We start from the raw sequence: 54699 nt of genomic DNA on the forward strand, positions 1-54699 counted from the left end.
AGGACAAGCAACGACAGCAAAGCTAGAGGCTGTCAGAGCTGAAATGGAACATGCCGCAGATGAAGAAATCGATCACCTAGTCTGGTGTGAAGAACGACTATACGAGTTAAACAGTCGTCCGAGTATTTTAAACCCGTTTTTCTATAGCGCATCTTATTGTATCGGCGCCGGAGCTGGGTTGATAAGTGACCGTTTAAGCTTAGGTTTCGTTGCAGCGACAGAAGATCAGGTTTGCCTTCATCTAGATAAACATATGGCAGCGCTCCCTCAAGAAGACCTGCGCTCTCGCTCAGTGTTAGAGCAAATGCACATAGATGAAGCTCGCCACCGCCAAATGGCATTAGACTCAGGTGGCTATCAATTTCCAAAACCCATTATGAGCATCATGACGCAGATTTCAAAAGTCATGACTTTTTCAACTTACCGGATTTAGACTATGAATCGTGACCTACAATCTATACGTCGTGATTATCAATTTGACGACCTGACAGAAGTGGCGGCGGGTGAAGATCCACTGGCCTTGTTTGACACGTGGCTCGATAAAGCCATTGAAGCTTGTCCTGATGATCCAACTGCTATGATGCTCAGCACGGTTGATGCACAGCGCAGACCACACAGCCGCATTGTATTACTTAAGCAGCGCGTAGAAGACTACTTTAGTTTTTTTACTAACTACGACAGTGATAAAGGCAGGGATATTGAGCAAAATCCCCACGTATCATTAACTTTTTTTTGGCCTGCCTTGTCTCGCCAAATTCGAATTGAAGGCACCGCGACAAAAGTTGATCGTTCGGTATCAGAAGCCTACTTTTCAACCAGACCCAAAGCCAGTCAACTGGCAGCCAGTGTCTCACACCAAAGTCAAATGATTGCATCACGAGATGTTCTTACTAACGAATTCGCTGCGTTAGAAAAACAATTCTCAGAGAAAGATGTTCCATGCCCTGACAATTGGGGAGGCTACTCCGTGAAAGCGGACTATATCGAATTCTGGCAAGGTCGTCCCAGTCGTCTCCATGACCGCATTGTTTTTGAACGTCTAAATGGACATACATGGAACATAAAGCGTAAAGCCCCCTAATCTGCTCATATAACAGAAAGGTAGAGCTCTCTTCGCTTCAACCTTTCTGTAACGAATGGCTGCTACGCTAAACCCTCAGCCTGTTAATTAAACTCAAGGACTATATGTGAACTCCGAAAAGCCTGCCCGAGCACGATCAACGCTTTTAGACACCTATCGTGGGTTGGCTGTATTTCTAATGATTCTATTCCACTTTTGCTGGGATCTGAAAACCTTTGGTTTTATGGAGTACTCTCTCAAAGACCCATTTTGGGTGAGCTTTCGCTATATCATTTTGACGCTTTTTTTAAGCGCTGTTGGCTGGTCCAGCTATATCGCCACTGCATCAAAGCAACCCTTCAATCGTTTTATATTTAACCAAAGCAAAATTGGACTAGCCGCACTCCTGATTTCAATGGGCAGTTATCTCGCGATGCCAAACCAATGGATTTTCTTCGGCATCCTTCACTTTATCTTCCTAAGTTCACTGATTACGAAACCTTTGTCTGCATATCCGATTGTATCTTGCTCAATCGGTACATTTATCGTATTCGCTACATACGCTCTACCAATTGAGACCGATGCTTTTAGACACTGGCTTAGCGCCGAGCTTGGTGCGCCAAAACACACCCTAGACTATATCAGTCCCTTACCTTGGATAGGCGTAGTGCTAATCGGGCCAATACTCGGCTACTTAAAATTAGAGCAAAAAGAGCTACCAATGTGGATGAGCGTTAAACCTATCACCTTTATTGGTCGCTATGCGCTTCCTGTCTACCTTATTCATCAATTAGTGCTTTATCCACTGGTTGCTAGCATTGATTATCTCGTTCATTGATCAATCTTCCATCAGTCGGATTCACCTTAAAAAAATCGAAAAAAAAGATGAATAAGGGTTGCTTTTGCTTACTTCACGGCCTCGGCGGAGGCTCATGTAAGTAATCACTTCACGCATCGTCTATGAAAGAATCTTTGCATTTTTCAAGCCTTGATTTTCATCGAAATGCGCTCTATTGTTCGTGACAACAAAAGCAATTTACACTACATCTAGTATCAAGCATCGACCTCTAATACTATATACAGTATATCCACAGGTTTTTTGCAGAAATGGGAATCTAAGGCATGAGCACTCTTATAGTTACCAAGCGTAACGGAAAAACTGAGACGATTAATCTAGACAAAATTCATAAGGTAATCACTTGGGCAGCGGAAGGACTTGAAAATGTTTCTGTCTCGCAAGTCGAGTTAAAAGCCCAAATCCAGTTTTTCGAGGGGATTCGCACAACCGATATCCACGAGACGCTCATTAAATCTGCAGCCGATCTTATCTCTGAAGATGCTCCAGATTACCAATACCTTGCAGCGCGCTTAGCGATTTTCCATTTGCGCAAGAAAGCGTTTGGTGAGTTTGAACCACCACACCTATACGACCACGTTCGCAACTTAGTCGAGCAGGGCCGCTACGATAGCCAAATACTAGAATGCTATACCGCTGAAGAGCTCGATACTATTAATGGCTATATCGACCACTCACGAGATATGAATTTTTCTTACGCTGCGGTGAAACAGCTTGAAGGCAAGTATCTTGTCCAAAACCGTGTCACAGGGCAGATATACGAAAGCCCGCAATTCATTTACATCTTAGTTGCCGCTTGTCTCTTTGCAGAATATGAGCCCTCCCAGCGCCTTGATTTAATCAAACGCTTTTACGACGCAGTATCGCAATTCAAGTTATCTCTTCCCACGCCAATCATGTCGGGAATTCGTACTCCAACACGCCAGTTTAGTAGCTGTGTATTGATCGAATGTGGTGACTCACTGGATTCTATTAATGCGACATCTGGAGCCGTAGTTAAATACGTAAGCCAACGAGCAGGTATCGGCATCAATGCTGGTGCCATACGAGCACTCGGCAGTCCAATTCGCGGCGGTGAAGCCTTCCACACAGGCTGTATTCCATTCTATAAGCATTTCCAGACAGCGGTAAAAAGCTGCTCTCAAGGTGGCGTACGCGGTGGGGCAGCCACCGTCTTCTACCCTATCTGGCACTTAGAAGTTGAAAGCTTACTGGTTCTAAAAAACAACCGCGGTGTGGAAGAAAACCGCGTCCGTCATTTAGATTACGGTGTGCAGTTTAATCGCTTGATGTATCAACGTCTTATCAAAGGCGGAGATATCACTCTGTTCAGCCCATCCGACGTGCCTGGCCTGTATGATGCATTCTTCGCCAACCAAGAAGAATTTGACCGTTTGTATGTACAGTACGAAGCGGATACAAGCATTCGCAAGCGAACAATTAAAGCTTCTGAGTTATTCACCTTATTTGCTTCTGAGCGCGCCAGCACTGGCCGTATTTATCTGCAAAACGTTGATCACTGTAATACGCATAGCCCATTCGACCCAAAAGTCGCCCCTGTTAAGCAAAGTAATCTTTGTCTTGAAATTGCGCTACCAACAAAGCCGCTAAATCGTATTGATGATCCTGAAGGCGAGATTGCACTGTGTACTTTGTCAGCATTTAACTTAGGTGCACTGAATAACTTGGATGAGCTAGAAGAGCTTTCAGAATTAATTGTACGCGCTTTAGACAGCCTATTAGATTACCAAAACTACCCGATTCCAGCGGCTCAACGAGCGACAGAACAACGCCGTACTCTAGGTGTAGGCGTGATCAACTACGCCTACTACCTTGCTAAAAATGGCGTACGTTACTCGGATGGCAGTGCAAACGAGCTGACCCACAAAACATTCGAAGCGATTCAATACTACTTGTTAAAAGCCTCCAATAAACTTTCAAAAGAGTTTGGCCCTTGCTTAGGCTTTAATGAAACGACGTACTCTAAGGGTATTTTGCCAATCGATACCTACAAAAAGGATTTGGACGCGGTAGTATCTCCTGAGCTTTTCTATGATTGGGAATCCTTGCGCGCAGATATCAAAGAGCATGGTTTAAGAAACTCCACATTAACCGCTCTCATGCCATCTGAAACGTCATCCCAGATCAGTAACGCGACCAACGGTATTGAACCACCAAGAGGTTTTGTCTCGATTAAAGCCAGTAAAGACGGAATCCTGAAACAAGTGGTTCCTGAATTTGATCGACTCAAAAATGACTATGAGCTGTTATGGACTATTCCTAATAACGACGGGTACTTACAATTAGTGGGAATCATGCAGAAGTTTGTTGACCAAGCGATATCAGCTAACACAAACTACGACCCGCAAAAATTCGAGTCCACTAAAGTTCCAATGAAAGTTATTTTGAAAGACTTGTTAACCGCTTATAAGCTCGGCGTGAAAACACTTTACTACCATAACACTCGAGATGGTGCCGACGATCAGCAAGACGACATCGCTGACGATTGTGCTGGCGGCGCGTGTAAGATCTAAATAGCCACGCCCTGCGTAGTTATTACGCAGGGCTATTTAATTTCTTTATTTTTAATTGTTTGACGATCGTCTTTTAAGGACCTCTTTCATCAATGAGTTACTCTACTTTTAACCGCAAAAAATTTAATAGCTTACAAGAACCTATGTTTTTCGGGGAGAACGTTAACGTCGCACGTTACGACCAACAGAAGCACCCTATTTTCGAAAAGCTGATCGAGAAACAGCTATCGTTTTTTTGGCGTCCGGAAGAAGTAGATTTATCCAATGACAGAAAAGATTTCTTAAAGCTTGAGGAACACGAGCAACATATTTTTCTAAGTAACCTCAAATATCAAACACTACTTGATAGTGTTCAAGGCCGCTCACCCAATGTCGCACTGCTACCGATTGTATCGTTACCAGAACTGGAGACATGGATCGAAACTTGGTCGTTTTCCGAAACGATTCACAGCCGCTCATATACGCATATCATTCGAAACATCGTTAATGATCCAACGAAGGTGTTTGACGACATCATCGTCAACGAGGAAATTGCCAAGCGTGCCGTTAGCGTGTCTAAGTTTTACGACACTTTGATTGAAATGGTCAGCCTTTACAACACGCTTGGAGAAGGCACTCACCACGTCCCTGGGAAAGGGACAGTTGAGGTCACCATGTACACGCTCAAAAAAGCACTTTATCTGACTATTGCATCGGTCAACGTTCTTGAAGCGATCCGCTTCTACGTCAGCTTTGCTTGTAGTTTTGCATTTGCTGAGCGGACATTAATGGAAGGCAATGCCAAAATCATTAAGTTGATTGCACGCGATGAAGCACTGCATTTAAACGGCACTCAACACATGCTTAATTTAATGGCGACAGGTCGCGACGACCCTGAAATGGCTAAAATTGCCGCAGAATGTAAGCAAGAAATCAGTGATATCTTTATCGAAGCCGCGCAACAAGAAAAAGATTGGGCCACCTATCTATTTAAAAATGGTTCAATGATTGGCCTGAATGCCCAAATTCTAGGCCAATATGTGGAATATATTACCAATGTTCGTATGCAGGCCGTGGGCCTTGAACCCCACTTTGCCACCAAGAACAATCCAATTCCTTGGATTAATGCTTGGTTGGTCAGTGACAACGTTCAAGTCGCACCACAGGAAGCTGAAATCAGCTCCTACCTTGTTGGTCAGATCGATAACGACCTAGACGGAACAGATTTTGACGACTTCGACCTCTAATCAAGATAGAAAAGACGGTTTAGTTCATCGTGTGTTACTCGGAAAAAGGCAAGTATTGGTTACTGAAGAAGAGCCTTTGCTTCCGCAACTTGAACGTGCAGGCGTGCTGGTAGAATACCAGTGTAGAGAGGGCTACTGCTCCTCCTGCTCCATCAAATTGCTATGGGGTAAAGTTCATTACCCCATTGAGCCTTTGGCTTGGGTACACAGTGGCAGCATGCTCGCGTGCTGTGCCATAGTAAAAAGTGATATTGAGATCGCATTTTTCTAGTGTGATCTCATACCTGTCGCAGCATATGATAAGCCGCTACAATTCGCGTAACGGTTGTAATAGCGCATAATCCCGCAAACAAACATGCCAGATACACAAAATAATGTGGCATCAGACACATCAAGACAAAAAATACAATGGTCTCAAAGCCTTCAGTGATCCCTCCCAAGAAATACAATGACTTTTTCCCGTAGTCTAAGGTCTTAATGGCATGCTTCTCTGCCATAATAGCAAACGCTAGAAAACTACTGCCCGTCCCCATAAATGAAAAAATGAGCAACGCCGCTGCAAGTGCGTTTGTGCTTGGATCAGCAACACCAAAACTTAGCGCAATGGCAGAATAAAAAATAAAATCCAATACAATATCGAGATAGCCTCCCGCATCACTGACGCCAGAAAGACGTGCAACAGCACCATCTAACCCATCACAAAGACGATTTACCAAAATCCCTATAAGCCCCAACCAGAAAAGCTGAAAAGCAATACAAACTGCCCCAAAGATACCGATAGCAAACCCTAGTATTGTGATATGGTCCGCCTTGATGCCCCTCTTCACTAAAATCTCAGCGACACTATGTAATGGTTTTTGGCTTATCGGCATTAAATATTTATCGAACACGATCTCTATCCTTAATCTGTCTGTACGAACCATTAGACGAGTTTGATACCATACTGTCACAACACGGCTTAAGTAAGTAAAGGAAATCTCAATGATTCATGCAAAACAGTATGGTAACTCGAAACCAGCATTAGTGGTCTTACACGGCCTATTTGGCAACGCCGACAACTGGCACTCGATTGCAAAGAAATGGCAAGAGGATTTCACTGTTTACTGTTTAGACTTACCTAATCACGGCAAATCTTCACGCCTTACACCTGTTACCTATGAAAATATGTCCAACGAGATAAAGCACTTCCTCGATCAAGAAGGTTTACAGGAAGTGTATTTACTTGGCCATTCGATGGGCGGTAAAGTGGCTATGCAACTTGCCAGTGACTTTCCCGAAAAGATCAAAAAACTGGTTGTCGCAGACATTGCCCCCGTAGATTATCAGCCAAGCCATACAGAGATATTCAAAGGCTTGCTAGCAATCAATTCCCAACAACCTAGCAGCCGAAAGGAAGCAGATTCCATTCTATCGGAGTATGAGTCTGAAGCGGGGGTCAGACAGTTTCTGTTGAAAAACCTTAGCCAAACTTCATCGGGGTACACCATTGACCTTGGACTAGAAGAACTTCACGAAAGCTACGAAACGATTTTACAAAGCCCCTCCTTAAAGGAAGGTTTAGAAACAGATATTTTATTTATTAAAGGAGAAAACTCACCCTATATCCAAGCTAAATATCAAAACCAAACTGCTCGCTATTTCCCGAATGCGCAGGTCAAAATTATCCCAGGCACTGGTCATTGGCTACACGCCGAAAAACCCATTCCTTTTACAAGTTTAGTCAAACGCTTCTTCACAGCCTAGTTCAGGGCAAACGCCAAATGTCGTGTAGAGATAGATGTCTGTAGGCAAAACAAGCCCATACATTCGCACTAAGTATGGGTTAAAAACCACTCTAAGCGAATCTGGATAGCTTGAAGGCTTAAACGCTTGAGCACTTTGAAAGTATTTAATATGTTGGGTCGCCATCGCTATCTTCGCTGCCGTTGTACTGTATACAGCAAAGATAGCTCCCGCTTTGACTAGCTGCAACGAATGCGCAGCCAAGGCTTTTTTCTTATGAAACATAAGTCGTATCGCATCTTTCGAAAATTGCCCGTCAAACAATTCAGAGTCATAGATAGACATCACAAGATTCGAGTTTAGTGTCACTTGAGTTAAAGTACGCAAAGCTGCTTCACGTTGAGCCGCCACTGCGACGGTTTTAACATCCATATTATGTCTCTTTGCAGCGACAATAAGTTCTTCCGTATCAATTGTTATGCTTCGACTGTGAATAAGAGTGATGGGGGCGCGGTCTTCCCAAAAAGTATCTAAAATACCAATCCTCAACGCTAAAGGCGCACCAGAAAATACCGCTACAGAGCGCTCTCGGCAGCTTTCAGATGATGAGTTATACTCCTGCTCACCAATAAATAGCGCAGCGATATGAGCTGAAGATGGGGTATTACAAGCATTTTTAAAGCTGTCTAGGCCCGCAGTAATGATTAAGTCTTGCGGCTCAACTTGGTCAAGCTGTTGCCGCCTTAAAACACTGACATCCGATCCCAAGCTGGATTCAAAATTTAGCGCAAGCACACGTGAAACGGCTTCACGACCTTCATGATAGACATACGTAGTTGCATGAGACGCTCCCACGTATAAATATCCTAAAAGTACGATAAAGATCCATTTCATGTCTTAATCACTTGTGGTTAAAAACTCACATTGGCGAATAGGTAATACTCAGATTTATCGGAGGAAATATTATCCTTACGTATATAGGAGTCATCATCCAGCCTATGACTCCCCCCTAGACCAACATTCAAAGCAAAATCATCCGCGTTAAGCTGATAAGTTAGCCATATATCCAATAGTTTAAAATCGTATTCCGCCATATCATACCCATAAATATAGCTACTATTAAACCAAACGCTGTCAAGAATCGGCACACTTGCAAATAACGTCGACATAAGAGGAGCGACGGTATTCAAGACATCTTGTTCATCAGAATGCGTCTCCTGAAATGCAGCGGTTCCTCTTACAAGAACACCATTTGACGCACGCCAGTCGACTTCTAATTCAAGGCCATCAATGGTCACATCATAAGTATACCCTTCACTCAAACCTCCTGATGTAACACCGTCGATATACCCTTTGCTAGATGGTACGAGGTCTTCTAAAACTTCTCTATAGACCGATACATCATATGACATGCCGAATTTAGGGTAATTGTGAAAATATCCTAACTCATAGGATGTTATTTTCTCTGCCGCCTCACCAGTCGCGTTTGCAGGTATTGAACGAACTCCATTAAACACATAAGACCATTGGGCTTGCTGATCATAAAGATCAGGTGGACGATAAGCCTGTGAGACATTCGCTCGTAATGATGCTTGTTCGCTAAGCTTCAACGTAGCCCCTAATTGGGGCGAGAAATATTCTCCGGTCAATTTGCTGTGCTCCCACATCACGCCACCATTGATAATCACCGGATCTAACACTTGATAACTTAAATTGGTCGAAGCACGCAATAACTCTTCTTGGTAACCTCCGTCAAAATAGGTCTTCGAATAGACCTCATCTTGACGATAAGACACAGTATTAACGAGCCGATAACTCTTACTCGGAGTCCAAATGCTCTGCAGCTCTATATCGTGACGAGTTTCATCTAAGTCTTCCACTAATTGACCATAATATGTCTCGCCAGACACTAATTGCCCATTGAATAACGCGGATATCGTGTCATTGGTGTTGATTTCGACGTGGTGTGTGTCGTCTTGCTCAGAGTGCTCGTAATAGTATTGAGCTTTAACGGTGTGATTAGGAGACAACAGTCGCTCCCAACCTACCTTTATGTGTTCTCGATCGTAGCTAAGCTTAGGGTGAGGGTCAGTGTATTCAACTCCAGATACTTCAATCTGCTCAATATTAGCGTCCAATATAGCACCGCCGAAATCGAGATCTAACTTTTGCTGGGCCCCTTCGTAAACAATGTATGCGTTACCTACTGTACGAACATGTCCATCATTCCGCTTTTGCCCATCATAGTCGGTCTCGTAGCCAGACACTTTACCTCTAGATGCAGAAGCTCTGTAACTCCACGCACCTGACAACCCACTATGCTGCCCATACAATCTCGAATCTCCATTATTGCTAGTATATGCATGGAGACTAGTGCCCAATGTATCCAATGGACTTCGTGTAATGATATTAATTACAGCCAGAAAAGAGTTTGCGCCATAACTGGAGGCATTAGGACCTCGATTAACCTCAATACGCTCAACATCTTCAACATTTACAGCCAACGCAGACCAATCAACGCGGGCATAGGAAGAGCTATAAACTGAGCGACCGTTCACAAGCACCTGAATACGTCGATAACGGTCTAGTTCTGTGCCATGAAAGGATGCAATTTTGTCGTAGGAGTTGAGATAGGGGCCAACAAAAAAACCGGGCACAAAGAATAAAAGATCTTCTACATACTGAATATTTGAACGCCGAATAAAATCACCATCGAGCACCGAAATAGTCGATGAGACCTCGACTCGTGGTTGCTCTACTTTAGCTGGCGTGACCACTGTTGGAAGCGGCTCATAAAGCAAATCATCTAAACTATTAAGTGATTGGCTAGATTCTTGGGCGCTGACTGAACACGCAATCAGTATTGTAACTACGCCTAAAGCATCACGGATCATATTTCCTCACTTACGATAAGCGTCTGCGTAATAGGTACCTAAAATCCGCAAATCTATTGAGAAGAACCGTAGCTCTTCTAAGGCAGCTTGCATCTCAGGCGATTGAAAATGCGCTTCAACGTCGACATAAAATTGTGTTGCGGTAAATTGCCCGTCAACCATATAGCTCTCCAGCTTGAGCATATTAATCCCGTAGGTAGCAAACCCTCCCATAGCTTTATACAATGCAGCGGGAATGTTACGCACCTTAAACATAAAGGAAGTAATGTAACGGCCATCAGCTTCATAAGTAGGCATTTTCTGTTGCTTTGAAAACACCAAAAAACGAGTCGTATTGCCTGACACGTCATTAAAATGCTCTTGCAAAATATTCAATCCATATAGTTCTGCTGCCAGTTTCGATGAAATCACTGCAAGGTCAGGCTCATTGTATTCGGACAAATGCTTTGCAGCCCCAGCCGTGTCGTACATAGCAACAGGCTCAGCATCCATAGCCTGAATATTGGCTGCGCATTGCGCGAGTGCTTGTGGGTGACTCCCAACGCGACGAATCTGGCTAAACTCTAGAGAAGCGCTGGCAATCAAACAATGATTTACTGGTTCGAAATGCTCTCTTACAACATATAGCTCGGTGCCTTTTAATTCGCGATAAATCTCCTCCACACGGCCAGCTGTCGAGTTTTCAACCGGAATCATGGCATAATGCGCTTGACCAAACTCAACCATCTTTAGTGCTTGAGTAAAACTAGAACAGTGCACCATTTGCCAATCAGGAAAACAATGTTGGCAAACTAGATGAGAATAGGCACCTGGCTCACCTTGATAGGCTACAATCTGATCTGCATTCAGAACTATATCGGAGGTAACACTCATATCTTTGCCACTTGAATTGCTTATTAGTAAGAACAGTACCAAATTTATGCACTTTCCAACATAAAACTGACGTTCAAATATGACACTTTTTGTAACCACATGAAGAAGATAAGCAAACAAATATTTATAAAGATAGTGATCGGTTATCAATATCTAATCAGCCCATTGTTGGGTAATAACTGTCGCTACTACCCAACATGCTCGGCCTATATGATCGAAGCAATAGAGCGATTTGGTGTTATGAAGGGCACTTGGTTGGGGATAAAACGGTTAAGCCGATGTCATCCTTTTCACAGTGGAGGAGTTGATTTAGTCCCAGAAAAACGACAATGTAAACATAACAGTCGACCACAAGAATCTAATTCAACTGAAGATTAAGATCACTTACGATTAGTACGGCTTGAGTACGATTGTTAATGTGGAGCTTTCTGAAAATTGCAGTGATATGAGCTTTTACTGTCGCTTCGGAAATATTCAACTCAAAGGCAATCTGCTTATTCAGCAAGCCTTCATGCAAATAACAAAGCACTTTATACTGCTGTGGCGTTAACTCAGCGACACGCCGAGGCATGTCGAGGTTAGGTGCCGGAATAGACTCAAGCAGCTCAAGCATTCCATCAGGTAACCAAACATCACCTTCCAGGATCACCGATATAGCTTGAGCGTACACAGATGGCTCACATGTTTTGGGAATAAACCCTAAAGCACCCGCTTCGATAACGTTGGCCACCACCTTCGCCTCGCTATTTCCAGAGATAACGGCAATGGGAACATCCGGGAAGTCTGACCGAATTCGAATAAGACCGTAGAGATCTCCTGCTCCAGGCATGTTCAAGTCCAACAGCAACAAATCCACGTCGGGGTTACTTTTAAGCTTCCCCAATGTGGACTCAAGATCATGCGACTCTTGTATCTCTACTTCACCAATTTGGTCTCGAAGCGCCCCAGTCAGGGCACTTCGAAATAAAGGATGGTCATCAGCGATAAGAAGTGAAATCACTATGTTTCCTTAACAATAGGAGATGGTTTAGCTATTTAACCTATTATCGATTAAATCATCAACCACACCTGGATCAGCCAGTGTACTTGTGTCCCCTAATTGGTCATGCTCGTTGGCCGCAATCTTACGTAAGATGCGACGCATGATCTTACCTGAGCGCGTTTTGGGTAAACCTGTCATCGCCCAGTGAACAAGGTCTGGTGTGGCGATTGGACCAACTTCTTGACGAACCATCATTTTTACAGACTTGGTAAGCTCATCATCAGGCTCGACACCCGAATTAGGAATGATATATACGTAGATACCTTGCCCTTTTAAGTCGTGTGGGTAACCGACAACCGCCGCCTCAGCCACTGCAGGATGCGCAACCAGAGCACTTTCGATTTCCGCAGTCCCTAAACGGTGGCCAGAAACATTTAACACATCATCCATCCGACCCGTAATCCAATAGGCTCCTTCTGCATCACGACGAGCGCCATCTCCCGTGAAATACTTCCCTTCAAAGGTACTGAAGTACGTTTGCTCGAACCGTTCATGGTCGCCATACACGGTTCGTGATTGGCCAGGCCAAGAGTCCAAGATAACCAAACCACCTTCGACTTCCGTCTCAGTATCCGTGACAAGATTACCGTCTGCATCAACTAAAGCCGGCTGCACACCAAAGAGCGGACCTGTGCAAGAACCGGGTTTAGGATTTGTTTCCGTCACACGAGGACTCATCATTAGACCGCCCGTTTCGGTCTGCCACCACGTATCAACAATCGGGCACTTTCCATTACCAATGTTCTTGTGGTACCACACCCAAGCTTCTGGGTTAATTGGCTCACCGACACTTCCTAATACGCGCAATGAATCTCGCTTACTGGTCGCAATGGGTTCTTCGCCTTTCGCCATAAGGGCGCGAATGGCCGTTGGAGCGGTATAGAGTTGCGTCACACTAAACTTGTCAACAACACGACCGATACGGCCTGAATCTGGGTAAGTGGGCACCCCTTCAAATAAAACGCTTGTTACACCATTAGCTAACGGTCCGTAAACCATATAGCTGTGGCCCGTAATCCACCCTACATCTGCCGCACACCAATAAATATCATTCGGTTTAATGTCGAACACCAGTTCATGAGTCAACGATGCGTAGACTAAGTAACCGCCGGTGGTATGTACAACCCCCTTTGGTTTACCCGTCGAGCCAGACGTGTAAAGTATAAAAAGAGGGTCTTCGGCGTTCATTGGTTCTGGCGTTGATTCAGTACTCTCTTTCGCAGTTAACTCCGCCCAATCAAGATCTCTGCTATCAACCCAGTTTATCTCTGCATTGGTATAACGATAAACAATGACCTTTTCCACCGATGGGCATGTATTATTATCCAACGCTTTATCAACGTTATTTTTCAACGGAACGGTGTTACCAGCACGTTTGCCTTGATCTGCTGTCAAGACAACTTTCACATTACAGTCATTCAGTCTGTCTGCGATGGCCGACGCAGAAAACCCACCAAAAATCACACTGTGGATAGCACCAATCCGAGCACATGCCAACATGGCATATACTGCTTGCGGGATCATCGGCATATATATCGCGACGCGGTCGCCTTTTTTTACACCCTGATTACGTAATACATTGGCTAGACGCCCAACTTCGTTGTAAAGCTCTTGATACGTAACAACGCTATCAATGCCCTCTTCATCGCCTTCCACATAAAAAGCAACTTTGTCTGAACTATTGGCTAAGTGTCGATCAATACAATTGTATGCGACATTAAGTTCACCATCTTCAAACCACTTAATGCTGACATTACCTTTTTCAAAACTGGTATTTTTAACTTTTGTATAAGGCTTCGACCAGTCAACACGCAGCCCCTCTTTGCGCCAAAATTCTTCTGGATTAGAAATGGACTCTTGGTAGCGCTGATCAAATTCAGCTTGACTAACATTGGCATCGGAAAAGGAGTAATCCATTTGCTCTGTGTAAGAAGATTGTGACATAACATGCTCCGTTCTTATTTTTAATTGGACGCTAAACGCTACTATAAGGTTAGATTGACTTCACGGTATCCCACTTTAGTCTAACAAGGTAGGTGACATGGCTTCATTGTCAAAGCGCAATGAAGAATCATTAAGACTTAAACTGACCTGCATAACAAAAAAACGGTAACGTCACATCCAGCTTGCGTTGTGGGTCCTGCCACAACTGCTCGACTTCAAACTCTGCTTGCCGTAAGCGTTCGTCTCCATGTTGTTCAACCATTATTTGAGCCGCTGACCAAGACCTCATGAACGCAAATGCTTGCGACATCGTCCAGCGGCATTTCAACTCAAACTCAGGCACATCCACATCATCAAATGGAAAATCAACGCTTCGATATTGATTTCTAAGTAGAACCGTTTTCTCAGGCCAATACGGTTGTAATATCGGTAAAATATGCTCTTTAACCGCGAGATCTAAGACGCTTTCAAATCGCGCCCAATTGTATCCCCAGATGAACACTTTCCCTCCTGGTTTAAGCACTCGACGCACTTCTCGCCAAAAAGCATCAAGCTCAAACCAGTGAAGTGCATGAGCCACGCAGACCGCATCAAAATAATCATCAGGGAAGTGAGTATACTCAGCGGGCTGTACCGAATAATTAACATTGCGATGGGGCGTCGCTTTCGCTATCTGCGCCTCAGAGATGTCAGATGCTTCAACGTGAGAAAAATAAACCGCTAGATCTATCGAGGCCTGACCCGTTCCACAGGCACAATCCCATACTCTATGAGTATCTTCTACCTGACGACTCAGCCAAAAATAAAGTTCCGCTGGATACGTCGGGCGAACTCGAGAATAAAACGCTGCGGAGGACGTATCGAAGGTGCGCATAGACTACTCAACTGTCAGTGAATGAAAATTACTTATGATATGACCTTATATTTATAAAGGATTTTTTCTGCGCATTCGACCCCTTTGACATGTTCCGATTGCATACCTAGCTTCCTAGCAGCCTGCACATTGATCAAATTATCATCTAAAAAAAGTATAGAGTCTGCTGCCACGCCAAGCTCTCTAATAACGTACTCATAGACAGCTAAGTCAGGTTTTGCGATGCCAATTTGATGGGAAGCAAAATAACTATGAAAACAACCAGATAAGCCCATTTCATCCATGATGCGCCCCCAATGCGCATCATTTGTATTCGACAAAATAGCGCGGTGATAATTAGGTGGAATCCGTTCTATGAGTTGGCTTACGCCGCTGAACAAGCCTTTCGGCCATTTGACAAAAGCTTGCTTCAAGCCCTCTAACTCATCGGTGGCCCCCATCTCTAACCGCAGAGATTGAATGAAATCAGACAAGTTTATTTGACCAGTATCAAATGCCTTAACCGCAGAAGACTTAAGCCAGCGTTCCCACATAACGGCTTCATCTTGTGTATCAACCTGAAAGATCGCAGCAAAATCACTGATATCTCCGAGATCGACTAGTACATTCCCTAAATCAAATAGAACAACTTTGATTGCTTTCATTGGATAGGATCTCCTATCGTCCTCAAAACGATGCATTATAGGCTTAAAAATGGGTCACCTTTGTAGCGTGTCACCAAGCAATCTTGTTGCATCTGTTTGAGCATATTACAAAAGTCATCGCCATATGGTTTTGTTAGAAAAGGTCCCACAATCAGCTGATAATAGGTGTTCCCTTTAATCTCGGAGCGATTGATCAATGGCGCCGTATCGACAAACTCTTCTGGATACGCTCTACTAACTTTGCGCCATCCTTCACGCGCTAATTGTTTTGACGCGTAGGCGGCGATCTGGACGCCAAAATAGGGATAATCGAGATTTTTGCCTTCTTGTCCATAAAAGTCTGCCGTAACGGCTCCTTTTGGTGGAGCCTGATCAAACGGATCGATTTTGCCTCGATCTTTTTCACTTTCAACATTGCCGTCAGTTTCCTTGAGCATTGTTGACGCAGACTCTTCTTCACCCATTTGTGTCTGTTCGGATGTAGAATCGATCGAAGCAGGAGCATCATCAGCTTGCTCTGTTGTCGGCATATTGTCCGCTTGCATCATATTGTCTGTGGATCCAGACGCAGCATTTTGCTTTTCAACCAGTAATTTTATATCTGATTCTAATGCGAGGACTCGCTCTAACTGCGGTTTGATATTTTCCCATTCTTGTTGCTGTGCCTGCAGTGCGGACTGCAGTTGGGCATTTGTCATTGAAGTAGAATCGTCCTTTTTAGTGGCGCAACCAGCTAACAAAACACTGCCCACAATGGCGAAAAAAAACATATGTCTCATACAAGGACTCCCTATTTGAACCTTTAATACTACGACAGAATAAAGGTATTTGTCCCATAAACTAATGCGGCATACCGAGCCGCTTTACCTACAACAACCCACAAAAAAGCGCGTACCAAGCTCAACTTGGCGACACCTGCCACCAAACAAAGTGCGTCTCCAATCAGCGGCAACCAGCTAAACAACAAACTCCATTGCCCATACCGCACAAAACGTTGATGAACATATTGCAATCGAGTGGGCGAAACAGGAAACCAGCGACGGTCTTGAAAATGTAAGCAATAGCGCCCCAACCACCAGTTCGTCAAACCGCCAAGCGTGTTACCCATCGTGGCGAACACACAAGCCAAAAAGCTAGCGTCTGGATAAGTCAAAATAAATGCGATGACAGCCGCTTCTGAGCCACCGGGTAAAAGTGTAGCGGCAAAAAAAGCGGATAAAAACAGAGCCCCTAACTGCGGTAGAAGATCCAGCAATGGCTCGATCAATCGCTTGTCGTGGGTTTAGATGATATTTCAGACGTGCCGAGAATGAGTTTAGCCATTACCCAAGCAGAGGCGTAACAAATATACCCTGAGAACACAATATCACTCAGAAAGTGCCCTCCTTGTAACACACGAACACCGCCCACAAATAATCCCAAGAAAATGCCAAATGTTAACCACAAACGGCTTTTAAGCACCCACCCAAGCGCAATAAAAGCGAAGCCCATCGCCGCATGCCCACTTACAAAAGAACAGTTCCGATCACACTGATCTGAGATGACCCAAGCTGGCGAGAAGCTCTGCTCTCCACCCAACTGCACTACATCACGAGGCCGCGCTCGATCCCAGTTGTCTTTAAAACCTGTATGAACAATCAACCCTGGGCCAATCAATAGAAATGCCAACATAAAATACCATTTACGTCGGTTACGCTTGTTCCAGTCTGGTGCGGCTTTAAATAACGTCATAACACTCAACCACATCAGCACAGGCAAGATCACGATGGGCATTTCCTTAAATAGCCAATAAACGAATTTAATAAAAGGCATATCATTGGCAGGAAAGCGCTCAGTGACAGGGTCATAAAACCAAGAGGAGACAGTTATATCAATGTTTGGCCAACCTAAGAAAACGATTAAACACACAACAAAACTTAAGGCCCCATAGCCAAACGGGAAAGGTCTTTTCATAGCAAATCATCTGATAGTTTTTGTAATAAAGAGGTATTCTTACACAGCCTAATGCACTGGTCATCCCCTAACTATATAGTGCAAACATTAACATAGTATGAATTTCATGCACGTCAATTTAGTCTTCGTGAAATGTTAACATTCTCCAGCTAGAGTGTAGCCACATCATGATGCCATCTCGGCACTAAACAAATACAATACAGCCTAACATCGAGAATATTCAGGCCTCAAATTTGCATGGCTGTTTTATTACTTAATCATTAAGGGATCCTTTTATGCCGTTTGATGTTCCAACTGAACTAGACTCCCTATATCAGCACATAGAAAAAGTCATCCTTTCACGGCAGCACCCTGTAACAGGACTATTTCCGGCCAGCACTAGCATTAATACTCACGGTGATTATACCGATGCCTGGGTCAGAGATAATGTGTACTCAATACAGGCAGTTTGGGCACTGTCATTGGCCTATAAACGCGCTTCAAACCCTCACAAGCGGGCCCACGAATTGGAATACGCCTGCATTAAAATGATGCGCGGCCTGCTGTTTGCCATGATGCGTCAATCCCATAAAGTTGAACGCTTCAAAATGACCCTCGCCCCAGGGGACTCTCTTCACGCCAAATACGATACTAAAACAGGACTTGAAGTTGTTGCCGACGATGCCTGGGGACACTTGCAAATTGACGCGACCAGCCTCTACTTGTTAATGCTTGCACAAATGACCAAGTCTGGCAGCAAGCTCATTTACTCCGAAGATGAACTGAACTTCATACAAAACCTGATTTACTACATTTCCAGAACATACCGTACCCCTGACTTTGGAATATGGGAGCGAGGCAACAAAGTTAATAACGGTAAAGCTGAAATTAATGCCAGCTCTGTTGGCATGGCCAAAGCAGCATTAGAAGCACTAGACGGGCTAAACCTATTTGGTGTTGATGGTCCAGAATGGGCGGTGGTGCACTCTTTTGCAGATGCCGTCACTCGAGCTGGTTCGGCCTTGGAATCACTACTCCCTAAAGAGTCTCGTTCAAAAGAAGTCGATGCAGCGCTTCTAAGTATTATTAGCTTCCCTGCGTTTGCCATTAACGACGAGCAGCTCAAGCGTCGTACTCGCCAAGAAGTCATAGATAAGCTCGGCGGGAGCTACGGCTGCAAACGCTTCCTGCTTGATGGTCACCAAACGGAACTCGAAGACCATAGCCGCATTTACTACGAATACAATGAACTGATTAACTTTGAACACATCGAATCCGAATGGCCGTTGTTTTTTACCTATCTTTATATTGATCGGCTATTTGCAAGAGATTGGGAAGGTGCAAATTATTACCGCTATAAACTAGAGTCTCTGATGGTAGAGCATGATGGAGAACAGCTACTGCCAGAACTTTATTATGTCGAGAAAGAGAATATCCTCGCTGAGAAAGCAAACCCCGGATCCCAACCTCGCGTGCCAAATGACAACGTGCCGCTAGTTTGGGCTCAAAGCCTCTATCTTGTTGGCCGAATGCTTGATGATGAGTTAATCACTACCGATGACTTAGATCCACTGGGTTTACATCGCAAGCAACATAACCGAAAAAGCGTCAATATCTCGATGGTTGTATTGGCAAAAAACAGTAAGATTAAGCAACAGCTACTTGACGCAGGGTGCTTATGCCAAACCGTCGATGAGATCGCACCAATACAAGCAATCAGTTCAGAACAATTGATTTCTCTATATGGTAACGTCGGGGTGTCAAAATCGCTTGGCCTAAGTGGACGCCCAAGTCGTGCATTACATAGCCTTGCGATTGCTCAACCCTACGTAGTCAATGATCAACGCTGCTTGTGTTTAGCATGGTTTCAAAATGAAGACCGAGATTATCGTAAAACAGATCCAGCTTTGTTTGAGCAACATATTCGCAATGAGCTGTCGATCATTTCTCAGTACTGGTATTACCCAGCGAATGCTGTTTTTTCAATTCTGATTGATGAAGCACTGGCAGAAATGAGCGGTGCTAACGAGCTTTTTGACTTCATTCGTCGTTTACAAAATCGCGAATTTAATGAATATCGAGTTGTCCCACAATCCGCTAAAAATGCATTTAAGTCCGGAAGTCGACGCCAAATAAATTTCGATATGCCCGACGGTAACGAATTAGGAGCTCGCTTACCTGTCTATGAAGCCGCATGGCCACTTTCAACAAGCACCGAAGCATCGTTAAGCGCCATCAATGAACTATCAACAGACGCTTTGGTCGAGGCCCTGTCACAACAACCTTCATTGCCAGATGCAACCAAAATATTACTGGAGCTAGGCCAGCGAGGGGAACTCGATCGTGACATTCAGCAAGAGGACTCTTCGGTCAGCGTTAAACATATCCTATATTCTGTCTATACCAACGCGCTTATTCATCGCAATTGGTTAAGTGCAAGGTCTTTGTTTTCTCTAATGATCCACCCGACCACAGATATGGCAACGCACGTCGCTGAAATTACCGTTCGCCAACGTGTTCTTGTAATTGGCGACCATCCTAAAAATCAAACCAGCATTTCCACCCCGCTAACTGGTGAAGAAGTCTTTGCAGTATTTAAAAGCCATTCCACAACAGGTTTAGCACAAGTTATCTACCAAGAGCTGCTGGCGATCACTGGTACGCTGCTAAAAATTCACCCTGAGTATTTCAGCAGCGTTCGTACCATACGCCTGCACAATCTCGCTTTTCTGTGCGCCTATGAAATGAATGAAGCGAGTGATGGTTCTCCAAAATCGATTGTGGACGTTTTGGCGACAGCGTCCCCTATCGAACTTTATGAGACCCTAAAAGAAGTGCTAGTGGAAAAACATAAAGAATTCACACATGTAGTATCGAGTGTGAAATATCACCAACGTGTCGACAGTGCCGAGGGGAAAGCGAGCGATATAGACTGGCTTGAATGGCGAACAGGGCAAGGCCTCATTACTAAAATGCCAGAAGAAATGCTCTTAAAGCTTTGGGAAAGTCTTAATCAAACTGACCGCATTGTATTCGGTGATCTACAAAGTAACACCGTCCTTGAAAGTAAAAGCACCCTCAGTTCTATGACACCTGGCGAAGATACCTTTGCATTACTGATCGAATCTTTAACATCGGATATAACCCCTAGCTGGTACAAATGCCTTATTTTTGAAGGTCTTTATGCTTTTATTCAATTCTGTGAGCAACATCCCAAAGGAAACTTTATCGATGAGGTTAATTTACCGCTTTTAGTTTCCAAAGCGGCGATGGATCATGTAAAACAGTATAAGAATGCTCATCCCGAGATGAGTAGCTACGATATGGCGCTGGACGAATTTGCACAGTTAACACCCAATAAGGTCAATTACTATTTAAGCTGGGCCGTTACAAAATTACATAGCCAGCAGCGCATAAAACCTAATGATTAGAACATGGTTGGAGAAGTAAATGGATCTTCTGAACGACGTCATCAACGCACGCTGTTCCGACCCTTTTAAATGTCTAGGGCTTAAGCCAAATGCTCAAGGTAAAGGACGAACACTCACTGTTTGGCGCCCTAACGCGACCGCCATTGATGTTTTAAAAATTGACGCAGAAGACGTCATTGGCGCCATGGTCGCTACAGGGCCTCAAGGCTTATATCAATTAGCTTGGCCAAGCAATCTTCAAACAGACCACTATCGACTGCGTATTAGTTATGGTCAAGACACTTTCACGATCGTCGATCCATATCAATTTCCTGAAACAACCTTTCATGACCCAGAACATCACAGCGCCACACTTTACAAAAAAGAAGGCGCGATTCACGCATCTGCCAAGGTATCAGATTCATTGACGATCGACGGTACTCGTTTTGGTGTGTATGCACCAGCGGCTCGATCTGTCGCGGTCATTGGTGATTTTAATGGTTGGGATGGTCGTATTCACCCCATGTCCAGTAATGGTGATGGGGTTTGGCGTCTGTTTATACCAGACGTCAAACCAGGTGCTTGTTACAAATTCGAAATTAGGGCGGCTAACGGCGATTTACTTCCCCATAGAACAGACCCATTCGCAACAGCAATTCAACAATACCCCTCCTTCGCAAGTGTTGTTTGTGCACCGGACACATATGAGTGGCAAGACACTGCTTGGACAAGTCGCCCCGTTGAAGACATCTATGAACAGCCGATGAGCATCTATGAAGTGCATCTAGGGTCGTGGCGCAAACACATGGATGGCTCGTCACTTAGCTATAGCGAACATAAAGAACAACTGGTGCAGTATCTCATTGACATGAAATACACCCATGTAGAATTAATGCCAGTCATGGAGCATCCCTTTGATGGCTCTTGGGGATACCAGCCTATCGGATTGTTTGCCCCAACCTCGCGCTACGGCACGATGGATGAGTTTAAAGCACTTGTAGATGCGTTACACCAAGCTAATATTGGTGTCATCATGGATTGGGTACCAGCCCACTTCCCGACTGACAGTCACGGATTAGGCAATTTTGACGGATCAAAACAGTATGAATACCCTGATCCGAAAAAAGGCTGGCACACAGAATGGAACTCTTTGATTTATGATTTCGGCAAAGACCATGTCATCGATTATTTGATTAGTAATGCTAACTATTGGCTGGAAGAGTTCCATATCGATGGTTTACGTGTTGACGCTGTAGCCTCTATGCTCTACTTGGACTACTCGCGCAAAGATGGTGAATGGGTACCCAATGTTGATGGTGGCAATCAAAACTATGAGGCCATTACCTTCATTCGTCGACTAAATGAGACGGTGTATCTCAATCACCCTAGGTGCTTCACGATTGCTGAGGAATCAACAGCTTTTCCAGGTGTATCGAAACCCACGTACATGAACGGTCTAGGTTTTGGTTTCAAATGGAACATGGGGTGGATGAATGATTCACTGGAGTACATTAGCAAAGACCCCATCTATCGCCAACACCATCAAGGTGACCTGACATTTTCCATGGTATACGCCTTTGACGAGCAATTCATTCTACCCATTTCACATGATGAGGTTGTGCACGGGAAAGGCTCAATGATTACCAAAATGCCGGGAGATGCTTGGCAAAAATTTGCGAACCTACGAGCCTTTACCAGTTATATGTACTTTCATCCTGGCAAAAAACTCAATTTCATGGGTAACGAATTAGCGCAGGGGTTAGAGTGGAGTCATGAACGCTCGCTGGACTGGCACTTACTGGATATCGAGTTTCACCAAGCACAACAAAACGTGACTCGGACGCTAAACGGTTTGTATAGAAGCGAGCCCGCTCTGCAACTGGATCACTCTCCGAGTGGATTTGAGTGGATCAGCTACGACGATAATCAGAACTCGATTATCGCGTTTGCCCGAAAAGCCAAAGGCTCTGCCGAGCATATTATCGTCATCGTAAATTTCACGCCTACACCTCACAATAATTACCGTCTCGGTACCCCCGTGTCAGGTTCTTATAAATTGGTTTTCAATTCCGATGATAAAGACTTTGCAGGCAGCGGTTACGAGGTTAGCAAACAATACGAAACGACCCCAAAAGAGAGCCATGGTCGCCCACAATGTATTGACCTTCAAATTCCGCCAATGGCCGCAATAGCACTGAAGTGGACCCCGAGTAAATGATCGACAAGGAGCACTCAATGACTCAATGTAAGCAAACCTCAGTTGGCTTTCCTTTGCCATTGGGTGCTTCGGTCACCTCTCAAGGTGTCAACTTTGCGGTATTTTCTAAGAATGCTCAGCAACTTTACTTATGTCTTTTTAACGCTGAACACGAAGAAGTAGACCGCCTCCCTTTTACTGAGCGCACCGATAATATTTGGCACATAGAAGTCATGGGGTTAAAGGAAGGACAACTATATGGACTGCGAGCAGACGGTTTGTTTGAGCCGCAAAGCATGCATTTTTTCAACATCAACAAGCTTCTTATTGATCCTTACACAAAATCCCTTAGCTCTGGATTAACCTTTCATTCTGATCAAATTTCTCTGACCAATGCTGGCACTCCAGACACACAAGACTCAGCGCACTGTGTACCGAAATCTATTGTTCGAACCGTTGAGCCCAAACCGCATAAACGACCAACCGCCCTATCTGGAAACCATCGCTGCGTGTATGAGATGCACATTAAGGGGTTTAGCCAACAGCTTGATATTGAACCACGGCTTCAAGGAACTTACCTTGGAGCGTGCAGCGAACCAGCTATCCGACATCTAAAGCAACTAGGAATTACTACGATTCAGCTGCTCCCGTGTTTCGCCTTTGCTGACGAAATACACTTAATGGAAAAAGAGCTCACTAACTATTGGGGCTATAATCCAATTAACTTCTTCACGCCTGATAGTCGCTACGCAGTTAACGATGCTGTCGATGAATTTCAAACAATGATTGCGAACTTTCATGAGGCTGGCTTCGAAGTCATTATTGACGTGGTATACAACCATACCGCCGAAAGTGAATTAAACCACGGCACTACCTGTTATCGGGGGTTAGACAATGCCGTTTACTATCGTCACAACCAAAAGCAATACTTAAACTATACTGGCTGCGGAAACTGTGTCGACACCTATCATCCTGCCAGTATACGCTTGATCTGTGACAGTATGCGCTACTGGGTCGATATCATGGGGGTAGATGGCTTTCGATTTGACTTAGGTGTTGATTTGGGGCGCGAAGCCCATGACTTTTCTCCAAACGCGCCTTTGCTTCACGCCATACTGCAAGACCCGATACTGAGCAAAACCACACTTATTATGGAACCTTGGGATATCGGGCCAAATGGATACCAAGTCGGTCAATTTCCAAATGGTTTTATGGAGTGTAATGATAAATACCGAGACACCGTAAGACGATTTTGGCGGGGTGATAGCGATGTAGTGCCGGAATTTGCCACGCGAATTATGGGCTCGCGCGATGTGTTTCATAAAGGTCACAAAAGCGCGCTCCACTCAGTGAATTACATTACTTATCACGATGGTTACACGTTGCGTGATCTCGTCTCTTACCATGACCGTCATAACCTTGCTAATCGGGAAAACAACCGTGATGGACATGGCGATAACATCAGTCAAAACTTCGGTGTTGAAGGCGAAACAGAAAACACTGACATTTTAGAAAAAAGACTAGTGCAGCAGCGATGCTTTATTGCAACACTGCTACTCAGTCAGGGAACGCCTCACTTCCTCGGGGGAGACGAGCTCTCTAACAGTCAACAAGGTAATAACAATGCGTATTGCCAAGACAACTCTATTACTTGGCTCGACTGGCGGGTCTCAAAAGAGCAACAAACTTTAACTCAAGATATCAGTACTTTGCTTGCTTTGCGTAAACAGTATCCGATTCTCGCTGAGGCTTTTCTACCTGATGATCCACTTTATCATCACAAGACATCAGATCATATCGAATGGTTTAACGCATCGGGACAACCTATGTCCGCAGAAGACTGGAGCACATCAGATCAAACATACCTATCCTTGACGTTAACAGACGGCAAAACAAACACTAAATTGTGGCTTATTTTTTATCGTGCAGATAAACAACAATTCGTAACACCTCCATCTGAGAGCCGCATCGATACATTGCTATATTCTACAGGTGGGTATAACTTATCTGATCAAAAGTTAACATTAGAGACTCGCTCAGTGTCGCTAATTGCGCTAAAGTGACAAGAGTATTATAAAAAATGGGCTCAAATTTAGAAGTATTGAGCTGCAATAACTAGTGAATGATAGGAACAATTTTGTGGCCGAAGTTACTGTCCCCGATTTTAAGAATCTGAACCAATCAGATGAAAAAAAGTCTGACTCAAATTCAAACAAGCGCGTATTAATCATCGAAGATATCGGTGAAATGCGCTTAATGCTTAAGTCTCTAATGACTTCATTAGGGTATAGCAAAATCGATATAGAGCCTTCGGGTCAAGCTGGTCTGAAGCGAATCATGGATGGACGCTATGACATTGTGTTATCTGATTTCAATTTAGGTGGCAGTGTTGACGGCCAACAGATCCTAGAAACCACTCGCAAAACCTACTCGCTCGATCATTCCACCATATTTATGATGATCACAGCCGACACAGCCTATGAAGCCGTCGTCAGCGTGCTCGAATACCAACCAGACAGTTATCTGGTTAAACCTTTTCCTCCTGAAGCGTTTATTCGTCGACTTGGTCGAGTGATAAAACAGAAAAAATCCTTCGAAAAACTCAATCAAGCACGTAAAGTCCAGCAGTGGGATGAGGTGATCAGTGAAGCAAAAGCCATCATGGCACACCATAAGCCATACGAGAACTTATGCCTAAAATCGATTGGTGAAGCGCTCTACGCTAAAGGTGAATACAAAGCGGCTAAAACGCATTACATGCTTATTACGCAGAAGCACAAAAATTTAGCGTGGGCCTATTATGGCATTGCCCAATGCGAAATGGCGTTGGAGTCCTATGCAGGCGCAGCAAAAAATTTAGAAACCACCATAAACCTAAGCCGACACTTTCTTTCGGCTTACGATTTGCTCGCCGATGCACACGAAAAGCTTGGTAACTTAGAAGCAGCGCAACAAGCTTTGCGTACCGTACTCGAAGTCTCCCCACGCTCTGCCGAGCGTAGTAAAAGGCTAGGAGATATTAGCTCTGAGCTCAATGACTGGAGCTCAGCTGAACAAGCCTATTCTAGGGTCATTCGATTATCTCGTGACACAGCGGACGAGAATGTCGAGATGTATTACGACCATTTGCAATCCATCACTAAGCTGATCGCCAGTGGCGCGGAGAGTAAATCCTTAAACGAGAAATTTAAACGAGCTTTAATACGCCTGCGAATCATCGGTAAAGCAAGCCCAGTCGCCGTAACCAATTCATTTCGTATTGAAGTGCAGCAGTACGTTACGCGTAACCACTTAGGAGAAGCGGTGAAAACGTGGCAGACATGGCACCGGCTCATAAAAGAAGGTAAAGCATCGCCCCTCACCCAAGCTCAAGAATTAACGCTTAAAAAGCGCCTTAAGCTGCTATAAAAGACCATTATATGACCCAGCAACACCCCTATGGAGCCTTGACACCAGATACCGTAATTAATGCTGTCGAGTCTCTAGGCCTTTACTCTGATTTCCGTCAGTATCCATTGAATAGCTATGAAAATCGAGTTTACCAAGTCGGTATAGAAGACAGTACACCTCTTATTGTGAAATTTTACCGTCCGGGACGATGGACGCCAGCCCAGATACAAGAAGAACACGATGTCCTTGCCATGCTTGACCAACAAGGGATAGCCGTTGCAGCACCAATGACCTTTGATGGCAAGACTTTATTCGAGTACAACAACTTTCACTTCAGTGTGACCCAAAAGCTAACGGGGATGCCACTCGAAGCAGGCGATCTTGATCAGCTCTACGCAATCGGCGAGCTTGTGGGTCATTTGCACCATCAGACACAAACATGGACCACCCCAAAACGCCCTCTTATTGAGCCAAAGGTACGTACTCTCACCGCAAGCAAATTGGTTGAAAACTGTCCCTTTTTACCGAAAACATTAGTCGCACGCTATCGTCAACTGGCTCAACAGCTCATTGAGAAAATGACTATCACTGAGCAACGCTGCCCAACGAATAGACCGCGATTTATCCATGGCGATTGCCACCGTAGCAATCTACTTAATTGTGAAGGCACTCTGACTCTATTAGATTTTGACGATTGTAGAATGGGACTTGCGATACAGGATCTATGGCTACATGTGTCGGAGGCTGATACCAAACAACAGCAGTTAAGTGAACTTATTGAAGGCTATGAAAACTATCACCCATTTGACACTCGTGAACTCGATTTAATTGATGTATTCATGGCAGAACGGCACATCGCCTATACTGCTTGGATTGCGGAGCGTTGGCAAGACCCCGCTTTCCCTGCAATCTTCCCGCACTTCAAAGGTGAGGACTTTTGGTTGCAACACCTCAATGATCTCGACGACATCTTAAAACAGTGGGGACAATGGCGATAGTTACCTCATTACGATATACATCATCACTGATGATAGACGGCGACTTCGACTAGGTTATTGTCTAAGTCGTTAAAATACACAGATTGCATAACACCTTGGGGCGTTGTTTTGGTCGTCGGTTCGGCTAGCAACTTAATATTCTCTGAGGTTAAATGCTCAACCACTTCTTCCAGTGCCCAGTCACTCACCAAACAAATATTTCCTGCCCCTTCAAGTGGATGATGACGCATTTCCTGACCTAAGGTTTGCAAGTAAATAGACTGAGTCCCAAAACTGATGAAACGTTGACCGTCCTCCAATACCCCAGGCACCATATGCAATGCACGCTGGTAAAAAGCCACGGACTGTTCGACATCTGATACCGTCAACACAATATGATTAAAGCGACTTATCACACCCTACACCCCACCATAACATTATGTTTAAACCGACGAACTGCTTGTCTCAAAGACATCAACAAACAAGCTCTCCAAAGTATGCTCATTCGCTACGAGCTTGTCTTTTGTCTTCCTAGGTAGCTGCTTAATGCGATATTCAAGACGCATAGCCATTTGCTTATCATCAACCGATGCAACCCATACAAGCTCCAATGGTGCTTTGCCCCTTAGATATCGGGCGCTTTTTACACCTTGGCTTGCATGCTCCCGAAAACGCCGCTCTACGTCTGTTGTCACACCAGTGTAGAGCGTATTTTTATGCGTTTTAATCATATACACAAACCAGCATTTTGCCATATACCGATACGACTCTTAAAGCGTTTCAATCGCGTAAGTTTCGCATCTCGTGCATAATTTTTCTATGCATCTCGACCAGCAGAGTTAAGGTGTTTGCTTTGTTTTGCTCAACATAGCGCTCGTGTGAAGAGATCCCTAAATCTTTTAATACAGACTCATCACACTTCGCTAACTGTTTCCTTGTTTGATAATTCAATACACTTCCTCTTACTGCTTCAACCAATGCTATGAATATCATCTTTGCTCTCCTTACGTTCGTTAACGACTTTAGTAGAGATACGATAAAGCGTTTACTAAGGAGATTGCAGAGGCAGACTACAACAAAAGTTACCATACAGATTGCAAATAGATCACCTGTATGGCGCACAAACTCGCAATCTGTATGGTCAAATCTAATAACAGACTCTCTATAATCGTAACTGTATCAATTCAAAGGATTCATATTATGAGTTTGTATGCTGAGCTGGCGGACCGCCTAAGGGAGCACATAGAACATGGTTTCTATAAGCCTGGTGACAAATTACCGTCTGTACGTCAACTAGCGACGGAACACGGGGTCAGCATATCAACGGTCCAAGAGGCTTACCGTACACTGGAAACCGAGCGTCTAGTTGAAGCCAAGCCAAAGTCTGGATACTTTGTGCCAAGCCAACCTCATAATGATAATTTGCCGCATACTTCACGCCCTCCACAGCGACCATTGGACGTCTCCCAATGGGAGCAAGTCCTTAACTTACTCTCCAATCGTCCTGCTAACACACGCATTCAATTGCAGCACGCAGCCCCCGACATGACGGTAAGCACATTGACACCTCTCCTAAAGTCCCTGTCAGACTTGCATCGCCAACATCCAGATTGGGGCTTAGGGTATGGAGACATTCGCGGGCATATTGAGTTGCGTGAACAATTATCACGACTAGCCGTCGCGTCAGGCTGCCAATTACATCATGATGACGTGGTGGTCACATCCGGATGCCAAGAAGCGCTTTCTGTCTGCTTAAGAGCGGTCAGTGCGCCGGGCGATATTATTGCCATTGAATCACCATGCTTTTATGGCGCAATGCAAGCGATCAAAGCTGCAAATCTCAAAGCGCTTGAGATTCCAACTCACCCTGAGCACGGCATCAGCTTAGAAGCTCTACAGTTGGCCCTCGACCAATGGCCAATCAAAGCGATACTAGTCACTCCAACGGCAAATAACCCGTTAGGCTACGTTATGCCCGAAGATAAAAAGCAAGCGCTGTATAAGTTAGCCCAAGAGTACGATATTGCTATTATCGAAGATGACATCTATGGTGATTTAACATACGAATTTCCACGTCCAAGAGCCATTAAAGCCTTTGATGAAGATGGCCGAGTACTATTATGTTCTTCATTTTCCAAAACCGTAGCACCGGGAATGAGAGTTGGCTGGATCGCGGCTGGTCGATACCGAGATCAAGTGACTCACATAAAATACGTCAGCAGCTCAATGTGTCCAACGCTATCCCAAATTGCCTTGGCGAAATTTTTACGATTAGGAGGGTATGATCGCCATATCCGCAAGATTCGCAATACCTATGCCACCAGCCGAGATCAGCTCCTGCAAGCGATAAAGATACACCTACCCAACGCTACTCGAGTGACGTGTCCAGCCGGAGGCTTTGTTCTTTGGGTAGAGTTCCCCCCCGAAGTCGATACAACGAAATTAACGGAGCAAGCTCAAGAGCACGGTGTCGCCATTGCGTCAGGATCTTTGTTCTCAGCGACTGGAAAATATCGTAGCTGCTGCCGTTTAAACTATTCGGACCAAACAGCCGAATTACGTACCGAAGGGATAAAAATTATTGCGCAACTTATTAAGGCAGAACACCCTAACCTCTTTTAGCACATCATATGATGCACGGAGACTGTCTGCTGTGGGGTTAGTGTAGAGGTTTTACAAGGTAGGATAATTTCAGGTTGTCTGACTTTGGAATTCCCATTTTCATATGTTTAGGAAATGCCTCTTGATAATCAATCAGTTCAAAGCCACGTTTCGTCAAATACGCTAATGCCTCTTCTCTTGGGGATAACACAGAGGTAGACATAAACGTTACGCCCAGCTTATTGCGGCAGGAGCTTTCTATTACATCCAATGCCGCACTCCCGATGCCTCTTTTTTGAAAGTTAGGGTGAACAGCCAATGATGTGATATTTGCTTCATTCGCAACGACGCTTGCATGGATTACAGCAATGATTACACCGTTTCGTTGATGTACGTACATCACACTTCCAGTATCTCGTATGAAGTTTCGAACGACACCAATACTTAAACGATTACCGTCAACCCAAGCGGCTTCATCTGTCCAGCTTTGGTTAGCCCGATACGCTGTATTTATAAGCTCCAAGACATCATTAGCATCCGCTAATTTCGCTGTTCTAAACACTAATTGCTTGGAACGCATCTCCTCTCCTTACTGAATGTCATAACAACCCAACATTAAAGGTAGAAAGAAAAATACAAAAGTCACCGTATAGATAACCCCCTCTCAAATTATCCTCATTACCTACTCATTTAAGCAATATTTCACCTACTTCGACTAAAGTCTCAATTCTTCTTTACAAACACGCTGCTACATTGACCATGCAAATAAAAATAACAAAGGAGATCTATCGTGTCAGATCATACTCAAAATCAAGAGAATTATTGGAAGGCGAATGTCAGATTAATCTTTGGCTGCTTAATTGTATGGGCGTTGGTTTCATATGGATTTGGCATATTGCTACGGCCATTACTGGCAAACATAGAGATTGGCGGAACAGATTTAGGATTCTGGTTTGCGCAGCAAGGTTCGATCATTAGTTTCATTATCTTAGTGTTTTTCTACGCTTGGCGCATGAATTCACTCGATAAAGAATTCGGGCTGGAGGAGTAATCAGGATGAGTCAATTTACCATTAACTTATTGTTTGTCGGTGCGTCATTTGCTCTGTATTTTGGTATTGCAATCTGGGCACGAGCCGGCTCTACCAAAGAGTTCTATGTGGCTGGAGGCGGTGTTCACCCAGTCATGAACGGTATGGCGACAGCAGCAGACTGGATGTCTGCGGCATCTTTTATCTCCATGGCGGGCCTGATTGCCGCAGGTGGGTATGCGAACTCTACATTCTTAATGGGTTGGACTGGAGGTTATGTATTGCTCGCTATGCTACTCGCTCCGTACCTACGTAAATTTGGCAAATTTACGGTACCCGACTTTATAGGAGACCGATTCTACAGCCGCACCGCACGCCTCGTGGCAGTTGCCTGTTTGATCATTGCATCAGTAACGTACGTCATTGGCCAAATGACAGGCGCTGGGGTTGCTTTCTCTCGCTTTTTAGAAGTTGAGAACAATACTGGATTGATGATTGCAGCGGTCGTTGTCTTCTTCTACGCCGTACTTGGCGGTATGAAAGGGATTACATACACACAAGTTGCGCAATATTGTGTACTTATTGTTGCTTATACCATTCCTGCGGTTTTCATCTCATTGCAGCTAACTGACACCTTTATCCCAGCAATTGGTTTATTCTCTGAGCATACACAATCAGGTATGCCGCTGCTTGCGAAGCTCGATGAAGTTGTACGTGAGCTTGGCTTTAGAGATTACACCGCTGACGTCGACAACAAACTTAATATGGTACTGTTTACCCTATCTCTGATGATCGGTACTGCGGGTTTACCACACGTTATCATTCGCTTCTTTACCGTGCCCAAAGTAGCCGATGCTCGTTGGTCAGCTGGATGGGCGCTTGTGTTTATTGCATTACTTTATCTTACAGCGCCTGCGGTTGCATCGATGGCTCGCCTCAACCTCATGACAACCATTTACCCTGAAGGTCCAACGTCGGAATCCATCGAATACGCCGAACGTCCTGACTGGATCAAAACATGGGAACAAACAGGTCTCATTAAGTACGAAGATAAAAACAATGATGGTCGTGTTCAATTTTACAATGATACGCCTTCATTTAACGATGAAGCCACTGCTCGCGGCTGGGCAGGTAATGAACTTACGGTAAACCGAGACATCTTGGTCTTAGCAAACCCAGAGATAGCCAACTTGCCGAGCTGGGTAATTGGATTGATTGCTGCGGGCGGTTTAGCGGCTGCGTTATCCACCGCAGCAGGTCTTCTCCTCGCCATCTCTTCTGCGGTCAGCCATGATTTGATTAAAGGATCTATTAACCCAGACATCACAGAAAAAGGAGAATTGCTGGCCGCTCGAATATCAATGTTTGTCGCGATTATTGTCGCGACCTACTTAGGTATGAATCCACCCGGTTTTGCCGCGCAAGTCGTCGCGCTTGCTTTCGGTATCGCTGCTGCATCAATCTTCCCTGCGCTCATGATGGGTATTTTCTCAAAACGAGTAAACAGTAAAGGAGCCGTCGCCGGCATGCTGGCTGGCTTAATATCCACGCTGGTTTACATCTTTACTTACTTGGGTTGGTTCTTTATCCCTGAGACAAATATGCTAGCCAATACACCTGATAATTGGTTATTCGGCGTATCTCCACTTTCATTTGGTGCCTTGGGTGCTGTAATTAACTTTACGGTTGCTTTCACTGTGTCCAACATGACTGAAGATGTACCCGAAGAAATCCAAGAATTGGTTGAAAGCGTTCGTTACCCAAAAGGGGCCGGTGGCGCTGTTGATCATTAAGCAATATAAGAAAGCTAGCCCGTACGGGCTAGCTTCACTCTCTTACAACAATAATAAGGTGACTCTATGCTTTGGGAACTGATTGCAACAGTATGTGCTGGTTTAGCGGGAGCTGGCATCGCATTGTTTATTCGCAAGCTTACGCTAAAAAAAGTACCCAAATGGTTTGTTCCGACCCTAGCGGGACTCGGCATGATCGGCTTTCAAATTCAAAGTGAATATTCTTGGTACTCACATCAAGCCAGTTTGCTGCCAAGCGGTGTTGTCGTTGTCAAAACCGTTGAAGAAACAGCACCATGGCGCCCCTGGAGCTTTTTTTACCCACAAACCACGCGCTTTATCGCAGCGGACATCAGTAATGCCGCTCAGAACAAAGTCAACCAAGACGTATATCTAGTGGATTTATACTTCTTTGAACGCCGCTTAACGGCTAAGCGCGTCACCCAAGTGATACATTGTAGCGCGAACGCTCGGGCGAATTTTACTAGCCACCTCAATATTCCACCCGGCAACACCACATCATCTAAAGAGTGGCATCCACTTCCCTCAAATGACCCATTGCTAACGGCTATCTGTGCGCAGAAGACCTAGAAAATCGAATGTCTCATACGACATAAAAATATAGGCGCATGAGGCTTTTTCTTAATCAAGGCTTTAAAATTAAAGATTAGTTTTTCTCAACTATATGGAGATTTTATATCGTTTGTGCAATATAAAGCCCAGATATAAAATTAACTTACAAAATCATTCATATGAGAGGAAAACATTATGCGTAACCCATCTATTAAAGAACTGTTAGACAACGTTGACACTACTTACTTAACTGAACAAGATAAAGCAATTATGCTTGCTCAAGCAGAAGCTTCTCAATACGCACTTAGCGTCGTTAAATCTGCTACAGCATGGGCTAAGAATGTTGTGGTATCTCTTGCATCTGTACTAAAACCTGTTAATACCGCTCACTCGTAATAACTCAGTCTCCTTCTTAAGGTTGCGCGCGCGAAAATAACACAACAATGCGCCGTCCTTGAGACTCATCCATCCCCCCCCTATTTCAACGTTCGTACACTACAGATATAAAAAAGAGCCACTTGCAGATATAAAAAAGAGCCACTTGGTTACCCAAGCAGCCCTCTTTAAACAAACCCTAAGGTATGTATTTTAGTGTTGGTGACCACCTTCACCGTGTACATGTCCATGCTCTAGCTCTTCAGCACTCGCTTCGCGAACATCAACCACTTCCACTTCAAAGCTCAAAGACTTGCCCGCTAACGGATGATTACCATCCAGCATTACACCATCGTCTTCAACACCAATGACTGTCACGGGTTGTTGACCGTTTGGCGTTTGCGCCATGAACTGCATGCCCACTTCGATTGAATCAACACCTTGAAAATTCTCATGCGGTACTTTTTGAATCAGCTCTTCATGAACTGGACCGTAGCCTTCTTCAGCAGACACTTCTACTTGCATCGCATCACCCGCTGCTTTGCCTTGAAGCGCATTGTCTAGGCCTTCAATAATGTTCTGTGCACCACTTAGAAATACTAATGGTTCTTGACCAGCAGATGAATCTAACACTTCACCGTTTTCATCTTTAAGGGTGTAGTGCATGCTGACTACTGTGTTTTCCGCAATTTGCATTCTCTTCTCCTAACGTTGTCTCGGGAACGAGTGCTTGATAAAAGCAAAATCGTGTTTGCGTAACACCGCCACATCACGAACCCTTTATGTAAGTGGCATAATGGTAACGAAGCCATAAACGGATGACTACCGTGAAGAGCATTTTTCCGGAAATTAGTAGGCTATTGGTCGTTATTAAGGCAATTCTCTTAATATATGACGTATTTTGACCATTTATCTCCATTACGACATAAAATCCCCTGTTTACTGGCTGAACAATTTCGTCGATAAGTTGTATTCTGAAGATCAAAAAGTCATGTTGCACACGACTAACGTCTAAGAGATCTAGGACTCCGCTGTGTTAAATTAAAGAAACTTCACTATCCCTAGCTAATGGACCTGACCCCTGAATGACAGCCTTTTGGATACTTCTTGCAATACTTTATATTTTAGTACTGTTTTGGATCGCAAAATGGGGGGATAAAGACAGCCCTAACGCAAGACGCCTAACACGTCACCCTCTCGTATACAGCCTTTCACTTGCAATCTACTGTACCGCATGGACATTTTATGGGGCCATCGGCGAAGCTGCTCGCTCTGGATGGAGTTATCTGCCGATACTACTGGGCCCTGTTTTGTTATATACCTTTGGCTTTCGTATTCTTAAGAAAATGATTTTTGTTAGCCACCGTCAAAACATCACGTCCGTGGCAGACTTCATCTCCTCAAGATATGGCAAGCGACCACTCACAGCGCCGTTGGTCATTCTTATTTGCATGCTCGCGGTTATCCCCTATATCGCGCTTCAACTAAAAGCCATCGGCTCAAATTTGGCACTTTTCGTCAACCAAGATGAATCCTCAACCAGTCTTGTCGTACTTGCCTCAACCATACTGATTGGTGTGTTTGCGATGTTATTTGGTACTCGAAAAGTCGAAGTAACTGAGTACCGATCAGGTATGATGCTTGCCATTGGTAGTGAGTCCTTATTTAAACTCGCCGCTGTGATTGCTGTAGGCCTTGTTGCTATATTCGCGGCACGAGCTAGCTCACTCGCTGACTTTATCGATGTAACAGACCTCAGCGCATGGAGCACGGATACGATAGTTTCATTCCCATTTATCATGCAAACCGTTATGGCTGCTGCTGCCGTAATCTGCTTACCTCGTCAGTTTCATGTCACTATTGTTGATCATCAAAATAGTCGACAATCTAATACCGCACGCTGGGTGTTTCCGCTCTACTTAGCGATTTTTGCCGCTTTAATCCCTCCCATCGCCCTCGTTGGCCAAAGCCTATTCGACAGTACGATCAATGGTGACACCTACGTTATTCAATTTGCGTTAGAGTCTAATAATCTGCCATTACAGATTTTAATTTTCTTAGGCGGGATGTCGGCAACAACAGCGATGGTGATTATCGCTACTTTTGCTCTGAGCATCATGATAAGTAACGATGTCATATTGCCTCTGATGATTGCTCGTAATTCCTCACAAAAGCAGGGGTTACCAACATACCAGAGACGGATTCTCTGGATTCGCCGAATCGCCATGGTCGGCATTTTGGCATTGGCATTTATTTACTATCAGGAAATGGCTAACAGCGAGTCACTGTCCAGCACTGGTCTGATCGCTTTTTCTCTTGTTTTTCAGCTCGTGCCAGCTGTCATCGGTGGGTTATATTGGAAACGGGGGCATGCCTACGGCGTCTATACCGGTCTCACATTAGGCTTTTTGTGCTGGTTTCTTTGGATGATGCTTCCGATTACAGGTAGCGTAAACTCGACCTCATTTGGCAATTACAGCTCTCGAACCGAACTCATCAGCTACGGCGCACTCATTAGCTTAATCGCCAATGTCATTGGCTATGTATTGGGATCGCTTCTAGCGTCAGAACGCTTGGTTGATCGAATCCAAGCCACCGCATTTGTAACACCAACATCAGAAATCGAGACGGGCTTTTTCAAACCCAAGAGCAAAGCGCTTAATAGCGATCTGTTTGTTTTGCTAGAGACCTTTTTGGGTGAACAGAAGTGTGCCGAAGTCATTCGCTCATTCGAGCAAACTTATCACGAAAAAGTATCCAGCAATCGAGGTCCATCAAAACACTTCGTAGGGTATTGTGAACGTGTGCTAGGTGGGGTACTTGGTGGCTCATCCGCTCGGACCATAGTCAACTCCTTGCTGGTAGACAAGCAGATCAAAATTGAAGAAATGGTGACCTATCTTGATGAGGCAACACAAGCCATTCAATTCAATCAAAGCCTCTTATTCGTATCATTGGATAACCTTGATCACGGCATTAGTGTGGTCGACAAGGACTTACGAATGGTTGCGTGGAACAAGACCTACGCAGCACTGTACCCATATCCAGAAGGTATGCTGAAAATTGGACTACCTGTAGAGGAGTTGATTCGTTTCAACGCCGCCAATGGAGAATGCGGAGTGGGTGATGTCGAAGAGCTTGTAAGTAAACGCTTGGAGCACCTTCGTAAAGCCACAGGGCATCGATTCTTACGCCGACGAGCCAATGGTCGAGTCATCGAAATGGTAGGCAACCCCTTACCTAATGGCGGTTTCGTAACCTCCTTCACAGATGTCACTGAACATATAGAAAGTCAGCGAGCGCTGAAAGATGCCAATATAGATTTAGAAAAACGGGTGGTTGCTCGAACCCAAGAAGTTCAAGGCATTAACCAAGAGCTAATGCAAGAGATAGAACGACGCGCCCAAGCAGAACAAGAGCTGTTGTCTGCAAAGGCAGAAGCAGAGAGAGCCAACGCCTCAAAAACGGAGTTTCTAGCGTTAGCAAGTCATGACATTCTACAACCCTTGAACGCTGCTAAGCTATATTTGGGTGCGCTCCAAGACAGCAATGTCGGTGGGGAAGCAAAAACAACATTGGACAAATTAGGCGACTCGCTGGAGTCTACCGAAACACTCATTGCTACATTACTTGAGATCGCTAGACTCGATCAGGGGGCCATTCGTCCCACACTCACTGATGTTGATATAGCGGCTATTCTTGATCCGATCGTCGCCGAATTCGGGGTAATCGCCCAAAGCAAACATCTATCTCTTACGACTCACATTCGGCCTTGTCGTGTACATACCGACCCGGTATACCTTCGCCGTATTATTCAGAACTTTGTGTCCAATGCGGTCAAATACACGAGTCACGGCCGCGTGTTGATTTCTGTACGCCCGATAAAGGATCAGGTCAATATTCAAGTATGGGATACAGGGGTAGGCATTCCAGCACCTGAGCAGGCAAAAGTTTTTGAAGATTTTTACCGCTGGGAAAACAATAACGAACCAGGTATGGGCTTAGGGCTTGGGCTTGTTCGACGCATGCAAAGATTGTTAGGTGTTACAACTCGCGTCAAATCAACACCTAATAAAGGCAGCTGCTTTACCATTCTCGTTCCAAAGGCGCACAACCAACTCAGTAATGCCAAGGCAATCCCAAAAGAAACCGTGAGTAGGATTAATAAAGAACTAGAAATGTGCCATGTATGGTGCATAGACGATGATTCAAATAATTTAGAAGCGATGGCAACGTTATTGAGCAAATGGCACTGTACATATCGAACATTCTCTCGTTATGAAGACGCCCTAACGGCACAGAGCAAAGATATTCCAGAATTATTATTGATGGACTACCAACTTAATGCCCAATATAACGGCCTTGAGTTGATTAAACGGTTACGAGAACGATTTGAGACGCCAATTCCCGCTGTTCTAATCACTGCAGTACGCTCTAACGAGCTGAGCGATCTTTGCCAAGCAGAAGATATTTCATATATGCCAAAACCAGCAAAGCCCGCAAAATTACGGGCTTTGGTACAACATATCGTGGGGCAGCGCCAGTCAGACTGACTAGGCGCTAGGTTCCGGTACTTGCAACCCACAGCCGCGCAAAATTATGTCACTCAGAGTATCTCCAATACGGATCAAATCTTGCTCGTCGTATTGATCTTTACCGGTCAACGCAAAGATTTGTGATTCAAAGTCCGCGTAGTGCTGTGTCGTCGACCAAATCATAAAGATCAACGCAGCAGGATCAACACGGCGCATTTTACCCGCTGCGATCCACCCTTCGATAACACCCAGGCGCGACTCAAACCATGGCCTCAGATCCTCTTTGAGATAATCTCCAATATGGTTTGCACCTTGGATGACTTCTTGCGCAAAAATGCGTGACGAACGCCCGCACTCAAAGCTTTGACGTAGTTTGGTACGAATTAAACTATCCAATACAACTGCGGGGTCATCTTCGATACTCGCTTTATCAAACAAGTCATTCCAACTGTCCGCTATATTATTGAGAACCTGTTTGTATAAATTTGCCTTAGATTGAAAGTAATACACAATGTTTGGCTTCGGTAATCCAGCACGCTCTGCAATATGCTGCAGGCTGGCACCGCCAAAGCCTTTCAACCCAAATTCAATTTCAGCCGCTTCTAAAATACGCGAAAAAATTTCTTCACGATTGGCCTGACGCTTACTCATGATATAAAAGATTCCTTACCTTTATCGACGTATGTGATCAATTTGATCATTCACTAAGGTTCCGGGCGCAAGCTCAAATGCTTGTCCAAAACCTTTTACATATCGCCCAGTTACAGGACGCAATTCAAACATATAGAAATCGTTAAGTTGTAATAACTGATCAACAATCTCGCCGTGACGATTTTGCAACGCACGAGTAGCTAACTCCCAAACGCAATCCTGTCTCGAAATGGGTAAGACGGATACTTCATATTGAAGACGTCGGCGAGCGTAGATATTACCACTAAGTGATTCATCTTCGATGATCAACACCGACGCATTATGCACTGCCCGCAGCGCATGAGTATGTTCTGCTAACTCACTAACCAATATATAGAAAGCACCGTCTACCAAAGCAAAGGGCGAATAAGAAGCAATAGGAGCGTTTAAGCTTGAAACAGACAACATCAAGCTTTTAGTAGCGCTCAAAAATAGCTTTATTTCTTCGACCAACTCACGGGCCAATCGTTGATTCTTCAATGCTCACTTCGCCACTAAATTAAATGCCTAACAGTTCTTTCATTTCCGCTGCGGTTGTCAGCTTTCCTTCATCTTCAATATTTGGGAATACTGCTAAGGTAATATTGTCTTTCTCTAAGCTTGGCAGCCACAATGTGGTAAATGTCTCAAATGAAATTTCAACTGGCTCACAGTCGTCCCATTCTTCTACTGCCCATTGCGCAGCGAAATCAGCGTCAGGCCACACCATGACGCAATCACCGTCATCAGTCTCTACCATCACGAAGCCTTCTTCATTACTTAGGCTCCAAACCGATTGATGCTCCTTCACACTCTTAACAAAAAACTCTAGGCGCACGTCATCGGTTGCGGCTAACAATTGAATTCGCTGGTCTAACGATAACTCTTCACTCATAAAAAATACTCTTAATCAGCTTAAAACAACGCAACTTCGGCGTCTGTAAGTGGTCGATAGGCGCCTTCTTCAAGTCCAGCTAAACTCAGGCTAGCGATTTTTTCTCGATGAAGTTGGACAACTCGATTTCCTGTGGCGGCAAGCATACGTTTGACTTGATGATATTTTCCTTCGCTAATCGTCAGAAGAATTTGATTTTCATCAACTCGCTCAACCTCTGCGGGTGCTGTCAGCCCCTCTTCATTGTTCAACTGCACGCCCTGACACAAGTTTTCGATTGCCTCATCCGTCACAGGATCTGACGTCCATACACGATATTGTTTCGGGCATTGGCTTTTGGGGGAAGTTATGCGGTGCAACCATTGACCATCCGTTGTAAGCAATAAAAGCCCCGTTGTATCGATATCAAGTCGCCCCACTACACGGAGATCTTTTAGATCAGGTTGAGCAATAAGATCTAGCACAACAGCATGCTCACTATCTTCCGTAGCACAAACAAAACCCACGGGTTTATTCATGACAAAATACTTTTCGCGTGGCCAGCTCAGTTGTTCATCAAGAAAAAACACATCATCATCTGCCGTAACTATGCGATTAGCTTTTTTGACTTCTTCTCCATTAACCTTAATAAGACCACGGCCAATGCGAACTTTTGCTTCTTTGCGGGAAAGGCCCAACGTATGGGACACATAAAAATCTAGACGAACAGATGGATCAGTAAACGGTTTAGACATAGAGATCTTGGGTAGGCTCGATAGGTTTGTAGTAAATCGCACAATCATAGAATGTCCCCATGACAGTACGAGAATATTTAGGGACTTCGCCAACTTGATGCCAGCCTTGCTGCGTGAGTATCGTTTCAGCTAAATCACCAACACGCGTATCACACGTTAAAAGCTGCCGATTAAGCGATGCTGCCACTTTTTCCACGCCTTGTAGAAGCGACCTACCTAAGCCTTGGCCTTGATAAGAAGATAGCACCATCCATTTTTCAATGCCGGCGCGGTGCAGCGCATTTGCTTTGGCGTATAGCTCTAGCTGTATTGCTCCCACCACTTTTTCGTCTACTCGCACTAACACAATTTGGCGCGAGTTATGTTGTATTTCATCGTTAATACAATGCCAGTAATCAATCGCTTCCTGCTCGCTTAAAGGCGGCAAAAAGCCAATGGCAGCACCATTGTCAACTGCGTCGATGAGCAATTCAACAAGGTCATGAAGGTATGGAGTGAGGGTATCAACCTTGAATAGATCCAACGGTGAAGGTCCTTTCATTAACACATTTCGGTTAATGATACCTGACCCACACCGTTTAAGGAACGAAGATTGGTCAGACTAAAGTGAAACGGCGTAACGACCAGGCTTGTGGTTCATGACGAGAATGAAGTTCAGTATAACTGCGCCAAAAATAGACATCGCAATTAATTGAAGGTCGACGATAAAGATCGATAAAAATACCACAATACAATCCACAGTCATCATGAATTTACCAACGGGTATGCCACGAGTCTGAAATAAGTAACGCGCCATAATATTCAAACCACCTAGACTTGCGTTGTGGCGGAACAGCATCAGAAAACCAATCCCCACCAAGAAGCTACCAACAATAGTCGCATAGAAGGGATGAATGTTCTCAAGTTGTAAAAACATAGGAGTGATATCAGAAAACGCAGAGACTAGGAATACGGCTAAAAATGTCTTTAACGTAAAATCCCAACCTATACGTCGAATCGCCAACCAATAAAACGGCAAGTTAATGACAAAGAAGATTTGGCCGAACGAAAAAGCAGAAATATAACTAAACAAAAATGCTATCCCCGCTGTTCCACCCGTCAATAAGCCCACTTGCGTATAGAAGTTGATACCAAGAGCAATCATCACGGTGCCTGCGAAAATTGCCTGAGCATCTTCTAACCAAGTGTGCCGATGAATTTGGGGCGCAGCCACAGCCATATTAACCTCTCAAAGTTGTTGAATTGAGAGGCTATTTTAGTCGTTACAAGGGGTCTACTCTAGGGCATCACATCACGCAATATTGCAGCTTGCGACAAGAGTGTACAAAAAATTGTACACTCACATTTCCGGCTAACAGGCACTCACTGTTTAGCAGTCGGCACTACCATTCAATTCCCTGCTGGGCTTTTACGCCATGCGCAAACGCGTGACGCTCATCGGCTATTTTGCTGTGCGTATCGACTGTGTCGATAAGCGCTCGCGGTGCGGTACGCCCAGTCATCATCACATTCTGATTGACAGGTCGTGAGGCCAACGCTTGCAGCAAGTCCGCTACATTTAGATAACCGTATTTGTACATATAGGTAATTTCGTCCAGCAAAACGAAATTGATATCTGGATTAGACAAGGCTTGCTGAGCAACGGCCCATGCTTGGTTGGCCGCTTCTTGCTCTAATTCAGGGTTGCGGGTTTCCCAAGTAAAGCCGTGCCCCATTACGTGAAAATCGACCTGTGGGTGTTTACCAAAAAATAATTGCTCTCCCGTCGCTTTACGACCTTTGATAAACTGTACAACCGTCGCATAATGACCATGACCCAACGCCCGAGCCATGGTACCAAAAGCGCTTGAACTCTTACCCTTGCCATTCCCCGTCAACAGGATTGAAACGCCCCTTTCTTCTGTCGCCGCGGCAATACGTTGATCAACCACTTCTTTTTTTTTCAGGCGTTTTGCCATCTCAATGTTTGCCAACTCTTCTTCAGTTCGTTTGGTTGTCATGATTCTCTCTTTTTGTACAGTAACCAACTTGGGTAATAGAGGCCTTTATGGATAGCAAAAAGCCTTAATATAAAAATCAACAACGCTGAATAAATCGCGTTATATTCATGAAACGGTATATTCCGCTCCAGCAAAACAACGAGCAATGCTCCCAAAAAAGCAGGTGTCGCATAAAACTCTCTGCCTAATACAAGTGGCGGCCGATGGCTCAGTAGATCGCGCATCATGCCACCAGCAACACCAGTCGTCACACCCATTGTCATCGCGATAATCGGTGAGAACCCCATGTTTAGAACACTCTCTGTCGCCACAACAGTAAAAAGAGCGAGGCCAAATGAATCCGCATAATGGAACACTTGTTGTCGATTTTCGATCACACGCACACCGAAAAAAGCAAAAACCGACGACAGGATCGCCACCCACAAATAAGAGGTATCGTTGACCCAATAAACTGCGTCGAGCCGTAACACTACATCGCGTATCGTGCCGCCTCCCAGTGACGCCACCATGCCCAACAAAACAATGCTAAACAAATCCATATTACGGCGCCCTGCGGATATCACACCAGTGATCGCAAACGCGGCAATACCAATCATGCCCAAAATATAAAGCAACATATTCGTTCTCGTTATTTAGCCCAATCCCCAGCACCCAAGCGTTGCAGAACAGCGTACCCCGGCCCCAACTCTAGCTCGGTAATCGTAGAGTAACTTGGATTAAAGCAGTGGCAATGTGTCAATGGGATACCGCATAACTCCGCCACTAACACTTTTATGACACCTGAATGAGTCACCAGTACAGTATCTTGATCAGTAGCTATGACACCTTCGAGCCAGCCCATCACCCGTTTAGTCAGAGCCGTCAGCGATTCACCGTCGTACGGAGCAGCATGGGCTAAATCCGCTCCCCATTGATCTATTTCTGCTTTGGGAATATCTTGCCAAAGGCGACTTTCCCACTCACCAAAATCAATCTCTTTTATGGCATCAACAGCGTCAGAATGAGGAGCAATGGCCTTAGCAAGCAACGCAGTTCTGCTTAATGGACTATGGAAAAACTGCCACTGAACGTCAGCGTATTGCGTGGCCAAACAAGAGGAAATTGCTTTTGCATCTGCGAACCAATCTTCAACCAAAGGAACATCGGTTTGCCCGTAACACAGACCTAACGGTACATCTGGCTTAGGATGCCGTATTAATAACAACTTCATTTATGCCACCCAACCAAGTAAAGAAAATAGTACGGCAATTTCAGCAACTTGTTCGGCTGCGCCTAGCGTATCGCCATTGTAGCCATTAAGGCGACGTTTAAAATACACGACGCATAGGATATACAGGACTGCTAGCATGGCGATAATTCTCAGCAACGCATCCAATCCAGCCAAGCCTATAGCAATGGTGACTGTTGCAGCTAACCACGCCCATCCTCTCGGAGTGAAAGGAGAGATCATTGCTTTAGCTTTACTTTGTCCTTGAGAGACATACGTTAAACTTTGCATTAGCAAGATCGGCAGCCAACGCGCGACCATGTGGACCACAAGCCAGCCTAACAATACCCCATAAAGCGAGTTCACCGACTCCGTAACGATCCACAGACTCAATAACCACCATTTGAGCGCAAACGAAAAGATCCCAGCGATTACCCCATAACTTCCGACACGGCTGTCTTTCATGATGATTAAACGCTGCTCTGCGCTCCAGCCGCCCACTAAGCCATCAGACGCATCTAACAAGCCATCTTCATGAAACGCGCCCGTAATCAAGACAGCACTGAGCATCATTAACACGGCTTGAAATTCTGCCGTCCAAGCATTGAACAACAGTGGCCAAGCGCTCAACAAGCCTACAATCACACCAACATAAGGCAAAAAGCACACGCTAGGCGTATGCTTTCTAGAATCGTTCCAATCAATATTCAGAGGGATTCGAGTATAGGTGGCGATGCTTCTCATAAGCCCTCGCCAGTCCTCAAATAGACTAGGTGGCATTACTTACCCCAGCGGATTCAAAGCTCGCCATGTCATTAAAGAAAGCCACAGCGCTTTGGATTATCGGATATGCCAAGATAGCACCTGATCCTTCTCCAAGACGTAAATCCAGCTTTAAGATGGGTCTAGCGTCGAACTCATTTAGCAGCTTACGATGCGCCTGTTCTCCCGATTGGTGTGCAAAAATCGCGTAATCCACCACATGTGCTTGCATTTGTTTTGCAAATAACAGCGCCACCGTACAGATGAAACCATCGACAACAAACGGCTTTTGTAATTCTGCACTGCGTAACATGGCACCAGACATGGCCAATATTTCTAAACCACCAACCTGTGTAGCGACCTCCCAAGGAGCCCATTCTCCAATCGGCTTATTCAGTGAAGTACTCGCGCGATTCAGCGCTTGAGTAAGAATGGCTGATTTTTGGGACACCCCCTCATCGTCTAGGCCGGTTCCACGACCTGTCGTTTCTTCAGCTCGCTGACCACTTATAGCACTGAGCATGCAGGAAGATACGCCCGTATTACCGATCCCCATCTCACCAAACATCAACAAATCCGTCCCTTGTGACACGACATTTGACACTTCGTCCGCACCAACACCTAAAGCTGTGTTGACTTCTTCCAACGTTAATGCAGCGTGTTCAGTGAAATCTTGGCTGCCATATGCGACTTTACGCTGAGCTAATAATGGATGGTCAGGCATATCAACTTTCACACCAACATCTATCACTTTTAGCGGCACATTATGTTGGCGGCAAAACACACTCACAGCCGCACCTCCAGCTAAGAAGTTACCGACCATCTGAGGAGTCACTTCTTGCGGAAACGCGCTCATCCCTTTCTCGACGGCACCATGATCGGCGGCAAATACCAGCATGTGCGCTCGTTTCATCTCAGGAACAAGGGTGTTCTGAATGCGGGCGACTTGATAGGCAAGAGCCTCTAAGCCACCGAGCGAACCGAGTGGTTTGGTTTTGGTATCAATCTTGTGTTGAATTTGGCTATCTAATGCATCGCTAATTGGCGTCACTTGAAATTGTTTTAGCACTTTTCACCTCACCGCTAAGCACCCGCTTTCGCGGCTCTTTGACGTACCACTTCGTACAAACAAACACCTGTCGCAACGGAAACATTCAAGCTACTGACGACACCACTCATTGGCAGTTTAACCAAATAATCACACTGTTCACGGGTCAAACGACGCATACCATCACCTTCCGCGCCCATCACGATTGCTGTCGGTATGGTTAGATCGTGCTCATAGACTGTTTGTGTTGCCTCGCCTGCAGTACCAAAAATCCAAACACCTAGATCTTGTAACTTTTTCATCGCTCGAGCCAAGTTTGTCACAGCAAATACAGGCATACTTTCAGCAGCACCACACGCCACCTTGCTCACCGTTGCATTGAGGGGCGCTGATTTGTCTTTGGGCATCACAACAGCATGCGCTCCTGCGGCATCTGCACTACGCAAACACGCCCCAAGATTATGAGGGTCTGTTATGCCATCAAGAATCACAATGAGCGGCACCTCCTCCAGACTTTCAACTAACCGAACAAGATCTTTGTCATCGCCTGCTTTGGTCACTTCTGCGAGCGCAACCACACCTTGATGCACAACACGCTCTTTGCTTTTACTAAACAACTGATCAAGATCTTTACGAGGTACTTGCTGAATGCGCAGCCCTTGCTTTTGACACAGCTGTATAATGCGCTGCATCTTTTTGTCATCACGTCCTTCCTGAAGTCGGATCTCTTTGACTTTACCTTTTTGGCCCAATGCATTCTCAACTGCATGCAGGCCGTATACCCAATCTAAATCTGCCATATGGCTTTAATACTCTTTATTCAGGAATGTTGTTAATCGCGTGCACGTGGCTTTGCATTCGCTTTTTTCTTAGGTTTAGCTTTTTTAGGCTTTGCAGCCGCCTTGACAGTCGATGATTTTTTAGCACCAGTCGCTTGTTTTTTTGCTTTATTTAAGCGTGCCTTCTTACCTTTTGAGATCTCTTTTTTCTTAGGCTTACGCTTTGACGGACTTTCTGCATTTTCTTTCGTCTGTGATTTTTCGTCGGTTTTCTTGCCCGTTGGTTTGACTCGACCACCCAACTCCATCGGAGGCAATTGAGCCAACTGCATATCCAATTCAGATATTTCATCACGATTCATACGTGACTTTTTCCTTGGCGCAGACTTCCCTTCAAGCAACTTCAAATCAATTTTACGTTGCTCTAAGTTCACATTAGCAACGGCAACACGCAATTGATCTCCCAAGCGATATACTTTACCGGTGCGTTCTCCAATCATGGCTTGATGCTCAGGATCATGCGTAAAGTAGTCATTACCCAACGCAGACACGTGGACAAGACCATCTACATACAGCCCTTCCAATTCAACAAACAAACCAAAAGGCGTCACAGCGGTGACCGTACCATCAAAAGATTCATCCAAATGCTGTTCGACATACTGACACTTCAGCCAAGATTCAACATCTCGAGTCGCTTCGTCGGCACGTCGCTCAGTATTGGAACAAGACTCACCAAGTTGGTCCATATCAGCATCATCATAGCCGTAAATTTTGTTCGCTTTTAAGGATGGACTACCAGGGACTTTATAAACCTGACGTAACTTCGGGGCACCCTCGCCACGAATAAGGTAGCGAATAGCGCGATGCACCAATAAATCAGGGTAGCGACGAATGGGAGAAGTAAAGTGTGTATAGGCTTCATAAGCGAGGCCAAAGTGACCAACATTGTCAGGCTGGTAAACTGCCTGAGACATAGAGCGAAGTAGCATGGTTTGGATACTACGCTTGTCGGATCGTTCCTGTATTTTATCTGCTAAGTCAGCATAATCGGATGGCGTAGGTTTTGCTCCACCTCCAAGCTCTAACCCCAAAATAGACAAGTATGTGCGCAGTGCAATCAACTTCTCTTCTTTCGGACCTTCATGGATACGATATAGCGCGGGAATGTTTGCCTTCAGCAGTAACTCCGCCGTCGCGACATTGGCGCACAACATACACTCTTCAATCAGCTTGTGAGCATCATTACGCTCTATCGGTACGATCTGATCAATCTTAGAGTTCTCATCGAACACCATGCGCGTCTCGACGGTATCAAAGTCCATCGCGCCACGCTCTTCACGTGATTGACGCAGCACTTTATACAAACCATTTAGATCATCAATATGTGTAACAATGTCCTTGTAGCGCTCGCGAAGCTCTTCGCCTTGCTCATCCAGCTCAGGAGCAATCATTTTTGCTACTTTGGTGTAAGTCAAACGCGCGTGAGAATTGATAATGCCTTCGTAGAATTTAAAGCCACGCATCTTACCGCGAGACGTCAACGAAATCTCTGCCACCATCGCCAAGCGATCGACATTTGGGTTGAGTGAACACAGACCATTCGACAACACTTCTGGCAACATGGGGACGACTCGGCCTGGGAAGTACACTGAGTTGCCCCGTAAAATCGCTTCTTCGTCTAGTGCAGTGCCTTTTTTGACATAATGTGAAACATCGGCAATGGCAACAAACAATTTCCAGCCACCCGGTGTTTTCTCACAATACACGGCATCATCAAAGTCACGGGCATCTTCCCCATCAATCGTCACAAACGGCGTCTGACGCAAGTCGACACGATGAGTCTTATCTTCTTCTGCCACTTCAGTTGTGAAATGGCGAGTTTGTTGAGCAACCGCTTTCGGCCACTCATTTGGGATCTCGTATTGGTGAATAGCGACATCAATTTCTAACCCGGGCGCCATAAAATCACCGAGGATCTTTTTCACAATACCTTTTGCCGCTGAGCGTCGCTCTGCGTAACTGACAATTTCTACTAATACATATTGACCATGCTTCGGCGCGAGTCCCGAGCCTTGATCGATCATAATGTCTTGGGAGATACGAGGATTTTCTGGTGTCACAAACGCAGAACCACTTTCTTCGTAGTAGCGCCCTACCAGTTGAGAGTGTTTGCGCTCTTTGATTTCCACGACAACAGCGTCTTGACGGCCGCGAATGGTTTTACCAGACGCACGAACCACCACTAGATCACCATCCATCACGGATTGCATTTGACGCTGAGATAAAAAGAGATCATCAGCATCTTTGCGCAATAGAAAGCCGTGGCCGTCCTTACTACCTTGCACGTACCCTTCAATGAGGTCTTCACTTGCAATCGGGGAATAAGCATCCCGAGCATCGCTGGTCAACTGATGATCACGACACATGGCGATCAAACGGCGGCGCGCAGCCTCTATGGAGTCTTCGTCTTTTAAGTTAAAGGCTTCGCACAACTCAGGATGCGTAACAGCACGACCCACCGAGGCAATGTGTTCTAATATATATTCTCGACTTGGGATCGGGTTGTCATATTTTGACGCTTCCCGATCTCGAAATGGATCTTGTGTTTTGTTTTTACTCAAACGATACCGTCCTATAATGAGAAGGACTTTCTTATAGCGCCCTTCTTTGAATGTACTATTTATGTGCCCAGTATAAGTTATTACGAATAATTACGCTCTAACGCCCACATCAATCTTCACTAAAGCTTCATCATCTAGTGAAATCACGGAGCACTTATCCGTAATTAGACGACAAAATGCCAAAATAAGTGGTTACATCCTGCCGTTTCTCGTTTTAACTAACCGCCCCATATAAAGAAAAGTGTGCATTCCTAGCTCAAAATATGACACATTTCTGTCAATACGGGCGAACCCATCTAAAAAGTTGATAGTTTCCAGCCTTTGACCCTAGTTTCTGTTTCGGCTTAAATGCATCTCTGCCATGATCTTGGTGGAAATTTCTTCCACAGACAGAAGTGTGGTATTAATCGATGGCAGCCGCTCTTGACGGTAAATCGCCTCAACTTCATCGATTTCGTAACGACACTGGCGCGGTGATGCGTACTTACTTGCCGCCATTCGGCCCGTACGAATTTCATGCAATCTGTTAGGGTCAATGGTAAGTCCATACAGCTTTTTACGATGAGGCCTTAGCACCGCCGGTAATCCGACGCTTGAAAAGTCATCTTCCGTCAATGGATAGTTCGCCGCTTTGATACCATATTGCATAGCAAGGTATAAACTTGTTGGCGTTTTACCTGAGCGTGACACCCCTAATAAAATGATCTCCGCTTCATCAAAATTACGCACAGAAGCGCCGTCATCATTGGCAAGCGCGTAGTTGACTGCATCGATTCGGCCATCGTACACCCCTTGCTTAATCCCATGTGCCTTTTGCGCCTGAGGCTGAGCAGGCACACCCAACGCTTTCTCAATTGGCGCTAACAAATCCCCAAATAGGTTATAACAGTGGCTGTTTGATGACTCGATGATCGCACGGATTTTTGGGTCGGAAATGGTGAAAAACACCAAAGTATTCTCGCCCTCAGGATCCTCTAAATGCAGCTGCTTACAAAAACCATTAGCCTGATCCGCCGTGGTAATAAATGGCACACTCTCTTTCTGAACGTCCACATCAAAAAACGATAGCATCGTCGAGCCGAACACTTCTGCGGTGATGGCGGTGCCATCCGAGACAAAATAGATCTTCACATAAACCCCTTTTTTGTTGTTATACAACGACATTTAAAAAATCGATTGAAATAAAACAACATCGAATAATCGATTTTACTCGCCAATCGAGCTCTTTCTACAATGGCCTTCGCCGTCTGTGTTTGGCAAGACGCAATAATAACAAACATGATAATAATTCTTTACGTGACAACTTGGAGTTCAGTGTGAGCAAATTTATTAAGTGGTTTAGCGATTTACGCCTCGATGATGTAGGTGAAGTAGGTGGAAAGAACGCCTCTCTAGGGGAGATGATATCCAACCTTTCAGACCTTGGTATTCAAGTACCCAATGGTTTCGCTACGACTGCTTATGCCTATCAAGCATTTTTAGAAGAAAGTGGTCTGAATCAACAAATTCACGACCTACTCGATTCGCTCAATGTCGATGACGTTCAAGCGCTAGCGGTCGCTGGCAAACAAATTCGTGAGTGGATTGAAACGGCCGACTTCTCTGACGAATTCAACCAAGAGATCGAAAAAGCTTACTCTGAGCTAGCACAAGACAACAGCGGCGCTTCATTCGCTGTACGCTCTTCCGCGACCGCTGAGGATTTACCTGATGCATCCTTCGCAGGGCAGCAAGAGACCTTCCTAAATGTACAAGGTCTCGACAATATCAAAGCATCCATCAAAGAAGTTTTTGCATCACTCTTTAATGACCGCGCGATTTCCTACCGCGTGCACCAAGGCTTTGAACATAAAGGTGTAGCGCTGTCCGCTGGTATCCAAAAAATGGTACGCAGCGACATTGGCTCTTCTGGCGTACTGTTCACACTGGATACAGAATCTGGCTTTGATGAAGTGGTTTTCATCACGGCGGCTTATGGTCTGGGCGAGATGGTTGTACAAGGTACCGTCAACCCTGATGAATACCATGTTCACAAACCAACGCTTGACGCGGGTCGTCCTGCGGTCGTACGTAAAACATTGGGCAGCAAAGCTCAAAAAATGGAATATGCGGATAAAGACAGCGGTGAACTCGTTAAAATCGTACCTGTCGCTTTAGCAGACCAAAATCGCTTTGCACTATCAAACGAAGAAATCGAAGACCTAGCGCGTCAAGCACAAATCATCGAAAAGCATTACCAGCGCCCTATGGACATCGAATGGGCCAAAGACGGTGAAGATGGCAAATTGTACATTGTACAAGCACGCCCAGAGACGGTGCGCTCTCAAGCTAACGCGCAAAGCATGGAACAATACACGTTGAAGCAAACTGGCCCTGTGCTAGTGACTGGCCGCGCTATCGGCCATAAAGTCGGCTCAGGAACAGTTAAGGTACTTAGCTCAATCAACGAAATGGACCGCATTCAAGACGGTGACGTCCTCGTAACAGACATCACTGACCCAGATTGGGAACCAATCATGAAAAAGGCGTCTGCGATTGTCACTAACCGTGGTGGTCGTACTTGTCACGCTGCAATCATCGCTCGCGAGCTTGGCATCCCTGCAGTGGTCGGTACTGGTGATGCAACAGACACCTTAACAACTGGACAAGAAGTCACCGTTTCATGTGCGCAAGGTGACATGGGGTTCGTGTACCAAGGCAATCTTGAGTTTGACGTTATTACATCTGAAGTCGGCAACATGCCAGAGCTTCCTGTCAAAGTCATGATGAACGTTGGTAATCCTAACCGCGCGTTTGATTTCGCAATGCTACCCAATGCGGGCGTAGGCTTGGCGCGACTAGAATTCATTATCAACCGAATGATCGGTATTCACCCTAAAGCGTTACTGAATTTTGATGATATGGACGCAGGTCTAAAAGAAGAGATCAACCATCGCATCGCAGGCTACGCAGGCCCAGTAGAGTTTTACGTTGAAAAGCTTGTAGAAGGCGTTTCGACACTGGCGTGTTCGTTCTCTAACAAACCCGTCATTGTCCGCTTATCCGACTTCAAATCTAACGAATACCACAACATGGTCGGCGGACCACGCTTTGAGCCCGATGAAGAAAACCCAATGCTTGGCTTCCGCGGTGCAGCACGCTACATCGATGATTCTTTCCGCGATTGTTTTGCGCTGGAGTGTGAAGCGATTCGTCGCGTACGCAACGAGATGGGCTTCACCAACGTACAAATCATGATTCCTTTTGTACGCACATTAGAAGAAGCCGCTCAGGTTACTGAGCTATTGGCGGAACAAGGCTTAGCGCGCGGTGATAACGGCCTTAAAGTCATCATGATGTGTGAGCTACCATCCAACGCACTGCTAGCCGATGACTTCCTAGAGTACTTTGATGGCTTCTCTATTGGCTCAAACGACCTAACTCAGCTAACGCTTGGTCTAGACCGTGATTCTGGCTTGATCGCTGATAAGTTCGACGAGCGCAACCCAGCGGTCAAAAAGCTTTTGAAAATGGCGATTGAAGCGTGTAAAGCGAAAGGAAAATATGTTGGTATCTGTGGTCAAGGCCCGTCGGACCATGCAGATTTTGCTGATTGGCTGGTTGCTCAAGGTATCGAAAGTGTTTCACTCAACCCTGACACCGTGGTTGAAACTTGGCTGCATCTTAGCGAGGTCATCGAAAACGCCTCACTAAGTCAGAACGCTGTATAGTCACAGCACTCTCTAAGTTGATAGCCCCGCATTGCGGGGCTTTTTTTATTCAGCGTAGTTGGCTATCTTTGCTGCCGCTGCGGTTATACAAAGCGCTCGAGCGTCTGGACGCCTCTTGCTCAGATTGACACTGAATGCATAACCGAACACCGGGAATCGCGACACGACGCCTCTCTGGTATCTCAGCATCACATTCTTCGCAAAACTCTAGGCTGTCTCCCACAGTTAACTGACTACGAGCCCGTTCAACCGCGGAATTGACCGTTGCATCAATCTGATCTTGAACCGCCCCGTCATGCGCCCAACCACTTGCCATAACCACCTCAAAAGCACTAACTAAAAACAAACGCCGAGTATAAAAATTAGTCTAATAACACTCAAGCGCTTACATTTAAATGTCGCTTTAGAGCAAATTAACAAGTGATCAAACCTACTTCCACAATGGCTTGCGGGTTTCATGATCCACATCCGCGGCACTAAGCCCGATGTCTTTCAGCTGTGACTCATTAAGTGTCTTCAACCGACTGCGAGTACGCCAATTATGAGCGATGATCGCAAGCGTCTTCCTCCATGCCTTAACCTTCACTCTATCTAATGTATGACTGTCACTGCACATACTGTCAGTAGTGCCTTCTTTTACACATCCAAACGGTTGATCTGAACAAGCATTCATAGCAATCACCTCTTCTCATGACGTTTCACGTTTACCTTATGTCTAAATAATCGACAATAAATTGGTTCACGACAAACGAGAAAAAGCGACCTATACTTAAGATAAACTTAATCATAAAAGAGTTAAAAATGTCTTCCCGTCGCTCATTACCGCCACTAAAGTCCTTGCTGACCTTCCGTCATTCCGCCCAGACACTGAGCTTTAAAAAAGCAGCAGAACAACTGTTTGTGACACAAGCCGCCATTAGCCAACAAATTAAATCCTTAGAGCAAACCCTTGGCGTCGAGCTGTTTGAGCGACACACGCGCCAAATTAGCCTAACGGCGGGAGGGCAGTATTTGTATGATTATGTTGAGCGGGCATTTCTATCTTTAGAAGAAGGCGTTAAAGGCATTACAGAAGACCCTAACCCAAATACGCTAGTGATCAGCTCACTCCCTTCGTTTTCAAGCCGTTGGCTGGTATCACGCCTAGGACGCTTTCAAGCTCAAGCACCAGACATAAGTCTCCGTCTAAATCTCGATTCCGGCCTGTCAACATTTTCAGATAACGATTTGGACCTATGCATTCGCTTAGGGCGAGGTCAATACGAAGGGCTCACGTCAAAGCCTCTATTCGAGGAGCATTTAGTGCTTGTCTGCCACCCGTCCCTGATCAATATGAACAAGCCGATCAAATCTCAAATCAGCAATATTCCTGTCATCACTGACACAGGACCTGATGTAAAACATATCTGGCCAGTACTACAGCATTTTTTAGAAATGTACGACTTACCCATGAAATCCCAATTTCATACAACGGATTCCACCACGCTTATCGAAGCGCTACTGTCTCGTCAAGGCCTTGCCATGGCGCGCTATGGGTTGGTATACGACCAGATTGAAAAAGGGCAATTGATCTGCCCGATTCCGATTTATATGAAGTCTCAATATGACTTCTACCTCGTCGCCCCAGCTCCCCACTTTAAATATCAAAAAGTACAGAACTTCCAGGGTAATCCTCCCCTTTTTAATACAGCTTAAAAGTAGAGGTTATGCAGCCATTAGAGGTGGCTTACCTCCGTTGGCAGTATGTGGCCTTTCATGATTGTAAAACCACAGCCATTCTGTTGCATAGTCT

54 protein-coding genes (1 of these 54 running past the window's edge) are annotated in these 54699 nt (G+C 45.1%); 21 read left to right on the forward strand and 33 right to left on the reverse strand.

Annotation, left to right across the window (positions count from 1 at the left end; genetic code table 11):
• The 6 genes from coq7 to yfaE form a co-directional block, all read left to right on the forward strand.
• Positions 1-433: the 3' portion of a 2-polyprenyl-3-methyl-6-methoxy-1,4-benzoquinone monooxygenase gene (gene coq7 / locus DN730_RS12255; protein ID WP_115468431.1), read on the forward strand. The gene continues 206 nt to the left of window position 1, outside the view; the window shows 433 of its 639 coding nt (coding positions 207-639); its start codon lies off the left edge, out of view; its stop codon occupies positions 431-433.
• 3 nt (positions 434-436) lie between these two features.
• Complete coding sequence (gene pdxH / locus DN730_RS12260; RefSeq protein WP_115468432.1) at positions 437-1081, forward strand: pyridoxamine 5'-phosphate oxidase; 645 nt, start codon at positions 437-439, stop codon at positions 1079-1081.
• Positions 1082-1187: 106 nt separating this feature from the next.
• The gene (locus DN730_RS12265) at positions 1188-1898 is read left to right on the forward strand and encodes a heparan-alpha-glucosaminide N-acetyltransferase (RefSeq protein ID WP_245957957.1); all 711 of its coding nucleotides are present in this window, start codon (positions 1188-1190) and stop codon (positions 1896-1898) included.
• A 284-nt stretch (positions 1899-2182) separates the two neighbouring features.
• Positions 2183-4450: a class 1a ribonucleoside-diphosphate reductase subunit alpha gene (gene nrdA / locus DN730_RS12270; protein ID WP_115468433.1), complete on the forward strand. Its 2268-nt coding sequence runs from the start codon at positions 2183-2185 to the stop codon at positions 4448-4450.
• A 92-nt stretch (positions 4451-4542) separates the two neighbouring features.
• Positions 4543-5676: a class Ia ribonucleoside-diphosphate reductase subunit beta gene (gene nrdB / locus DN730_RS12275; RefSeq protein WP_115468434.1), complete on the forward strand. Its 1134-nt coding sequence runs from the start codon at positions 4543-4545 to the stop codon at positions 5674-5676.
• Positions 5657-5947 (forward strand): class I ribonucleotide reductase maintenance protein YfaE, encoded by a 291-nt coding sequence (yfaE, locus tag DN730_RS12280; RefSeq protein WP_115468435.1) that lies wholly within the window; start codon positions 5657-5659, stop codon positions 5945-5947. Before nrdB ends, yfaE begins: the two co-directional genes overlap by 20 nt.
• A gap of 7 nt (positions 5948-5954) precedes the next feature.
• On the opposite strand, the gene DN730_RS12285 is transcribed toward yfaE, so the two are convergent.
• Positions 5955-6566: a CDP-alcohol phosphatidyltransferase family protein gene (locus DN730_RS12285; RefSeq protein WP_115468436.1), complete on the reverse strand. Its 612-nt coding sequence runs from the start codon at positions 6564-6566 to the stop codon at positions 5955-5957.
• A 91-nt stretch (positions 6567-6657) separates the two neighbouring features.
• On the opposite strand from DN730_RS12285, the gene DN730_RS12290 reads away from it, so the two are divergent.
• Positions 6658-7419, forward strand: coding sequence for an alpha/beta fold hydrolase (locus DN730_RS12290; protein WP_115468437.1), 762 nt, complete (start codon positions 6658-6660; stop codon positions 7417-7419).
• Here the strand turns inward: DN730_RS12290 and DN730_RS12295 are convergent.
• From DN730_RS12295 to DN730_RS12305, 3 genes are read right to left on the reverse strand one after another with little or no spacing between them, the layout of a single operon-like run.
• Complete coding sequence (locus DN730_RS12295; RefSeq protein WP_115468438.1) at positions 7393-8292, reverse strand: hypothetical protein; 900 nt, start codon at positions 8290-8292, stop codon at positions 7393-7395. The genes DN730_RS12290 and DN730_RS12295 overlap by 27 nt on opposite strands.
• A gap of 17 nt (positions 8293-8309) precedes the next feature.
• Positions 8310-10292 carry a TonB-dependent receptor plug domain-containing protein gene (locus tag DN730_RS12300; RefSeq protein ID WP_115468439.1) on the reverse strand — a complete coding sequence of 661 codons (1983 nt, stop codon included), beginning with the start codon at positions 10290-10292 and terminating at the stop codon, positions 8310-8312.
• 6 nt (positions 10293-10298) lie between these two features.
• Positions 10299-11165, reverse strand: a complete 867-nt coding sequence (locus tag DN730_RS12305) for a prephenate dehydratase (RefSeq protein ID WP_115468440.1) — start codon at positions 11163-11165, stop codon at positions 10299-10301.
• A 99-nt stretch (positions 11166-11264) separates the two neighbouring features.
• Between DN730_RS12305 and yidD the strand changes: the two genes are divergently transcribed.
• Complete coding sequence (gene yidD, locus DN730_RS12310) at positions 11265-11543, forward strand: membrane protein insertion efficiency factor YidD (protein WP_115468441.1); 279 nt, start codon at positions 11265-11267, stop codon at positions 11541-11543.
• Here yidD and DN730_RS12315 read toward each other — a convergent pair.
• The 7 genes from DN730_RS12315 to DN730_RS12345 all read right to left on the reverse strand — a co-directional run bounded on the left by DN730_RS12315 (position 11524) and on the right by DN730_RS12345 (position 17622).
• Entirely contained in the window at positions 11524-12165 is a 642-nt protein-coding gene (locus DN730_RS12315; RefSeq protein ID WP_115468442.1) for a response regulator transcription factor, read from the reverse strand. The genes yidD and DN730_RS12315 overlap by 20 nt on opposite strands.
• 27 nt (positions 12166-12192) lie before the next feature.
• On the reverse strand, positions 12193-14151 hold the full coding sequence (gene acs, locus DN730_RS12320) for an acetate--CoA ligase (RefSeq protein ID WP_115468443.1): 1959 nt from the start codon (positions 14149-14151) through the stop codon (positions 12193-12195).
• Between the two features lie 130 nt (positions 14152-14281).
• Positions 14282-15025, reverse strand: a complete 744-nt coding sequence (locus DN730_RS12325) for a class I SAM-dependent methyltransferase (RefSeq protein ID WP_115468444.1) — start codon at positions 15023-15025, stop codon at positions 14282-14284.
• 32 nt (positions 15026-15057) lie between these two features.
• Complete coding sequence (locus tag DN730_RS12330) at positions 15058-15669, reverse strand: HAD family hydrolase (protein ID WP_115468445.1); 612 nt, start codon at positions 15667-15669, stop codon at positions 15058-15060.
• Between the two features lie 35 nt (positions 15670-15704).
• Positions 15705-16448: an SPOR domain-containing protein gene (locus tag DN730_RS12335; protein WP_115468446.1), complete on the reverse strand. Its 744-nt coding sequence runs from the start codon at positions 16446-16448 to the stop codon at positions 15705-15707.
• Positions 16449-16477: 29 nt separating this feature from the next.
• Complete coding sequence (locus DN730_RS12340; RefSeq protein WP_245957958.1) at positions 16478-16936, reverse strand: YqaA family protein; 459 nt, start codon at positions 16934-16936, stop codon at positions 16478-16480.
• Positions 16933-17622: a phosphatase PAP2 family protein gene (locus DN730_RS12345; protein WP_115468447.1), complete on the reverse strand. Its 690-nt coding sequence runs from the start codon at positions 17620-17622 to the stop codon at positions 16933-16935. The genes DN730_RS12340 and DN730_RS12345 overlap by 4 nt, the downstream gene beginning before the upstream one ends.
• Before the next feature lie 275 nt (positions 17623-17897).
• On the opposite strand from DN730_RS12345, the gene DN730_RS12350 reads away from it, so the two are divergent.
• The 5 genes from DN730_RS12350 to DN730_RS12370 all read left to right on the forward strand — a co-directional run bounded on the left by DN730_RS12350 (position 17898) and on the right by DN730_RS12370 (position 27596).
• Entirely contained in the window at positions 17898-21032 is a 3135-nt protein-coding gene (locus tag DN730_RS12350) for a phosphorylase b kinase regulatory subunit alpha/beta (protein ID WP_115468448.1), read from the forward strand.
• A gap of 19 nt (positions 21033-21051) precedes the next feature.
• Positions 21052-23229, forward strand: a complete 2178-nt coding sequence (glgB, locus tag DN730_RS12355) for a 1,4-alpha-glucan branching protein GlgB (protein WP_115468449.1) — start codon at positions 21052-21054, stop codon at positions 23227-23229.
• Between the two features lie 17 nt (positions 23230-23246).
• Positions 23247-25271 carry a glycogen debranching protein GlgX gene (glgX, locus tag DN730_RS12360; protein ID WP_115468450.1) on the forward strand — a complete coding sequence of 675 codons (2025 nt, stop codon included), beginning with the start codon at positions 23247-23249 and terminating at the stop codon, positions 25269-25271.
• A 76-nt stretch (positions 25272-25347) separates the two neighbouring features.
• On the forward strand, positions 25348-26616 hold the full coding sequence (locus DN730_RS12365; RefSeq protein WP_245957959.1) for a response regulator: 1269 nt from the start codon (positions 25348-25350) through the stop codon (positions 26614-26616).
• 11 nt (positions 26617-26627) lie between these two features.
• A complete protein-coding gene (locus DN730_RS12370; RefSeq protein WP_115468451.1) occupies positions 26628-27596 on the forward strand; it encodes a serine/threonine protein kinase in 969 nt (322 codons plus the stop codon).
• Between the two features lie 23 nt (positions 27597-27619).
• On the opposite strand, the gene DN730_RS12375 is transcribed toward DN730_RS12370, so the two are convergent.
• Genes DN730_RS12375 through DN730_RS12385 form a run of 3 tightly spaced genes read right to left on the reverse strand, consistent with a single transcriptional unit; the run spans position 27620 to position 28568 of the window.
• Positions 27620-27991: a VOC family protein gene (locus DN730_RS12375; RefSeq protein WP_115468452.1), complete on the reverse strand. Its 372-nt coding sequence runs from the start codon at positions 27989-27991 to the stop codon at positions 27620-27622.
• A 27-nt stretch (positions 27992-28018) separates the two neighbouring features.
• Positions 28019-28330 (reverse strand): GIY-YIG nuclease family protein, encoded by a 312-nt coding sequence (locus DN730_RS12380; RefSeq protein WP_115468453.1) that lies wholly within the window; start codon positions 28328-28330, stop codon positions 28019-28021.
• Positions 28331-28355: 25 nt separating this feature from the next.
• Positions 28356-28568 carry a YjiS-like domain-containing protein gene (locus DN730_RS12385; RefSeq protein ID WP_115468454.1) on the reverse strand — a complete coding sequence of 71 codons (213 nt, stop codon included), beginning with the start codon at positions 28566-28568 and terminating at the stop codon, positions 28356-28358.
• Between the two features lie 207 nt (positions 28569-28775).
• Here DN730_RS12385 and DN730_RS12390 point away from each other — a divergent pair, with 207 nt between their 5' ends.
• Positions 28776-30197: an aminotransferase-like domain-containing protein gene (locus DN730_RS12390; RefSeq protein ID WP_115468455.1), complete on the forward strand. Its 1422-nt coding sequence runs from the start codon at positions 28776-28778 to the stop codon at positions 30195-30197.
• Positions 30198-30234: 37 nt separating this feature from the next.
• On the opposite strand, the gene DN730_RS12395 is transcribed toward DN730_RS12390, so the two are convergent.
• Positions 30235-30756 (reverse strand): GNAT family N-acetyltransferase, encoded by a 522-nt coding sequence (locus DN730_RS12395; protein WP_115468456.1) that lies wholly within the window; start codon positions 30754-30756, stop codon positions 30235-30237.
• 210 nt (positions 30757-30966) lie between these two features.
• Between DN730_RS12395 and DN730_RS12400 the strand changes: the two genes are divergently transcribed.
• The 4 genes from DN730_RS12400 to DN730_RS12415 all read left to right on the forward strand — a co-directional run bounded on the left by DN730_RS12400 (position 30967) and on the right by DN730_RS12415 (position 33968).
• Positions 30967-31227, forward strand: a complete 261-nt coding sequence (locus DN730_RS12400; RefSeq protein ID WP_115468457.1) for a DUF4212 domain-containing protein — start codon at positions 30967-30969, stop codon at positions 31225-31227.
• A gap of 5 nt (positions 31228-31232) precedes the next feature.
• Positions 31233-32999, forward strand: coding sequence for a sodium:solute symporter family protein (locus DN730_RS12405; protein ID WP_115468458.1), 1767 nt, complete (start codon positions 31233-31235; stop codon positions 32997-32999).
• A gap of 66 nt (positions 33000-33065) precedes the next feature.
• Positions 33066-33590 (forward strand): hypothetical protein, encoded by a 525-nt coding sequence (locus DN730_RS12410; RefSeq protein WP_115468459.1) that lies wholly within the window; start codon positions 33066-33068, stop codon positions 33588-33590.
• A gap of 177 nt (positions 33591-33767) precedes the next feature.
• Positions 33768-33968, forward strand: coding sequence for a hypothetical protein (locus DN730_RS12415; RefSeq protein WP_115468460.1), 201 nt, complete (start codon positions 33768-33770; stop codon positions 33966-33968).
• A gap of 192 nt (positions 33969-34160) precedes the next feature.
• Here the strand turns inward: DN730_RS12415 and DN730_RS12420 are convergent, their stop codons facing one another.
• Positions 34161-34643, reverse strand: coding sequence for an FKBP-type peptidyl-prolyl cis-trans isomerase (locus DN730_RS12420; RefSeq protein WP_115468461.1), 483 nt, complete (start codon positions 34641-34643; stop codon positions 34161-34163).
• 389 nt (positions 34644-35032) lie between these two features.
• Here DN730_RS12420 and DN730_RS12425 point away from each other — a divergent pair, with 389 nt between their 5' ends.
• On the forward strand, positions 35033-38500 hold the full coding sequence (locus DN730_RS12425; RefSeq protein ID WP_115468462.1) for a hybrid sensor histidine kinase/response regulator: 3468 nt from the start codon (positions 35033-35035) through the stop codon (positions 38498-38500).
• Here the strand turns inward: DN730_RS12425 and DN730_RS12430 are convergent, their stop codons facing one another.
• The 14 genes from DN730_RS12430 to DN730_RS12495 all read right to left on the reverse strand — a co-directional run bounded on the left by DN730_RS12430 (position 38501) and on the right by DN730_RS12495 (position 50328).
• The gene (locus DN730_RS12430) at positions 38501-39133 is read right to left on the reverse strand and encodes a TetR/AcrR family transcriptional regulator (RefSeq protein WP_115468463.1); all 633 of its coding nucleotides are present in this window, start codon (positions 39131-39133) and stop codon (positions 38501-38503) included.
• 21 nt (positions 39134-39154) lie between these two features.
• Positions 39155-39652, reverse strand: coding sequence for a HugZ family pyridoxamine 5'-phosphate oxidase (locus DN730_RS12435; RefSeq protein WP_147290580.1), 498 nt, complete (start codon positions 39650-39652; stop codon positions 39155-39157).
• 19 nt (positions 39653-39671) lie between these two features.
• Positions 39672-40046: a DUF2750 domain-containing protein gene (locus DN730_RS12440; RefSeq protein WP_115468465.1), complete on the reverse strand. Its 375-nt coding sequence runs from the start codon at positions 40044-40046 to the stop codon at positions 39672-39674.
• 20 nt (positions 40047-40066) lie between these two features.
• Positions 40067-40780, reverse strand: coding sequence for a pseudouridine synthase (locus tag DN730_RS12445; protein ID WP_115468466.1), 714 nt, complete (start codon positions 40778-40780; stop codon positions 40067-40069).
• Positions 40773-41321: a GNAT family N-acetyltransferase gene (locus tag DN730_RS12450; protein WP_245957960.1), complete on the reverse strand. Its 549-nt coding sequence runs from the start codon at positions 41319-41321 to the stop codon at positions 40773-40775. The genes DN730_RS12445 and DN730_RS12450 overlap by 8 nt, the downstream gene beginning before the upstream one ends.
• A gap of 60 nt (positions 41322-41381) precedes the next feature.
• Positions 41382-41999, reverse strand: a complete 618-nt coding sequence (locus tag DN730_RS12455; protein WP_115468468.1) for a YitT family protein — start codon at positions 41997-41999, stop codon at positions 41382-41384.
• A gap of 163 nt (positions 42000-42162) precedes the next feature.
• Positions 42163-42780 carry a cob(I)yrinic acid a,c-diamide adenosyltransferase gene (gene cobO, locus DN730_RS12460; RefSeq protein ID WP_211313881.1) on the reverse strand — a complete coding sequence of 206 codons (618 nt, stop codon included), beginning with the start codon at positions 42778-42780 and terminating at the stop codon, positions 42163-42165.
• Positions 42777-43397 (reverse strand): trimeric intracellular cation channel family protein, encoded by a 621-nt coding sequence (locus tag DN730_RS12465; RefSeq protein ID WP_115468469.1) that lies wholly within the window; start codon positions 43395-43397, stop codon positions 42777-42779. Before DN730_RS12465 ends, cobO begins: the two co-directional genes overlap by 4 nt.
• An 11-nt stretch (positions 43398-43408) precedes the next feature.
• Positions 43409-43990, reverse strand: coding sequence for a histidine phosphatase family protein (locus DN730_RS12470; protein WP_115468470.1), 582 nt, complete (start codon positions 43988-43990; stop codon positions 43409-43411).
• Entirely contained in the window at positions 43991-44731 is a 741-nt protein-coding gene (locus DN730_RS12475) for an adenosylcobinamide-GDP ribazoletransferase (protein ID WP_245957961.1), read from the reverse strand. It abuts the gene before it with no gap.
• A 25-nt stretch (positions 44732-44756) separates the two neighbouring features.
• Entirely contained in the window at positions 44757-45818 is a 1062-nt protein-coding gene (gene cobT / locus DN730_RS12480; RefSeq protein ID WP_211313882.1) for a nicotinate-nucleotide--dimethylbenzimidazole phosphoribosyltransferase, read from the reverse strand.
• 14 nt (positions 45819-45832) lie between these two features.
• Entirely contained in the window at positions 45833-46597 is a 765-nt protein-coding gene (gene rlmB / locus DN730_RS12485; protein ID WP_115468472.1) for a 23S rRNA (guanosine(2251)-2'-O)-methyltransferase RlmB, read from the reverse strand.
• 32 nt (positions 46598-46629) lie between these two features.
• The gene (gene rnr / locus DN730_RS12490) at positions 46630-49197 is read right to left on the reverse strand and encodes a ribonuclease R (RefSeq protein ID WP_115468473.1); all 2568 of its coding nucleotides are present in this window, start codon (positions 49195-49197) and stop codon (positions 46630-46632) included.
• A gap of 327 nt (positions 49198-49524) precedes the next feature.
• Positions 49525-50328, reverse strand: a complete 804-nt coding sequence (locus DN730_RS12495; protein ID WP_115468474.1) for a pyruvate, water dikinase regulatory protein — start codon at positions 50326-50328, stop codon at positions 49525-49527.
• Positions 50329-50513: 185 nt separating this feature from the next.
• Between DN730_RS12495 and ppsA the strand changes: the two genes are divergently transcribed.
• Positions 50514-52907 carry a phosphoenolpyruvate synthase gene (gene ppsA / locus DN730_RS12500; RefSeq protein WP_115468475.1) on the forward strand — a complete coding sequence of 798 codons (2394 nt, stop codon included), beginning with the start codon at positions 50514-50516 and terminating at the stop codon, positions 52905-52907.
• Positions 52908-52956: 49 nt separating this feature from the next.
• On the opposite strand, the gene DN730_RS12505 is transcribed toward ppsA, so the two are convergent.
• Positions 52957-53223: a DksA/TraR family C4-type zinc finger protein gene (locus DN730_RS12505; RefSeq protein WP_115468476.1), complete on the reverse strand. Its 267-nt coding sequence runs from the start codon at positions 53221-53223 to the stop codon at positions 52957-52959.
• 114 nt (positions 53224-53337) lie between these two features.
• Positions 53338-53580, reverse strand: a complete 243-nt coding sequence (locus tag DN730_RS12510; RefSeq protein ID WP_115468477.1) for a DUF1127 domain-containing protein — start codon at positions 53578-53580, stop codon at positions 53338-53340.
• Positions 53581-53708: 128 nt separating this feature from the next.
• On the opposite strand from DN730_RS12510, the gene DN730_RS12515 reads away from it, so the two are divergent.
• Positions 53709-54602, forward strand: coding sequence for a LysR substrate-binding domain-containing protein (locus DN730_RS12515; RefSeq protein ID WP_115468478.1), 894 nt, complete (start codon positions 53709-53711; stop codon positions 54600-54602).
• 9 nt (positions 54603-54611) lie between these two features.
• Here the strand turns inward: DN730_RS12515 and DN730_RS12520 are convergent.
• Positions 54612-54699 (reverse strand): integrase core domain-containing protein (locus DN730_RS12520; protein ID WP_147290581.1); only part of this gene is annotated, 88 nt, incomplete at its 5' end.

The organism is Marinomonas piezotolerans (assembly GCF_003362755.1).
GTDB lineage: Bacteria > Pseudomonadota > Gammaproteobacteria > Pseudomonadales > Marinomonadaceae > Marinomonas > Marinomonas piezotolerans.

Bases quoted from the DNA above. Each gene is read 5' to 3' on its own strand.
- DN730_RS12385 (WP_115468454.1), bottom strand. From the start codon at position 28,568: ATGATATTCATAGCATTGGTTGAAGCAGTAAGAGGAAGTGTATTGAAT.
- DN730_RS12430 (WP_115468463.1), bottom strand. From the start codon at position 39,133: ATGAGTAAGCGTCAGGCCAATCGTGAAGAAATTTTTTCGCGTATTTTA.
- DN730_RS12330 (WP_115468445.1), bottom strand. From the start codon at position 15,669: ATGAAAGCAATCAAAGTTGTTCTATTTGATTTAGGGAATGTACTAGTC.
- DN730_RS12505 (WP_115468476.1), bottom strand. From the start codon at position 53,223: ATGGCAAGTGGTTGGGCGCATGACGGGGCGGTTCAAGATCAGATTGAT.
- DN730_RS12370 (WP_115468451.1), top strand. From the start codon at position 26,628: ATGACCCAGCAACACCCCTATGGAGCCTTGACACCAGATACCGTAATT.
- DN730_RS12415 (WP_115468460.1), top strand. From the start codon at position 33,768: ATGCGTAACCCATCTATTAAAGAACTGTTAGACAACGTTGACACTACT.
- acs (WP_115468443.1), bottom strand. From the start codon at position 14,151: ATGTCACAATCTTCTTACACAGAGCAAATGGATTACTCCTTTTCCGAT.
- DN730_RS12445 (WP_115468466.1), bottom strand. From the start codon at position 40,780: ATGTCTAAACCGTTTACTGATCCATCTGTTCGTCTAGATTTTTATGTG.
- glgX (WP_115468450.1), top strand. From the start codon at position 23,247: ATGACTCAATGTAAGCAAACCTCAGTTGGCTTTCCTTTGCCATTGGGT.
- DN730_RS12475 (WP_245957961.1), bottom strand. From the start codon at position 44,731: ATGAGAAGCATCGCCACCTATACTCGAATCCCTCTGAATATTGATTGG.
- DN730_RS12425 (WP_115468462.1), top strand. From the start codon at position 35,033: ATGACAGCCTTTTGGATACTTCTTGCAATACTTTATATTTTAGTACTG.
- DN730_RS12325 (WP_115468444.1), bottom strand. From the start codon at position 15,025: ATGCGCACCTTCGATACGTCCTCCGCAGCGTTTTATTCTCGAGTTCGC.
- DN730_RS12515 (WP_115468478.1), top strand. From the start codon at position 53,709: ATGTCTTCCCGTCGCTCATTACCGCCACTAAAGTCCTTGCTGACCTTC.
- cobO (WP_211313881.1), bottom strand. From the start codon at position 42,780: ATGACAACCAAACGAACTGAAGAAGAGTTGGCAAACATTGAGATGGCA.
- DN730_RS12405 (WP_115468458.1), top strand. From the start codon at position 31,233: ATGAGTCAATTTACCATTAACTTATTGTTTGTCGGTGCGTCATTTGCT.
- DN730_RS12295 (WP_115468438.1), bottom strand. From the start codon at position 8,292: ATGAAATGGATCTTTATCGTACTTTTAGGATATTTATACGTGGGAGCG.
- DN730_RS12390 (WP_115468455.1), top strand. From the start codon at position 28,776: ATGAGTTTGTATGCTGAGCTGGCGGACCGCCTAAGGGAGCACATAGAA.
- DN730_RS12420 (WP_115468461.1), bottom strand. From the start codon at position 34,643: ATGCAAATTGCGGAAAACACAGTAGTCAGCATGCACTACACCCTTAAA.
- DN730_RS12465 (WP_115468469.1), bottom strand. From the start codon at position 43,397: ATGTTGCTTTATATTTTGGGCATGATTGGTATTGCCGCGTTTGCGATC.
- pdxH (WP_115468432.1), top strand. From the start codon at position 437: ATGAATCGTGACCTACAATCTATACGTCGTGATTATCAATTTGACGAC.
- DN730_RS12440 (WP_115468465.1), bottom strand. From the start codon at position 40,046: ATGAGTGAAGAGTTATCGTTAGACCAGCGAATTCAATTGTTAGCCGCA.
- DN730_RS12305 (WP_115468440.1), bottom strand. From the start codon at position 11,165: ATGAGTGTTACCTCCGATATAGTTCTGAATGCAGATCAGATTGTAGCC.
- nrdA (WP_115468433.1), top strand. From the start codon at position 2,183: ATGAGCACTCTTATAGTTACCAAGCGTAACGGAAAAACTGAGACGATT.
- rlmB (WP_115468472.1), bottom strand. From the start codon at position 46,597: ATGGCAGATTTAGATTGGGTATACGGCCTGCATGCAGTTGAGAATGCA.
- DN730_RS12410 (WP_115468459.1), top strand. From the start codon at position 33,066: ATGCTTTGGGAACTGATTGCAACAGTATGTGCTGGTTTAGCGGGAGCT.
- glgB (WP_115468449.1), top strand. From the start codon at position 21,052: ATGGATCTTCTGAACGACGTCATCAACGCACGCTGTTCCGACCCTTTT.
- DN730_RS12335 (WP_115468446.1), bottom strand. From the start codon at position 16,448: ATGAGACATATGTTTTTTTTCGCCATTGTGGGCAGTGTTTTGTTAGCT.
- DN730_RS12510 (WP_115468477.1), bottom strand. From the start codon at position 53,580: ATGAATGCTTGTTCAGATCAACCGTTTGGATGTGTAAAAGAAGGCACT.
- DN730_RS12450 (WP_245957960.1), bottom strand. From the start codon at position 41,321: ATGAAAGGACCTTCACCGTTGGATCTATTCAAGGTTGATACCCTCACT.
- nrdB (WP_115468434.1), top strand. From the start codon at position 4,543: ATGAGTTACTCTACTTTTAACCGCAAAAAATTTAATAGCTTACAAGAA.
- DN730_RS12300 (WP_115468439.1), bottom strand. From the start codon at position 10,292: ATGATCCGTGATGCTTTAGGCGTAGTTACAATACTGATTGCGTGTTCA.
- DN730_RS12290 (WP_115468437.1), top strand. From the start codon at position 6,658: ATGATTCATGCAAAACAGTATGGTAACTCGAAACCAGCATTAGTGGTC.
- DN730_RS12350 (WP_115468448.1), top strand. From the start codon at position 17,898: ATGCCGTTTGATGTTCCAACTGAACTAGACTCCCTATATCAGCACATA.
- DN730_RS12395 (WP_115468456.1), bottom strand. From the start codon at position 30,756: ATGCGTTCCAAGCAATTAGTGTTTAGAACAGCGAAATTAGCGGATGCT.
- DN730_RS12345 (WP_115468447.1), bottom strand. From the start codon at position 17,622: ATGAAAAGACCTTTCCCGTTTGGCTATGGGGCCTTAAGTTTTGTTGTG.
- DN730_RS12470 (WP_115468470.1), bottom strand. From the start codon at position 43,990: ATGAAGTTGTTATTAATACGGCATCCTAAGCCAGATGTACCGTTAGGT.
- yidD (WP_115468441.1), top strand. From the start codon at position 11,265: ATGAAGAAGATAAGCAAACAAATATTTATAAAGATAGTGATCGGTTAT.
- DN730_RS12455 (WP_115468468.1), bottom strand. From the start codon at position 41,999: ATGGCTGTGGCTGCGCCCCAAATTCATCGGCACACTTGGTTAGAAGAT.
- DN730_RS12380 (WP_115468453.1), bottom strand. From the start codon at position 28,330: ATGGCAAAATGCTGGTTTGTGTATATGATTAAAACGCATAAAAATACG.